The organism is Collinsella sp. AF33-16, assembly GCF_003475325.1.
Classification (GTDB): domain Bacteria; phylum Actinomycetota; class Coriobacteriia; order Coriobacteriales; family Coriobacteriaceae; genus Collinsella.
Window position 1 is genome coordinate 1 of sequence record NZ_QRQC01000002.1, and the last position, 57,671, is coordinate 57,671.

General features: G+C 59.7%; 49 protein-coding genes and 2 tRNA genes. 45 read left to right on the plus strand and 6 right to left on the minus strand.

Annotated features, from left to right (window positions below):
* Positions 1-643 precede the first annotated feature (643 nt).
* Positions 644-2,089 (minus strand): transglutaminase domain-containing protein, encoded by a 1,446-nt coding sequence (locus DWZ52_RS01045; RefSeq protein WP_118384689.1) that lies wholly within the window; start codon positions 2,087-2,089, stop codon positions 644-646.
* Positions 2,090-2,947: 858 nt separating this feature from the next.
* Here DWZ52_RS01045 and DWZ52_RS01050 point away from each other — a divergent pair.
* The 10 genes from DWZ52_RS01050 to DWZ52_RS01095 all read left to right on the plus strand — a co-directional run bounded on the left by DWZ52_RS01050 (position 2,948) and on the right by DWZ52_RS01095 (position 10,989).
* Positions 2,948-3,460, plus strand: a complete 513-nt coding sequence (locus DWZ52_RS01050) for a hypothetical protein (protein ID WP_117776309.1) — start codon at positions 2,948-2,950, stop codon at positions 3,458-3,460.
* The gene (locus tag DWZ52_RS01055) at positions 3,447-4,346 is read left to right on the plus strand and encodes a hypothetical protein (protein ID WP_199579052.1); all 900 of its coding nucleotides are present in this window, start codon (positions 3,447-3,449) and stop codon (positions 4,344-4,346) included. The genes DWZ52_RS01050 and DWZ52_RS01055 overlap by 14 nt, the downstream gene beginning before the upstream one ends.
* Positions 4,347-4,910: 564 nt before the next feature.
* The gene (locus tag DWZ52_RS10295; RefSeq protein ID WP_117776308.1) at positions 4,911-5,138 is read left to right on the plus strand and encodes a DUF2188 domain-containing protein; all 228 of its coding nucleotides are present in this window, start codon (positions 4,911-4,913) and stop codon (positions 5,136-5,138) included.
* A 271-nt stretch (positions 5,139-5,409) separates the two neighbouring features.
* Positions 5,410-6,342 carry an Abi family protein gene (locus DWZ52_RS01065; RefSeq protein WP_117776307.1) on the plus strand — a complete coding sequence of 311 codons (933 nt, stop codon included), beginning with the start codon at positions 5,410-5,412 and terminating at the stop codon, positions 6,340-6,342.
* Positions 6,343-6,672: 330 nt separating this feature from the next.
* Positions 6,673-7,233, plus strand: a complete 561-nt coding sequence (locus tag DWZ52_RS01070; protein ID WP_055251175.1) for a hypothetical protein — start codon at positions 6,673-6,675, stop codon at positions 7,231-7,233.
* Between the two features lie 147 nt (positions 7,234-7,380).
* Positions 7,381-7,788 (plus strand): hypothetical protein, encoded by a 408-nt coding sequence (locus DWZ52_RS01075; RefSeq protein WP_117776306.1) that lies wholly within the window; start codon positions 7,381-7,383, stop codon positions 7,786-7,788.
* Between the two features lie 39 nt (positions 7,789-7,827).
* Positions 7,828-8,220, plus strand: a complete 393-nt coding sequence (locus tag DWZ52_RS01080) for a helix-turn-helix transcriptional regulator (protein WP_055251172.1) — start codon at positions 7,828-7,830, stop codon at positions 8,218-8,220.
* A complete protein-coding gene (locus DWZ52_RS01085; protein ID WP_055251170.1) occupies positions 8,217-8,666 on the plus strand; it encodes a hypothetical protein in 450 nt (149 codons plus the stop codon). Before DWZ52_RS01080 ends, DWZ52_RS01085 begins: the two co-directional genes overlap by 4 nt.
* 230 nt (positions 8,667-8,896) lie before the next feature.
* The gene (locus DWZ52_RS01090; RefSeq protein WP_233503806.1) at positions 8,897-9,868 is read left to right on the plus strand and encodes a LacI family DNA-binding transcriptional regulator; all 972 of its coding nucleotides are present in this window, start codon (positions 8,897-8,899) and stop codon (positions 9,866-9,868) included.
* 128 nt (positions 9,869-9,996) lie between these two features.
* Positions 9,997-10,989, plus strand: a complete 993-nt coding sequence (locus DWZ52_RS01095; protein ID WP_158572386.1) for a PLP-dependent transferase — start codon at positions 9,997-9,999, stop codon at positions 10,987-10,989.
* Positions 10,990-11,089: 100 nt separating this feature from the next.
* On the opposite strand, the gene DWZ52_RS01100 is transcribed toward DWZ52_RS01095, so the two are convergent.
* Positions 11,090-11,434 carry a winged helix-turn-helix domain-containing protein gene (locus tag DWZ52_RS01100; RefSeq protein WP_118384692.1) on the minus strand — a complete coding sequence of 115 codons (345 nt, stop codon included), beginning with the start codon at positions 11,432-11,434 and terminating at the stop codon, positions 11,090-11,092.
* Positions 11,435-11,627: 193 nt separating this feature from the next.
* Between DWZ52_RS01100 and DWZ52_RS01105 the strand changes: the two genes are divergently transcribed.
* The 27 genes from DWZ52_RS01105 (at position 11,628) to ffh (ending at position 43,386) form a co-directional block, all read left to right on the plus strand.
* A complete protein-coding gene (locus tag DWZ52_RS01105) occupies positions 11,628-13,139 on the plus strand; it encodes an IMP dehydrogenase (RefSeq protein ID WP_118384693.1) in 1,512 nt (503 codons plus the stop codon).
* 259 nt (positions 13,140-13,398) lie between these two features.
* Entirely contained in the window at positions 13,399-15,975 is a 2,577-nt protein-coding gene (leuS, locus tag DWZ52_RS01110) for a leucine--tRNA ligase (RefSeq protein ID WP_118384694.1), read from the plus strand.
* A 249-nt stretch (positions 15,976-16,224) separates the two neighbouring features.
* Positions 16,225-16,719: a ribosome maturation factor RimP gene (gene rimP / locus DWZ52_RS01115; protein ID WP_117765723.1), complete on the plus strand. Its 495-nt coding sequence runs from the start codon at positions 16,225-16,227 to the stop codon at positions 16,717-16,719.
* A 1-nt stretch (position 16,720) separates the two neighbouring features.
* Entirely contained in the window at positions 16,721-17,968 is a 1,248-nt protein-coding gene (nusA, locus tag DWZ52_RS01120) for a transcription termination factor NusA (RefSeq protein WP_006234042.1), read from the plus strand.
* Positions 17,969-18,059: 91 nt separating this feature from the next.
* The gene (infB, locus tag DWZ52_RS01125) at positions 18,060-20,774 is read left to right on the plus strand and encodes a translation initiation factor IF-2 (RefSeq protein ID WP_118384695.1); all 2,715 of its coding nucleotides are present in this window, start codon (positions 18,060-18,062) and stop codon (positions 20,772-20,774) included.
* A gap of 11 nt (positions 20,775-20,785) precedes the next feature.
* Positions 20,786-21,196, plus strand: a complete 411-nt coding sequence (rbfA, locus tag DWZ52_RS01130; protein ID WP_006234038.1) for a 30S ribosome-binding factor RbfA — start codon at positions 20,786-20,788, stop codon at positions 21,194-21,196.
* The gene (locus tag DWZ52_RS01135; protein WP_118384696.1) at positions 21,189-22,232 is read left to right on the plus strand and encodes a bifunctional oligoribonuclease/PAP phosphatase NrnA; all 1,044 of its coding nucleotides are present in this window, start codon (positions 21,189-21,191) and stop codon (positions 22,230-22,232) included. Before rbfA ends, DWZ52_RS01135 begins: the two co-directional genes overlap by 8 nt.
* A 15-nt stretch (positions 22,233-22,247) precedes the next feature.
* Positions 22,248-23,180 (plus strand): tRNA pseudouridine(55) synthase TruB, encoded by a 933-nt coding sequence (truB, locus tag DWZ52_RS01140; RefSeq protein ID WP_117635119.1) that lies wholly within the window; start codon positions 22,248-22,250, stop codon positions 23,178-23,180.
* Complete coding sequence (gene ribF, locus DWZ52_RS01145; protein WP_233540502.1) at positions 23,177-24,184, plus strand: riboflavin biosynthesis protein RibF; 1,008 nt, start codon at positions 23,177-23,179, stop codon at positions 24,182-24,184. The genes truB and ribF overlap by 4 nt, the downstream gene beginning before the upstream one ends.
* Positions 24,177-26,285 carry a DNA primase gene (dnaG, locus tag DWZ52_RS01150; RefSeq protein ID WP_117776299.1) on the plus strand — a complete coding sequence of 703 codons (2,109 nt, stop codon included), beginning with the start codon at positions 24,177-24,179 and terminating at the stop codon, positions 26,283-26,285. Before ribF ends, dnaG begins: the two co-directional genes overlap by 8 nt.
* Positions 26,286-26,395: 110 nt before the next feature.
* Positions 26,396-27,745 carry an RNA polymerase sigma factor RpoD gene (gene rpoD, locus DWZ52_RS01155; protein WP_118384697.1) on the plus strand — a complete coding sequence of 450 codons (1,350 nt, stop codon included), beginning with the start codon at positions 26,396-26,398 and terminating at the stop codon, positions 27,743-27,745.
* Between the two features lie 370 nt (positions 27,746-28,115).
* Positions 28,116-28,190 (plus strand) — tRNA-Asn (locus tag DWZ52_RS01160).
* A 34-nt stretch (positions 28,191-28,224) separates the two neighbouring features.
* Positions 28,225-28,299 (plus strand) — tRNA-Asn (locus DWZ52_RS01165).
* A 194-nt stretch (positions 28,300-28,493) separates the two neighbouring features.
* Positions 28,494-28,850 (plus strand): Asp23/Gls24 family envelope stress response protein, encoded by a 357-nt coding sequence (locus DWZ52_RS01170; protein ID WP_022093773.1) that lies wholly within the window; start codon positions 28,494-28,496, stop codon positions 28,848-28,850.
* A gap of 27 nt (positions 28,851-28,877) precedes the next feature.
* Positions 28,878-30,539 carry a DAK2 domain-containing protein gene (locus DWZ52_RS01175; protein WP_117655401.1) on the plus strand — a complete coding sequence of 554 codons (1,662 nt, stop codon included), beginning with the start codon at positions 28,878-28,880 and terminating at the stop codon, positions 30,537-30,539.
* Positions 30,540-30,548: 9 nt separating this feature from the next.
* A complete protein-coding gene (gene recG / locus DWZ52_RS01180) occupies positions 30,549-32,726 on the plus strand; it encodes an ATP-dependent DNA helicase RecG (RefSeq protein ID WP_118384698.1) in 2,178 nt (725 codons plus the stop codon).
* Positions 32,723-33,379 carry a 16S rRNA (guanine(966)-N(2))-methyltransferase RsmD gene (gene rsmD / locus DWZ52_RS01185; RefSeq protein ID WP_117716043.1) on the plus strand — a complete coding sequence of 219 codons (657 nt, stop codon included), beginning with the start codon at positions 32,723-32,725 and terminating at the stop codon, positions 33,377-33,379. Before recG ends, rsmD begins: the two co-directional genes overlap by 4 nt.
* Positions 33,372-33,869, plus strand: a complete 498-nt coding sequence (coaD, locus tag DWZ52_RS01190) for a pantetheine-phosphate adenylyltransferase (protein ID WP_117716044.1) — start codon at positions 33,372-33,374, stop codon at positions 33,867-33,869. The genes rsmD and coaD overlap by 8 nt, the downstream gene beginning before the upstream one ends.
* Before the next feature lie 68 nt (positions 33,870-33,937).
* The gene (locus tag DWZ52_RS01195; protein WP_040358176.1) at positions 33,938-34,435 is read left to right on the plus strand and encodes an ATPase; all 498 of its coding nucleotides are present in this window, start codon (positions 33,938-33,940) and stop codon (positions 34,433-34,435) included.
* A complete protein-coding gene (locus tag DWZ52_RS01200) occupies positions 34,435-34,989 on the plus strand; it encodes a DUF177 domain-containing protein (RefSeq protein WP_055309521.1) in 555 nt (184 codons plus the stop codon). Before DWZ52_RS01195 ends, DWZ52_RS01200 begins: the two co-directional genes overlap by 1 nt.
* Before the next feature lie 64 nt (positions 34,990-35,053).
* On the plus strand, positions 35,054-35,233 hold the full coding sequence (rpmF, locus tag DWZ52_RS01205; protein WP_022094017.1) for a 50S ribosomal protein L32: 180 nt from the start codon (positions 35,054-35,056) through the stop codon (positions 35,231-35,233).
* An 87-nt stretch (positions 35,234-35,320) separates the two neighbouring features.
* Positions 35,321-36,340: a phosphate acyltransferase PlsX gene (gene plsX, locus DWZ52_RS01210; protein ID WP_118384699.1), complete on the plus strand. Its 1,020-nt coding sequence runs from the start codon at positions 35,321-35,323 to the stop codon at positions 36,338-36,340.
* Between the two features lie 124 nt (positions 36,341-36,464).
* Entirely contained in the window at positions 36,465-36,707 is a 243-nt protein-coding gene (locus DWZ52_RS01215) for an acyl carrier protein (RefSeq protein WP_055309519.1), read from the plus strand.
* A 3-nt stretch (positions 36,708-36,710) separates the two neighbouring features.
* Complete coding sequence (rnc, locus tag DWZ52_RS01220) at positions 36,711-37,436, plus strand: ribonuclease III (RefSeq protein WP_117639314.1); 726 nt, start codon at positions 36,711-36,713, stop codon at positions 37,434-37,436.
* Between the two features lie 10 nt (positions 37,437-37,446).
* Positions 37,447-40,983, plus strand: coding sequence for a chromosome segregation protein SMC (gene smc / locus DWZ52_RS01225; protein ID WP_118384700.1), 3,537 nt, complete (start codon positions 37,447-37,449; stop codon positions 40,981-40,983).
* Entirely contained in the window at positions 40,983-41,900 is a 918-nt protein-coding gene (gene ftsY, locus DWZ52_RS01230) for a signal recognition particle-docking protein FtsY (RefSeq protein ID WP_117564147.1), read from the plus strand. Before smc ends, ftsY begins: the two co-directional genes overlap by 1 nt.
* 10 nt (positions 41,901-41,910) lie before the next feature.
* Positions 41,911-43,386 (plus strand): signal recognition particle protein, encoded by a 1,476-nt coding sequence (gene ffh / locus DWZ52_RS01235; RefSeq protein WP_117816780.1) that lies wholly within the window; start codon positions 41,911-41,913, stop codon positions 43,384-43,386.
* A 120-nt stretch (positions 43,387-43,506) separates the two neighbouring features.
* Here ffh and DWZ52_RS01240 read toward each other — a convergent pair whose 3' ends face one another.
* A complete protein-coding gene (locus tag DWZ52_RS01240) occupies positions 43,507-44,271 on the minus strand; it encodes a NifB/NifX family molybdenum-iron cluster-binding protein (protein WP_117647331.1) in 765 nt (254 codons plus the stop codon).
* 166 nt (positions 44,272-44,437) lie between these two features.
* On the opposite strand from DWZ52_RS01240, the gene thyA reads away from it, so the two are divergent.
* The 4 genes from thyA to DWZ52_RS01260 all read left to right on the plus strand — a co-directional run bounded on the left by thyA (position 44,438) and on the right by DWZ52_RS01260 (position 48,313).
* Entirely contained in the window at positions 44,438-45,286 is an 849-nt protein-coding gene (thyA, locus tag DWZ52_RS01245; RefSeq protein WP_118256090.1) for a thymidylate synthase, read from the plus strand.
* 9 nt (positions 45,287-45,295) lie between these two features.
* Positions 45,296-45,814, plus strand: coding sequence for a dihydrofolate reductase (locus DWZ52_RS01250; protein WP_117639324.1), 519 nt, complete (start codon positions 45,296-45,298; stop codon positions 45,812-45,814).
* A gap of 109 nt (positions 45,815-45,923) precedes the next feature.
* Positions 45,924-46,838, plus strand: coding sequence for an RNA methyltransferase (locus DWZ52_RS01255; RefSeq protein ID WP_117798127.1), 915 nt, complete (start codon positions 45,924-45,926; stop codon positions 46,836-46,838).
* A gap of 125 nt (positions 46,839-46,963) precedes the next feature.
* On the plus strand, positions 46,964-48,313 hold the full coding sequence (locus tag DWZ52_RS01260; RefSeq protein WP_118384701.1) for an MATE family efflux transporter: 1,350 nt from the start codon (positions 46,964-46,966) through the stop codon (positions 48,311-48,313).
* Between the two features lie 86 nt (positions 48,314-48,399).
* On the opposite strand, the gene DWZ52_RS01265 is transcribed toward DWZ52_RS01260, so the two are convergent.
* Complete coding sequence (locus tag DWZ52_RS01265; protein ID WP_118237468.1) at positions 48,400-48,885, minus strand: cob(I)yrinic acid a,c-diamide adenosyltransferase; 486 nt, start codon at positions 48,883-48,885, stop codon at positions 48,400-48,402.
* Between the two features lie 92 nt (positions 48,886-48,977).
* On the opposite strand from DWZ52_RS01265, the gene ftsH reads away from it, so the two are divergent.
* The 3 genes from ftsH to DWZ52_RS01285 all read left to right on the plus strand — a co-directional run bounded on the left by ftsH (position 48,978) and on the right by DWZ52_RS01285 (position 51,848).
* On the plus strand, positions 48,978-50,870 hold the full coding sequence (gene ftsH / locus DWZ52_RS01270; protein ID WP_192934481.1) for an ATP-dependent zinc metalloprotease FtsH: 1,893 nt from the start codon (positions 48,978-48,980) through the stop codon (positions 50,868-50,870).
* Positions 50,871-50,951: 81 nt separating this feature from the next.
* Complete coding sequence (locus DWZ52_RS01275) at positions 50,952-51,413, plus strand: DUF523 domain-containing protein (protein ID WP_118384702.1); 462 nt, start codon at positions 50,952-50,954, stop codon at positions 51,411-51,413.
* A 207-nt stretch (positions 51,414-51,620) separates the two neighbouring features.
* Positions 51,621-51,848, plus strand: coding sequence for an IS3 family transposase (locus DWZ52_RS01285; RefSeq protein ID WP_370448259.1), 228 nt, complete (start codon positions 51,621-51,623; stop codon positions 51,846-51,848).
* 115 nt (positions 51,849-51,963) lie between these two features.
* On the opposite strand, the gene DWZ52_RS01290 is transcribed toward DWZ52_RS01285, so the two are convergent.
* Together DWZ52_RS01290 and DWZ52_RS01300 are read right to left on the minus strand one after the other, a co-directional pair.
* Complete coding sequence (locus tag DWZ52_RS01290) at positions 51,964-52,566, minus strand: Type 1 glutamine amidotransferase-like domain-containing protein (protein ID WP_118384705.1); 603 nt, start codon at positions 52,564-52,566, stop codon at positions 51,964-51,966.
* Between the two features lie 515 nt (positions 52,567-53,081).
* Complete coding sequence (locus DWZ52_RS01300; protein ID WP_118384707.1) at positions 53,082-54,164, minus strand: iron-containing alcohol dehydrogenase family protein; 1,083 nt, start codon at positions 54,162-54,164, stop codon at positions 53,082-53,084.
* A gap of 509 nt (positions 54,165-54,673) precedes the next feature.
* Here DWZ52_RS01300 and ileS point away from each other — a divergent pair.
* Positions 54,674-57,451: an isoleucine--tRNA ligase gene (gene ileS, locus DWZ52_RS01305; RefSeq protein ID WP_370448261.1), complete on the plus strand. Its 2,778-nt coding sequence runs from the start codon at positions 54,674-54,676 to the stop codon at positions 57,449-57,451.
* Positions 57,452-57,671 lie beyond the last annotated feature (220 nt).

Sequence of the window (57,671 nt, forward strand, 5' to 3'; positions counted from 1 at the left end):
CGGGCTCAATATCGCCGGTGTCAAAGAGGGCGATTACTCACCCAGCGCGCTGCTCGATGAGGAAGCTAATGGGGGATGGTGCTGTCGGTTGCGCTGGTCGCGCTGACGGGGGCGGCGTTGTTGTCTCTTTTGACATCTACTGCGGAATCACTTGAGTCGGTGGTGTTTGAGCTTGTGGTCCCTTCGGCCTTGTCAGTATCGCTTATTGCTGTCTTAGTTTGTGCCTGTTGCGCGGCTGTTGCTTGAGGCCGCATGGCTTCTGCGATGACCGCCATGGGTATTGGTGCGCTTGCCATGGACATGCGCGCGATTGCACATGGTGGGCGATAGGGGGCGTAGCGGAGCCTCTCTGGGAGCAGGCGATAGGGTCCAAAAGAAGCACCGGGCTAGCATGCCGCGCATATTTTGTTGGGGTTTTCGGAAACACCAGTAAACATCAGCGAGCTTTCTGTGTTAGCGATGGAATAATTTAGCCAAATATAGTCGGCCGAGATTGACCAATCCCGGCCGACCCATTTTAGCCAGCACGCCCGCATCTATGACTTTCCTATCGCATTCCTACATCCCCTCGGGCTGGATCCCCCTCACCTTCACCGCCTGGGGGACGGCATCCACCGAGCAGGTGTCGAGCCCCTGCCGCGGTTCAGCTGCTGCTCGACGTCATCTCGACCTTCGACTCGGCAGATAGATAGTCTTTGTTTCCAGCGGTCTTCCGGTCTATTTGATTCATCGCATACGCAACAATCCCATTCTGAATTCCCGAGATGCTCGGCGGGAAAGACTGATTATCGGCATCAATGGAAAATCTTTCTTCCCTGGTATCCAGTTGCTGCTGAATACGGTCGGCATACTTCTCTGCCCATTCATCGGCTTTGCCATTTCGCACAAAGTAATCGTTGGACAGGTCGGTCGAGCGGTAGGCGTAGCCATCCTTCTGATAGTTTGCCGTGTGGTCGGAGTGGGCGATTGTCATGAGCTCGTCGGTCAGGCCAAAGTACAGATGGCGCTGGTCCAGGTCTCCGTACCAGTTGTCGTTGGTGTCGTCCCAGGTTAGGTCCATCTGGCACCATTTGCCGTCGATCTTTGCGGCGTTCCAGGTGTGGCCGTTGCCGGTGATGCGGCCGTTGGCGATGCCCGCGGCGTCAAGGAGCTTGGAGTAGATGCGCTGGTAGCTCTCGCAGGTGCCCTGGTGGCGCGTGAGGCCGCTTTCGGCCGAGCACCAGTTGAGGCTGTGGTCGTACTCCAGCTGGTCGAGCGTCCAGTCGTGGAGCCACAGCGCCATGTCGTATTCCGAGCCGTTCGTCTCTTGCCTGCACTGGGTTACGGCGTCGTTGACGATCTGCGTGACGCTTGGGCGGGCGGGGTCGTTTACGGTCACCTCCGCCGTGGTGCGCAGGTAGTAGATCCCCTTGTCGTTTTGGGGGTCGTTTCTGTCGTTGTCCATAAAGTAGAAGTAGATGCGGTACGTGCCCGATGCCGTGAAGTCGAAGGTGAAGTCGTGGCCCGCGGTGCCCAGGCTGTAGTAGCTGGCCCATGCCGGGCGCGACGGGTCGCAGACGCTTTCCTGGCTGCCGCCGTCCCAGTAGGTGGGCACGTCCATGCGCGCCTTGGCCTGGGACGAGCCGTTGGTCTGGGTTACGTGGAAGGTCGTCGCGGTGCCCGCGGGGGCGTCGTTCCACGAGACGGTGAAGGTGACGCCGTTTTGGGTTGCCGTGGCGGAGTGGGCGTAGGTGGTTTGTGCCGCAGCGGAGATCGCCTTGGGCGTGGGGGTGGCTTGGGCGCGGAGGGATGGGGTGGGGGTGTCGGTTGCCGGGCCGGTTGCGGCGGCGGTGTCGTTAGCGCTTTCCGTGCTGACTTCGCTGGTGCCGGTGGATGTTGCGGTGCTGTCCTCTGCGGTATCTGCTGTCGCGCTTGTGTTGGTGACGTATTCGGCCTTGCCTGTGTCGCTGCTCGTGGCGTCGGCTTGCGCCTGCTGCTCGGCGGTCTCCTGAGGCTGAATCGCCTCTGCAATGGCTGACATAGGCAAGGTCGCGCTGACCATGGACATGCACGCGATCACGCAGAACAGGTAGTAAAGGGGTCGTTTCATAGCGGAGCCTCTCGGTGAGCAGCCAATAGGGTCCGAAGGCAGCTCCAGGCCAGCACTCCGCACATATTTTGTTGGGTTTATTTTACGGGAACCCCAGTCAACATCAGCGAACTTTCTGGTGAATGTTGGGGAGGGGACGGATGGTGGGCCCGCTTTGGTCCCCGGCGGCGCTCTGACCCGTGCCGGGTTGACTATACGCGATGCGGCAGATTCAACATGAGGCCGTCTTCCGCTTCTTCGAGACTCGCCACTGAGGCCTTTCAGGAAAAGTCAGCGAGGCTGCTGCCTAGTTTATTGCGGCTTACGACCGGGCAATAAGCGGGCGTCTCAACATGTTGGTCAAGCAAAATCTTTTGTTAATTTCGAACAGGTATTCGATGTGGATGACTTTGTACCGGGCGAAAGCGATTGAGTCTAATTATGTTTTCATGCAGGTCAAGGGCGCTGTCTACAAGGGGATGAGCTGACTCGTAATTTCGCGTGAATAAGTTCCGCATTATTTTAGCTGCGTTTACCTGTTAAAACACAACATCTTGTGCTCATCATCAAAAAAGAAAACAGGATATGGAACTGGCGAAGGGCTACAATTGAAACAACGAGAAGCGTCGTTTCCCCATTACAACCTAATTGTTCGGAAGGAGTCGGATGGAATAGTTGTCAAAATCGAGGCCATATTGATGGTCCATTAAATTTCTTTAGGGGCGTGTGCGCTTATTGGTCAACAGCAGTATGCGCCCCCGTTTGTTCAAATCATTTCCAAATAGCTCTTCTTCAAGAACCTGACACTTGCGTGGCGGGGTTGGTTAGTTTGTAAAAAATGCGAAGGATGGCTTTTGGATTCTTGGAGGTGCGTAATTATTGGCCAATAACTATCTAGATGATTTGCTTGGAAAAATCTCTGCTTACGATCTGTTCAATGTGCTCTTACCGGGTGCACTCGTAACATATTCCGTCAGTCAGATGCCGTTGGGCAGTTGTATCGACTGCTCTAACTGGCTGGCACTATTTGTGATGAGTTATGTTCTCGGTCTTATTGCGTCGCGGATTGGCTCTCTTTGCATTGAACCTTTGGTCCGCAAACTACAACCGACCGGAAAGCGGGACTATTCTGCCTTTGCATATGCTCAGAAACGCGATCCAAAGGTCGAGCAGCTCTTAATGATTTCAAATATGTATCGCAGCCTGGCGGGGGCCGGTGTCCTGCTCGTAATTATTCTGCTTGCATCATTGTTGCCGGAATCTCATCGGCTTCCAGCGGCGCTGTGCTCTTTTATCGCCTTATTTGTTGCCTCCTGGATCAAGCAGGAACGGTATGTAGAAAAACGAATCAACTTCAATCTTGAGGAGTGTGATAACCATGAGCGAGATTAAGTCTCTATCCGTTGATAACGGCGACATGTTTTATATCAATCACAATACTGATAACTTCAGCATGATTGACTGTAATATTACCGATGAGCGTAAGTCGGAAATCCTTGATGAGGTCAAAAACCTTGCAGGGAAAAAGGGCGTCGTTCGTTTTATCAGTACGCATCCGGACCAAGATCATATTCAGGGTATTGAGTATCTTGATGAGCTCGGGCTTATTAAGAATTTCTATTACGTTGACAATAATGTCTCCAAGTCCACGGAGACTGAGAGTTTCAAAAAGTATAAAGATCTGAAGGAGTCGTCGTGCGCTTACAAAATATACAAGGGGTGTAAGCGCAAATGGATGAACGTTTCTGATGGTGAGCGCGGTTCTGCTGGGATTAGCGTCCTCTGGCCCGATGTGAATAATGAGACCTTTCGGGATGCTTTGCGGGATGCCGAAAGCTCTGATAAACCCAATAATATTAGTCCTGCGATTGTCTACTCTCTTGATGAAGGGATCCGTGCGCTTTGGCTTGGTGACATGGAGAATGACTACATGGAGGCGATCGAAGATGACATTGCGCTTTCGCCTGTGGACATTCTTTTTGCGCCGCATCATGGACGGAAGTCCGGTCGCGTCCCTAAGACATGGCTGGATAAGTTGGAGCCTCGGTTGATTGTTGTAGGAGAAGCCCCGTCAGACGAGCTTGATTATTACTCGAATTGCAACACTTTGACACAGAACAGCGCTGGCGATATTTCATTCTGTTGCGAGACCGGTAAGACTCATGTCTATGTTGGAGCTCCTTCTTATAGCGTCAATTTCTTGGGTGAAGACCCTAATGCTCCGCGAGTGAAGGGTGCGCTGCATTATTTGGGCTCTTTTGATTGCGGTGACCGTTAGTCCTGCTGTCGTCTCGTTCATTCGTGGCCTGCCCACGCTTTTACCCGACAGGCCTAGATGTGTCCTTTCATCTCATTGAGATGGTGTAGGATATTGTCCTGTGATACAAAAGCTCTACGGGAGCTTTAAGGGTGACGCTTTCGACAAGAGAGTGTTGCCCTTTTTTCATGAGTGTAATGATGTGTATTTAGGCGTTTTGTTAATAGGGTTACGCGGGATGCCCTGGAATGCCTCGGCGGTTGAGCTTAGATTTGAGGCACCGTAAAAGACGTTACCGTGCGGGGAATGTTATGTGCTGTCAACGATGTCGCTCTCTCGCACCGTGAACATGCGGAAAACGGCAAGAGCCAGCTGGCGTAGATACCCGTCCCGTACGCTAAAGACGCTTCCAATGAATCACCCTGCTCGCCGGGTAGATCATGGTGGGTCAACGGTCCTGCTGTGTGCGCTTCGTTTTTTGTCCGCGCCAGTGCTTACACTTTTGAAAAAACGGCACGAGGGCTTCTGTCACATATCTCATGCTGTAGACACATCGGCAAGTTCAGAGTTGAAGGCGAGGTGATTATGAAAGGTAGAAATCAGCACATTACGAAGCGTTCGGATGGCAATTGGCAGGTTAAGGGCGAAGGGGCATGTCGCGCTTCTTTCGTTACGACAACGCAGAGCGAGGCAATAAAGCTCGGTCGACGCATCTGCTCCAATCAAGAGTCGGAGTTGATCATCCATCGTCGTGACGGCAGAATCCGCGCAAGGGATTCCCATGGCCACGACCCCTTCCCACCGAGGGGATAAGGGGTCGGCTCCATGCCGACAACGGCCCGTTATATCGCGTCCGTTGTCGCTAAATGACTTCTTCATTGTGGCGAAATACGAGCTTGGGGCTATTTTACCTGAATTGGTTGTTTGGTCTCTTCAAAGGGTTGATTTGGGGGATTCGTGGTATTGGATTGACGGACCCCGAGTTCTCCCTTAAAGTAATCGTTGTGATGAGGCCTTGCGACGGTACGTCCGGCTTGGTCCGTGGGAACCGCCGAAAGGCGGTTTTCGCGTTTAAGGGGTCCTAATGGATAAACCATTTAAATCTATTGATGAGCAGATTGCTATTCTTGAAAGCCGTGGACTCGAATGCGATAACAATACTCGTTTAGTGTTGGAACGCGAGGGATACTATCCGGTTGTTAACGGCTACAAGGATTTGTTTCTTGACCAGCGCGGAGATTCTTGCCACGAGCTATTCGTAAAAGGTACGAAGTTTTCTGATATATATCGTTTATTCGAATTTGACCGTTCATTGCGTCTGCTCATGTTTGAATACTTTAACAAGGCGGAAGCAGTGCTTAAAACCGTCTGTTCTTATCGTTTCGCAATGGCCCATAAAGATAGCCCGGAGGCATACCTGGATAGAAGATCCTACCGTGCCGATGCTGGTTATCGAAAAAAGATCGACATGCTTATTGGTGATTTCGAGAAGGTGCTGTGTAGGTCTCAAAAATGGAAAAGCGATTATAAAAGGGACTACATTCGGCATTATGAGAATAATCACGACAATACGCCGGTATGGATTCTTATGAATTATTTGATGCTTGGTCAGGCATTCAAGTTCTATGAGTTTCAGCCAGAAAGCATGAGAAATTCCATTGCCAAGTCGTTTTCTGATCTTTATTCCGAGACGCATGAAGTCGATAAGCGCATCAGCCCGCGTAGGCTAAGACTTGCATACGATCACATTAAAGATTTTCGAAATATCTGTGCGCATGACGAACGTCTATTCTGCGCCAGGGTGTCTCCGTCTCACGATGTCAATCTAGTAGGGGTTTTAAGCGATCTTGAGCTAGTGCTGACTGAGGATGACTATAAGATGTTACGACGAAATATACTGCTTGATGCACTTAAGTTGAGCGACGAGCTCAGCAACGATGCCAGCGCAAAGGTGCTTTTCGCTATGGGTGTTAACGATTTATCGAGTGTGTTTCCTAGGGAAATATTGGGGTCGTAATCGACGCGAGCGATGAATTTACTCTACAAGTTGGATGCGCATGAGATTGCGCAGAGCGGGCGGGACGTTGCCCATTGGTGGCGTCCCGCCCGCGCTTCGTTGGCTATACGTGATGCGGCAGCTCCAGCATGAGGCCGTCTCGCGCTTCTTCGAGACTCGCCTGGCCTGCCTATGCGTTTTGCTAGGCGGGCCTTCTTATGCCGCGGGTGTGGATAGCCTTACCATTGTGGGGCAGACCTTCGACGAGCCGGGTGTCTCGGGCCCCGGCTGGGTGGCGCGCACGTTGTTGCTGCTGGCGACGGATCGGTCGATGATTGTCGCTTCTTTGGTGTGTACGCCTCCGATGGCCAGTTTGCCATGGACGCCTCCTGGGTGTACGCGACCGGCGCCATAGCCGATGTTGTCTGCGAGAGTGGCTCACTTACGTCCGCGCAGTTTGTGACGCCGGCGGGCGGGGCCTTTGGTACCGCCTGCGTGATGGACGCCAGCGGGGCCGTAGCGCTGCGTGTGGTAATTGAACCCGCGGGCGCCCTGCCGCCGGCGGGGAAGACCCAGCCCGGTACCGATGAACCTGCCGGTGGCAATCCCGCGGGGGATACAAAGCCCGGAAGCGAAGGAAAGCATAGCGACGAGAACAAGCCCAGCGAAGATTCCGCCCCCACGCCTGATTCGTCGCCCAAGTCGGACGCCAGGCCCGCGTCCGCGTCCATCAAGACGCCTGCGACCAAGACCACCAAAAAGACCAAGCCCACAACAACGCAAGCCGCCGCGCTCCCTAAGACCGGCCACGGCGACTGGGCGGTTGCGTGCCTTGCCTTCGTCTTCCTAGGTATGTTATTGGTCACCATAAAAGTTCGGGCTCTTCGCTGGGGGCCTTATGTGCCAATGTAGTTTCTACTGCCTCTTTCCCGCATTTCTCTGAGTCAATAATGCAGATTGCTTGAACTCGGCTTGGGGCTTGCCATGTATTTGAATTTGGCTAAACTTAACCTATAAGTTAACCACATTTGGTTTTATCTGAGGCGGAGGGGGTGGCCTTTGGTTAGTGACTATGGACTTGTCGAATATGCTGATCCCGAGGGACGACCTTTTTGGGAACTAACCACCTCCCCTGAGAACTCTCAATTTCGGAAGATGATGTCTGATCCTAAAACGAAGTTTACCGCCCGTAAAATGATCAATCAGATTTCAAAAGTCTATGACTACGGGCTAAAGGATGTCAGTGGAACGTCAAAGCTTCGATGTATCGAGCCTAAGATTGGACTATACGAACTCAAGGGTTTTGATGGGGTTAATCGAGAAATGGTCTACGCGATTTGCCAAGGCGTGGACAAGATTGTTTTGCTTTTTTGGTTTAAGGGCCATCAAGGCTCGGGAAATATTTCCAAAGAAATTAAACGCGCAAAACAGTTGGCCCCGATAGCAAAGCAGCTTTTGGAGTCATAGCGTCGGCTTTTTTGCCCGCTTACGAAACGGAGACTTGTAATGGTTAAGGTCGATTTATCAGACTTTTACGCGGAAACGGAAACGAGCGAAACCCGTGCCTATGAGCACGCACTAGATATTGAGTTTATTGTTCATCGCGAGATGCAGCGCTCGGGCTTGAGTAAAAGTGAGCTGGCAAAGCGTATGGGCGTGAGTCTTCAGTCGCTTTCGAAATTGTTGAATTCTCAGCCCAACATGACGCTGAAAACAATCGCAAAGTTTGAGCTTGCGTTGGGTATCAAAATCATTCCTCAGGTCATTTCCAGTTATTCGAATGAGGCGCCGTTTTCTTCGTCTAATAACTCTGTCCGAGAACAATGGTCTTCATTTAACAGCGACTGCTCGGCGAAACGATTGAACTTTGAGATGATTCCGGGAGGTTTGGCTGCATGAGCAAGGATTTCATTGCGCCTATTCAGGTTGTTCATTTGTTTGTTGTCGACTCAACTTTTCATATCGAGAATGAGCCCTCCCAGAATATGGATTTAAAAGTTGACGTTAGCTATCAGGACGTCCATCTATTGAGGAACAAGGCGGGCGAGCGTGCAGACTTAAAGCTGTATGTGTGTGGCAGTCTGATTGATAGGGACGATGCAAAGGAAAAAATGCGCGCTGATGTGACGGTTGCTATTTCGGTGTCAACAAAAATGCCGTTCGACATTTCAGACGATGAAGCGCGCCGTTATCTTCTCTCTAATGCGATTTCCATGGCGTATGGTCACGCTAAGAGCTATCTGATGGTCGTTACTGGACTTTCGCCCATGGGGGCTTTGACGCTGCCGGCAATTCTTCCTTCGGAATTGGCAGCGGACAGCGATGCATCTTTCCAAAGTGAGTAAGTTGTTCTCGAGTTGGATTTTGCCTGCCGCTGTGTGCAAATGTAACGGGGTGCCGAATCGGTAGTCTGACTGATTCGGCATTTATATTTCGAAGTTTCTAGTTGAAGCCCTGCGATGCCCGTGCTGCGACAGCTAAATTGACCGTGACGTCCCGTCTTGCGACACGCATGTAGCTCCGCACGGGTATCATAGTGAAAGCGATTTCAACGACAGGGGTGCTCGTGGTAAAGATGAAAGATGTGGCCGAGCTGGCGGGCGTTTCGAGCGCCGCCGTCTCGCGCTACCTCAATGGTGGGTATATCTCGGCGGACAAGGCCGAGCGCATTAAGCAGGCGATTGAGCTGACCGGATACGTGCGATCCAGCCAGGCTCGCGCGCTGCGAACCGGTTCCACCAAGCTCATCGGCGTCATCGTGCCTAAGATTAATTCCGAGTCGGTGAGCCGCATTACGGCGGGCATCGGGCAGGTGCTTGGCCGCCGCGGCTACCAGATGCTTCTTGCCAATACCGATAACGTCCCCGATCGCGAGCTCGAATACCTCGGTTTATTCCAAAACCATCCGGTCGATGGCATTGTGCTGGTGGCAACTATGATTACCGGCGAGCATCGCCGGGCGATTGAGTCGTGCCGTGTGCCCATTGTGTTGATCGGCCAACATGTCGAGGGCGCGGCGTGCGTCTATCACGACGATTACGAGGCCGCTTTCGAGCTGGGTCAGGCACTCGCGAAGCGTGCTGAGGGCAAGATCGCCTACATCGGAGTTACCGAGGAAGACCGTGCCGCCGGTTATGACCGTTGTCGTGGTTTTGAGGCCGGCTTGCGCGCCGCGGGCGTGGCACTTGATCCGAGCCTGATTTGCCAGGGGTCCTTTACGCTCGACTCGGGCTATCGCGCTGCACGCGAACTGCTCTCCGTCGATCCCGATGTTTCGTTTATCGCTTGCGCGACCGATACTATGGCGGCCGGCGCCCTGCGCGCTCTTGACGAGGTTCGCGGCATGGGCGAGGGTGTGCGTCGCGTGAGCGGTTTTGGCGACAACGCATTTTTGCGCGCGCTGACGGGCGGCATTCCCACCGTGCATTACGGCTACCTGACCAGCGGCGTCGAGGCGACTAATATGTTGCTCAATACGCTCGATGGCGTGGAGGGGGAGAGCGGTTTAAAGACGCTCAAGCTCGGCCATCAGCTGATGAATGTCTAGGCTTACGTGATCTACCGCGCGCTCAACATTTAGGCGTTCAGTCGCTTATCGGCGCTATACTGCAGCCGTTGCCCACGATGCGGGGAACACCCGCATCGTGGGTTTTTGTTTTGAAGGGACGGTACCGCATGGGCGTACAGCAGCTAGAAGAGGCCTGGGCTTTGAGGACCGGCGCGCGTGAAGCGCGGTTGCTCGCGGCCTCGCATGTGCCAGCAGCGTTGTCGCAATTGGGGATTGTGCGCCCCGGTGACCGCCTGGTTGCGTTTGCCGATGACTTTGCCGATGCGTTTGCGCGCGGCTTTGATGCCTGCGACGTGGCTATGGTGGGCGAGCCGTCGGTTGCGGCGTTTGCTGCTGCGTCCGAGGGCTTTGATGCTTCGTTTGATGCCGAGGGGCCGCACCTGTGGTGGTTCGTCAACTCCATCGGCGGGTTTGGTCTGCGCGTCTCCGATCTTCGTACGTTAGGTCGCGCGGCTCGTGAGGCTCATGCGCTGCTGGTTGTGGACAACACCGTGGCGTCGGCTTTTGGCTGCGATTTGCTGCGCTTGGGTGCCGTCCTGTCGCTTGAGGCGCTCGACCGTGTTTGCGCAGGTAAGGCTCCGCGCAAGCTCGTTGCTGCTTCGGTGGCGCGCTCGCAGCTCAAGCGCCATCGTGTGGATGCCGCTGCCGAGTGCGCGCATACGTCGTTTGCGGGCTGCGGTGCTTTGGCACTCGACCTTTCTACCGAAGAGGCCCACGTGCTGGAGCGCGGGCTTTCCTCGCTCGATGCCCGCATGCAGGCGCACTTCGATCGCGCCCGTGCGTTGGCCGAGTATTTGGCCGCCAACGAGATGGTGCGCAACGTTCGCTATCCCGGACTGAACTCGCATCCCGACTATGCGGTTGCAACGGGAATCCTCGAGCACGGCTTTGGCCCGGCAGTTGAATTTGACCTTATCGAGCGTAGTGCGGATGACCTGTTCGATGCTTTGCCGAGGGAGTTTCGTACATCGCCCGCCGGCGGCGCAACGACGCGCCTTTCGGCCCCACGCGGTAAGCAGGGGAGCACCATTCGCCTCTTCGCCGGCACCGACGACCCCTTGATCGTGGCCGCCACCCTAGACAATGCCCTCCGCAAGTAGCCAATTTGGGACGGGGCTTTTTTAGCTACCCAATGTCAATTTTGGCTATGAGTCAAGAATGCTCTGGATGGGTAGCTAAAAAAGCCCCGTCCCAAATTGGCTACTCTTTGATGCTGGCGATGAGGGCGTCGGCTTTAGTGGCGATGACCTGGTTGATGTCGGCCTGCAGCTCCTCGTAGACCGCTATGGCTCGCTCGCCGGCCGGCGTGAGCGTGGATCCGCGGGCGCCGTCGCGCTCGATGAGCTTGCAGTCCAGCTGTCCTTCGGCCTCGTTTACAATACGCCACGCTTTGGAATAGGCCATGCCCATGCTCTTGGCGGCGCGGTTGAGCGAGTGCTCGCGGGCGATACCTTGCAGCAGCAAGACACAGCCGTGGCCGAAGACGCCCGGCAGATCCTTGTCGCGCGCTTGAATGACCAACTTTGCCGTCGTCTTGTACTTCATACGCTCCACGTCTCCCCGCTAAAGTGTTTGCTGGGCAAACGCAAAGCCTGCGTCAAGCCCTCGTGTGCTCTTCTTAAATCATGCATTGTAGCAGTCAAAGTGCGTTAAGATACTTCCCCAGTATTGGGCGCCCAAGGTTGGGCTGGGTCCTACGAGGCCTGCAGCCGACCGGTCGCATGGAAAAAGGAGAAACATGGCTACGTTCTTTCCCGGTGAGTCCCACACGTTTTCGGAGTATCTGCTGGTCCCTGGTTACTCGTCCTCGCAGTGCATCCCCAACAACGTCTCTCTTAAGACGCCGCTGACCCGCTTTAAGCGCGGTGAGAAGCCGGCAATCACCCTGAACATCCCCATGGTTTCCGCTATCATGCAGTCCGTCTCGGGCGTCGACATGGGTGTCGCGCTCGCTACCGAGGGTGGCCTGTCCTTCATTTACGGTTCCCAGAGCGCCGAGTCCGAGGCCGCTATGGTCAAGGCCGTCAAGGATCACAAGGCCGGCTTCGTTCAGTCCGATTCCACGCTGACCCCCGACATGACCATGGAGCAGGTCATTGAGCTCAAGGAGAAGACCAGTCACTCCACTATGCCGGTCACCGACGACGGCACCCCCAAGGGCAAGCTCCTGGGCATCGTCACCAGCCGCGATTATCGCCCCAGCCGCGATGACCATCAGAAGAAGGTCTCCGAGTTCATGACCCCGCGTGAGCAGCTCATCGTGGGCGACAAGAACATCAGCCTCAAGGTTGCCAACGACGTCATTTGGGACAACAAGCTCAACGCCCTGCCGATCGTCGACGACAACGATCACCTTATGGGCATCGTCTTCCGCAAGGACTACGACAGCCACAAGACCAACCCCAACGAGCTGCTCGATAACGACAAGCGCTACATGGTCGGCGCCGGTATCAACACCCGCGACTATGCCGAGCGCGTGCCGCTGCTCATCGAGGCCGGCGCGGATGTCCTGTGCATCGACTCTTCCGAGGGCTTCAGCGAGTGGCAGAAGCGCACCATCGAGTGGATCCGCGCCAACTACGGCGAGGACGTCAAGGTCGGTGCCGGCAACGTCGTCGACGCCGAGGGCTTCCGCTTCCTGGCCGACTGCGGTGCCGACTTCATCAAGGTCGGTATCGGCGGCGGTTCTATCTGCATCACCCGCGAGACCAAGGGCATCGGCCGTGGCCAGGCCACCGCGCTGATCGATGTCTGCCGCGCCCGTGACGAGTACTACGAGGAGACCGGTGTCTACGTGCCCGTGTGCTCCGACGGCGGCATCGTCTACGACTACCACATGACGCTCGCCCTTGCCATGGGTGCCGACTTTATGATGCTGGGCCGCTACTTCGCCCGCTTCGACGAGAGCCCGACCGAGCGCGTCAACGTCAACGGTCAGTACATGAAGGAGTACTGGGGCGAGGGTTCTGCGCGTGCCCGCAACTGGCAGCGCTACGACCTGGGCGGCGCCGCGAAGCTCAGCTTCGTCGAGGGCGTCGACTCCTACGTTCCCTACGCCGGCTCCCTCAAGGACGGCGTGGGCGGCACGCTCTACAAGGTCAAGTCCACGATGTGCAACTGCGGTGCCCTCTCGATCCCCGAGCTCCAGGAAAAGGCACGCCTGACCCTGGTCTCCTCGACCTCGATCGTCGAAGGCGGAGCTCACGACGTCGTAGTCAAGGACTCCCAACAGAGCGTAACGTATCGATAAGATAAGACCTGCACATAAAGGTTGAGCCTCAACCACGTTATTTAGATAAAGCGAGATGCCTGCAAGTCGCAGGCATCTCGCTTGTTGTATTTGCTATCATCAGTCAAGTTAACCTTAGGGTCGGGCGGCTTAGCTTTGTTCGCTACAAGTTCCGCACGCAAAGAAGAGCACTTAATGTGCTCTTCGTCTTGCGCAGGACTGTCCGCAGTAGCGAACAAAGCCAAGCCGCCCGACCCCAGCTAAGATTAAAGGAGCTGATATGTGCGATTGCACAGATCATAAGGACGAGATCCCTGCTTACGACGCACAGGCCATTGAGTCCAAGTGGATGAAGGCCTGGGAGGACTCCAACCTCTTTGCCGTCGACACCGACGACAGCAAGCCCAAGAAGTACGTGCTCGAGATGTTCCCGTATCCGTCGGGCGACCTGCACATGGGTCACGCGCGCAACTACACCATCGGCGATGCCATGGCCCGTCAGGCCCGCATGCGCGGCTACGACGTGCTGCATCCCATCGGCTTTGACGCCTTTGGCCTGCCCGCCGAGAACGCCGCCATCAAGCACAATACGCAGGCTGCCGCCTGGACGTATAAGAACATGGACCAGGCACTCGCCACGATGAAGCGCATGGGCTTCTCCTACGATCTGGATCGCATGGTCAAGACCTGCAGCCCCGACTACTACCGCTGGGGCCAGTGGATCTTTGAGAAGCTGTGGGAAAAGGGCCTGGTCTACCGCAAGAAGAACCCGGTCAACTGGTGCCCCACCTGCAAGACTGTTCTGGCCAACGAGCAGGTCACCGAGGGCAAGTGCTGGCGCTGCGGCACCGAGTCCGAGAAGCGCGACCTTGAGCAGTGGTACTTCAAGATTACCGAGTACTCTCAGGAGCTGCTCGATGACCTGGAGAAGCTCCCCGGCTGGCCCGAGCGCGTCAAGCAGATGCAGGCCAACTGGATCGGTCGTTCCGAGGGCGCCGAGGTCGACTTTACCCTGTGCGACCAGGATGGCGATCCCATCGAGGGCGACGAGGGTAAGATCACCGTCTTCACCACGCGTGCCGACACCCTTTTTGGCGTCTCCTTCTTTGTCCTGGCTCCCGAGTACGCCGGCCTGCATGAGCTCGTTGAGGGCACGGAGTACGAGGAGGCCGTCACCAAGATCGCCGAGGACTCCAAGCATATCTCTGCCGTCGAGCGTGCCCAGGGCACCCTCGAAAAGCACGGTGCCTTCACGGGCCGCTATGTGGTAAACCCGGTCAACGGCGAGAAGGTCCCTGTGTGGGTTGCCGACTACGTCGTTGCCGACTACGGCACCGGTGCCGTCATGGCCGTTCCCTGCGGCGACCAGCGCGACTTTGAGTTCGCCCGCAAGTACGACCTGCCGATCGTGCCGATCATCCTGGACGATGACGACCGCGCAGCCGTCGAGGCTAACGGCGAGACTATCGATACCTTCCATGCCGAGACCGTCGACTGGGATTGCGCCCATGCTGCCGAGGGCACGCTCGTCCAGTCCGGCAAGTACACCGGTATGCGCGGCGGCAAGCACTCCGAGGGCGAGGCTGCGATCGTGGCCGACCTCGAGGCCATGGGCTGCGGTCGTCGTAAGGTCGAGTTCCGTCTGCGCGACTGGCTCATTTCCCGCCAGCGCTATTGGGGCAACCCCATCCCGGCCATCCACTGCGAGCACTGCGGCATCGTGCCCGTGCCCGAGGATCAGCTGCCGGTGACGCTGCCCGAGAACCTTGACCTGGGTGCCGGCGAGACCCTTGCCGAGTGCAAGGAGTTCTATGAGACCACCTGCCCGGTCTGCGGTCGCCCGGCCAAGCGCGAGACCGATACCATGGACACCTTTACCTGCTCCAGCTGGTACTACCTGCGCTATACCGACCCGCACAACACCGAGCTGCCCTTCTCCAAGGAAGCCGCCGACCGTTGGATGCCCGTCGATAACTACATCGGCGGCATCGAGCACGCCATTCTGCACCTGCTCTACAGCCGTTTCTTCACCAAGGCGCTGCGCGACTTGGGCCTGCTGAGTGTGGACGAGCCCTTCACCAACCTGCTGTGCCAGGGCATGGTCAAGGACGAGAACGGCGACACCATGTCCAAGTCCAAGGGCAATGTCGTGCCTCCGAGCTCGGTCATCGAGCCCTACGGCGCCGACACCATGCGTTTGGCGATCCTGTTTATCGCCCCGCCCGAGAAGGACTTCGACTGGGATCCCAAGGCCGTTGAGGGCGCCAACCGCTTTATCAAGCGCGCCTGGCGTATCGTGTGGCAGCTCGTTCAGTCCGGCGACGCCAACGTGGCCTTCGACAAGTCCGCGCTCGACGAGGTTGCGATGAAGCTCTATCGCGAGCGTCACCGTACCATCGCCAAGTGCACCGAGGACTTCGACCGCGGCCAGTTCAATACCGCCATCTCGGCCGTCATGGAGCTCGTCAACGCGGCGAGCGCCTACCTCAACGCCACTGAGGACGCTGATCGCGACAAGGCGCTGTGCTACGGCGTGGCCAAGGATATCGTGAGCGTCCTTGCGCCCATCTGCCCGTTCTGGGCCGACGAGCTGTGGCACGAGGCCCTCGGCTGCGAGGGCAACGCCTACACCGCCGCCTGGCCCGAGTTCGACCTGGCCGAGTCCATTGAGGACACCGTGCAGATCGTCGTCCAGGTGCTCGGCAAGGTCCGCGGCCGCATCGACGTTGCCCGCGATGCCTCCAATGAGGATATGCAGGCTGCCGCCGAGGCCGCCGTTGCCAAGTGGCTCGAGGGCAAGACGGTCGTCAAGGCCATCTGCGTGCCCGGCAAGCTGGTCAACCTGGTGGTCAAGTAAGCACTGCGCGCTTAGCTGACGCATTAAAGACGAGGGGCGATCCGGTTGGGTCGTCCCTCGTTTTGTTTAGCCTGGCCGCGGTCAATTGTCCTATTCTTGTGGAGAAGCTGTGCGCACGCTGACCTGCAGATTCGTACTGTGCTTGCACGTTTTCGCAGCTATTGCTATAGTTTGCTTGCAAATGAAGTTGTAATTGAAAGAAGTGGGGTTTCGGCCCCGCTTCTTTTTTGTATGGATGGAGGTGCCGCAATGGTCAAGACTAAGACCGAGCAGGCGATCATCGATGCGCTCGAGGCCGTCGCTCCCCAGCACGATGTCGACATCGTCGACGTCGAGCTCGTGGGTGCCACCAAGGCCCCCTGCGTGCGCGTGCGTATCGAGGGTGCCGAGGGTCAGAGCCTGTCGCTCAACGACGTCACGGCCAATACCAAGTGGATCGGCGACGTGATTGAGGAGCTCGACCCCATCTCTTCGAGCTATACGCTCGAGGTATCGAGCCCGGGTATGGCGCGCCCGCTGCGCCGTCCGCGCGACTTTGCCCGCTTTGTGGGCGAGGACTGCGAGCTCACCTCCACCGCCACCGAGGGCCGTCGCAAGTACGCCGGCAAGATTGCCGCCGCCACCGAGACGAACGTGACCCTCGAGCTCGAGGACGGCGAGTCCGTTACCCTCGATTTTTCTGATGTTAAAAAGTGCAAGTTGAAGCCCACCTACGACTTCAAGCCCGCGAAGGAAGGAAAGTAAGATGGCAGCATCCGACATGATGTCCGCCCTGATGGAGCTTTGCCAGGAGAAGCACATCGACCAGCTCTACCTGATCGACCGCCTGGAGCAGTCGCTCGCCAAGAGCTATGCCGAGATCCTGCATCTTGAGTGGGGCGCTAAGGTGACCATCGACCGCACCACCGGCAAGATCTACGTCTACCGCCTGGAGCCGATCGACGATTCCATGGACGAGGAGGGCAACTTCACCGAGTTCGAGGAGATCGACGTCACCCCCAAGAACACGAGCCGCATCGCTGCCCAGCACGCCAAGGCCGAGATCAACGCCATCGTGCGTAACTCCGCCCGCGAGCAGATCTACGAGGAGTTCTCCGGCCGCATCGGTGACCTCATCAGCGGTACCGTGCTGCAGTCCACGCCCGACTTCACGATCGTCAAGATTCGCGAAGGCGTCGAGGCCGAGCTGCCGCACTTCGATCAGCGTCGTTACGAGAACGAGCGCAACGAGCGTCCGATGGGCGAGCGCTACCTGCACAATCAGCACATCAAGGCCGTGATCATCGACGTTCGCGACCCCAACTCCAACCTGCAGCCGGTTCGTGGCGAGCACAGCCGTCCGCCGATTGTCATCTCCCGTACCCACCCCGAGCTCATGCGTCGTCTGTTTGAGCAGGAGGTGCCCGAGATCTATGAGGGCACCGTCCAGATCAAGTCAATCGCCCGCGAGCCCGGCCAGCGTTCCAAGGTTGCCGTCCACTCGCTCGACGACCGTCTGGATCCCGTGGGTGCCTGCGTCGGCCCCAAGGGCAGCCGTGTTCGCGCTGTCGTGGGCGAGCTCCGTGGCGAGCGCGTCGACGTCATCCTGTGGGATGCCGATCCTGCCGTCTACGTCGCCAACGCCCTGTCGCCCGCTAAGGTCACCCGCGTCCTCATCGACGAGGAGAAGGCCTACGCCGGCGTCATCGTCCCCGACGACCAGCTGTCCCTCGCCATCGGCAAGGAAGGCCAGAACGCCCGCCTCGCTGCGCGCCTGACCGGCTGGCACATCGACATCAAGTCCGAGACGCTTGCCGCCGACATCCTCAAGAACGTTCCCGTTCACGAGGAGCCCGCCGCCGACCTGATCGGTGACGAGGAGGACGAGGATGTCCGCCGCTGCGAGTATGTGTCCGAGGACGGCATCCAGTGCCGCAACCAGGCTCGTCCCGGCTCCCGTTTCTGCGGTGTCCACGACACCGACGCCTTCGATGATGCGGAGGACCTGATCTAGCGCGCGGTCGCGCCGGGCGGGCCCCGGCGCGTCTCCCACGCTCGTTCAGTCTCTAGGCACCCAAGGTGCCAGAAAGGGTAGGTGAAGTCATATGGCAAAAGTCCGTGTGTCCACCTTGGCCAAAGAGTTCGGCATGACCTCCAAGGAACTGATGGGTCATCTCGCCGATATGAAGATTCCCGCTAAGTCCGCTTCCTCCACCTTGGAGGACGCCTATGTCGCCATGGTCCGCAAGCAGCTCGCCTCGGTGATCGAGGCCCGCGCTCAGGAAGTCGAGGCCGCCAAGCAGGCCGAGGAGCAGGCGGCTGCCGCCGAGGAAGCCGCACGCGCTGCCGAGGCCGAGCGCGAGCGCATCGCCGCCGAGAAGGCCCGCGAGGAGGAGCGCCGCCAGTTTGCCGCAGCCCAGGCTGCCGAGGAGGCTGCCCGCGCCGAGGCCGAGGCCAAGAAGAAGGCCGAGCAGGAGCGCCTTGCCCGCGAGAAGGAGGAGGCTGCCCGCGAGGCCCAGCGCCGCGCCGTTCCCGCTTCCGACTCCGGTTCGCGCTTCCGTTCGCTGCTCGACCAGATCGCCGCACAGGAGACCGTGCTCAAGGAGAAGAAGGACGCCGAGGACAAGGCCAAGGCCGAGCGCGCCGCCGAGCGCGGTAACCGTCGTGGCGGCAACAACGACCGCCGCGGTGGCCGTCGCAACGATCGTAACGCCTCCGACAGCAACTCCGAGCGCAACGCCTCCGAGAGCCGTCCGCACAGCCATCGCACCAACGCCAGCAACAACGTCGCTGCTGGCATGGACTTCCCCAACCCTGATAAGCAGGGCAAGGGCAAGAAGCGCAAGGGCGGTCACAACAACGAAGAGGACCACTACAGCCGTATGGCTCGCGAGGCCGAGGAGTACAGCCGCGAGAAGGTGCTCGAGGAGGCCCGTGCCGCCGTCGAGGAGGCCTCTCGCGAGTCCACCGGTCGCCGCAAGAAGCGCAAGGAGAAGCGCGAGCGCGAGGCTGCCAAGGCTCAGGAGGAGCGCAAGATAGAGGAGGCGCTGGCCCAGGGCGTGAACCCCGAGGAGCTCGACGCCATCAAGGTCTCCCAGGGCGTTACCGTCCAGGAACTCGCCGAGGCACTTGACGTTCCGGCCAACGACATCATCAAGCGCCTGTTCCTGTTGGGCACGCCGCTCACCATGACACAGTCCATGTCTGACGACCTCGTCGAGCTCGTTGCCGACGACCTGGGCCGCCAGATCAAGATCATCACCCCCGAAGAGGAGAACACCTTCTCGTTCTACGACGATCCCGCCGACCTTAAGCCGCGTGCCCCGGTCGTCACCGTCATGGGCCACGTCGACCACGGCAAGACTTCGCTGCTCGACGCCATCCGTCACACCGGCGTCGCTGCCGGCGAGGCAGGCGGCATTACCCAGGCAATCGGTGCTTCGCAGGTTATGATCAACGACCGCAAGATCACCTTCATCGATACCCCGGGCCATGCCACCTTTACGGCCATGCGTGCCCGCGGCGCCAAGGTGACCGACATCGTCATTCTGATCGTGGCTGCCGACGACGGCGTCATGCCCCAGACCATCGAGTCGATCAACCACGCCAAGGCCGCCGGTGTTCCCATTGTCGTCGCCGTCAACAAGATCGATAAGCCGGGTGCCAACCCCGACCGCGTGCGCCAGGAGCTCACCGAGTACGGCATCATCCCCGAGGAGTGGGGCGGACAGAACATGTTCGTCAATATCTCGGCCAAGCAGAAGATCGGTATCGACGACCTGCTCGAGACCGTCCTACTCCAGGCCGACGTGCTCGAGCTCAAGGCCAACCCCGATACGTTCGCTTCGGGCAACGTCCTCGAGGCTAAGCTCGACAAGGGCCGCGGCTCGGTTGCCACGGTGCTCGTGACCCGCGGTACTCTGCACGTGGGCGATACGCTGGTCGCCGGCCTTACCTACGGCCGCGTCCGCGCCATGCTCGACCCCAAGGGCAACGCCGTCACCGAGGCCGGTCCCTCCGACGCCGTCGAGATCCTGGGCCTGCAGTCCGTCCCCAACGCCGGCGATGAGTTCCGCGTGTTCGAGGACGAGCGCGAGGCTCGTGCCCTTGCCGACGAGCGTTCGCTCAAGGCCCGTATCGAGGAGCAGAGCCGCGTCAAGCACGTCACGCTCGAGAACCTCTTCGAGACCATTGCCGACGCCGAGGTCAAGGAGCTCAACCTGATCATCAAGGCCGACGTCCAGGGTTCCATCGAGGCCCTTCAGGACTCGCTCGACAAGATGGATCAGTCCGAGGTTCGCATCAACACGATCCACTCCGCCGTTGGTGCCATCAACGAGACCGACGTCGTTCTGGCCGACGCCTCCAACGCCATCATCATCGGCTTTGGTGTCCGTCCCGACGGTAAGGCCCGCTCCGCTGCCGAGCGCGAGGGCGTCGAGATCCGTTGCTACGACGTCATCTACAAGTGCCTCGAGGAACTCGACGCTGCCCGTATCGGCATGCTTAAGCCCACCGAGGTCGAGGTCTCCACGGGTACCGCGACCGTCCTGGACACCTTCAAGGTGCCCAAAGTCGGTATCGCCGCCGGTGTCCGTGTCGAAGAGGGCGAGATCGCCGCGACCGATTCCGTGCGTCTGGTGCGCGACGGCATCGTGGTCTTCAACGGCAAGATCGCCTCGATGCGCCACTACAAGGACGAGGCCAAGAGCCTCAAGAGCGGTTCCGAGGGCGGCATTGGCCTGGAGAACTTCCAGGACATCAAGCCCGGCGACCAGATCGAGGGTTACCGCATCGACCAGGTTGCCCGTACCGAGTAGGGGGTAGCGCTATGAAGCAAACGCAGGCAACCCGCCGTCTGGGCGAGCAGCTTCGCGAGAAGCTCGGTTATATCCTGCTCTTTGAGGTTTCCGATCCGCGTCTCGACCTGGTTACTTTGACCGCGGTCGAGGTCGCGGTGGACCGTTCGTTCGCGCGTGTGTACGTGTCGTGCGATGCGAGCCGCTACGACGAGGTCATGGAGGCGCTCGCAAGCGCCAAGGGCCGTATTCGCAGCCTGTTGGCTCGCTCGCTCGATTGGCGTGTTACGCCCGAGCTCGATTTTCGCATCGATCGCTCGACCGATGAGGCCGAGCGCATCACGCGTGCGCTGGAAAACGTTCCCGCCACGCTTGCGATCGAAAAGGACGAGGACGGCTATCCGATAGCGGATGCCGCCCAGGAGGCAGCTTTAGATGACTAATTCCGCCGACCTCGCCTCGTGCGAGTCTGCAGATATTCAACGACGCATCCTCGAGCTTATCGAGGGTGCGTCCTCCATTGCGATTTCGGGACATACTTCTCCCGATGGCGATGCCTTGGGCTCCGTCTTGGGTCTGGGCCTTTCGCTCATGAAGTTTTTCCCCAACAAGGACATTGCGCTGCTGCTGGCAGACGATGACCCGGTTCCGCGCATCTACCGCTTTATGGAGGGTGCCGATCGCCTGGTGCCGGCATCTGCGTACACCGGCAATCCGGAGCTGTTCATCTCGGTGGACGTACCGGTCGCCGAGCGCCTGAACAACTCCGCCGAGGTGCTTCGTCGCTCCAAGCATGTGGTGTGCTTCGATCACCATCCGGCGCGCGAGGAGTTTGCCGAGCTCAGCCTGAGGCGCGTCGAAGCTGCAGCCTGCGCCATGATCATCGACCGCTTCTTGGACAATTGCGGCATTGTCGCACGTGATGGCGTTGCGACCTGCCTGCTGTGTGGCTTGGTTACCGATACCGGCCGTTTTCAGTACCAAAACGCCGATGCCGCCGCGTTCCATGCAGCCTCGCGTCTGGTTGCCCACGGTGCCGATCCGGCGCGTGTGGCACTCGAGGTTTACCAGAGCATGCGCGTTGAGTTTTTGCACCTCAAGTCCATCGTTATGGGCCGCATTAAGACGGTGGCCCACGGGCGCGTCGCGTATAGCTACGCGTACCAGAGTGATCTTGAGGCCTGCGGTGTCACCTCGGATGAGTGCGACGGTCTGGTTGACGTGGTGCGCTCGGTGATGGGCGTGGAGGTCTGCTTGTTCCTGAAGGGCATTGAGGGCGATACCAAGGTGCGCGGCAACCTGCGCTCCAAGGGTGACCTCAACGTGTCCGAGATCGCTGCTGCCTTTGGCGGAGGCGGACATCCCGCTGCCGCCGGTTTTTCCAACAACGGAACGATTCTCGAGACGCTCACCGTGGCACTTCCCATGCTGGCCGAACTGGTAGGGGAGGATCCCACTTCGGTGACCATCGAGCTTTAACTTTTTGGATGGTACATGGCTCGTCGTACACCTTCTCAACTGAATATGCTGCTCGCCGTCGATAAGCCGGTGGGCTGCACGTCCCACGATGTGGTTTCGCAATGCCGGCGCGCCCTCCATGAGCGGCGCGTCGGCCATGCCGGCACGCTCGACCCCATGGCATCGGGTGTCATGGTGGTGGGTGTGGGCCAGGCCACCCGTCTGCTGGGCATGCTGACCCTCGATACCAAAAGCTATGTCGCCGACATTTCGTTTGGCGCCGAGACCAATACCGATGATGCGGAGGGCGAGGCGGTCCGCACGGTGGCTGTTGCCAACGAGCTCCGCGATCCTGCCTATGCCCGTGAGCGCTTGGCCGCTATGCTGGGTCCGCAGATGCAGGTGCCGCCGGCGTTTTCGGCTATCTCGGTCAATGGCGTTCGCGCCTACAAGTCTGCTCGCGAGGGCAATGCGGTGGACCTACCTCCGCGCCCCGTCGAGGTCTATGCCGCCGGCCTGATCGCCGTGGGAGGCGAAGGTGATACGTGTGTGTGGACCGTGGCGTTCTCGGTGAGCAAGGGCACCTATATCCGTGCGCTCGCTCGCGACTTGGGCCGCGCCTGCGAGAGCGCCGCGCACATTTCCGCGCTGCGCCGCACGGCCTCCGGTGTTGTTTCCATTGGCGCCTGTCATGCGGTCGAGGAGCTTTCTCCCGAGTCCGCGCCTGGCTTTGCCCTGGATCCCATTGCGGCCCTGGGCGCCACGCGTGTTGACTTGCCGGGCAATCTTGCCGAAGACCTGCTCTGCGGCCGACGCATTCCCGTTGAGCGTGCGCTTGCCGATTTCGATGCTTCGAAAGCGCCGTTTGCGCTGGTGCTCGATGGGGGACTCAAGGCGCTCGCCCGCATCGAAAGTGGCCGCTTTGTCATGGAGCACGTGTTTCCGCAGGCAATCGGCGGTGTTCGATGATGTTGTCCGCTCGCGAGCTCGCGCGTATCTTTTTTGAAGGCGAGTCGGACGAGGCTCGCATCGTCACTGCCGATGCGTTTGATGAGTGCGAGCACTTGGGTGCTGCCTCGATCGCCATTGGCGTGTTCGATGGCGTTCACCGTGGACACCGGGAACTCATCGAAGCGCTTGTCCGTGATGCCCGTGCCCATGGCTGCAAGGCGGTCGTGGTCACTTTCGATCCCGATCCGGACGTTGTGGTGAGTCCTTCGCCCGCTCAAAAATTGATGACGACGGCCGACCGTCTACATGCCTTGGCTCAGACCGGGGTCGATGCGGTGGTGGCCGTTCCCTTTACGCCTGAGGTTGCGGCACTCGACCATGTTGCTTTTCTCTCGCTGGTGTCGCGTCTGGTCGACATTCGCTCGATTCGCGTTGGCAGCGACTTTAGGCTGGGTCGTGGCGGTGCTTCTGGTGTTGACGAGATGCGCACCTGGGGTGCCGAGCGCGGCGTTGACGTATACGGGCACGACCTGCTTTGCGAGGGCGGTGAGGCCATTTGCGCCACCCGCATTCGTCATGAGCTGGGACAGGGCCATGTGGAGCTTGCTGCTGAGTTGCTCGGCCGCCCGTATATGCTGCGTGGCGGTGTTATTCGTGGCCGTCACGAGGGTTCTGACATGGGCTTTCCCACGGCTAACCTGCAGGTTCCCGACGGCATTCAGGTGCCTGCCGATGGCGTGTATGAGGGCCTGGTGCTCGTTGATGACACCGTATGGCCTGCTGCCGTTAACGTCGGCCTGCCGCCGACGTATGCCGACGATGCCGCTTCATCGCATCTCGAGGCTAACTTAATTGGTTATACGGGCGACCTGTACGGCGCTTCCGTTTCGCTGGCGTTTACGCGCTGGCTGCGTCCCTCGCGTGTGTTCGATTCGCTGGATGAGTTGATTGCGACCGTCGAGGGTAATATCGAGGACATTCGTCACAACTTGGGTGAGCAGGGGGTGGGCATCCGTGATTAGCGATGAGGAAAAAGACCAGGTACGCGCTGCGTCCGACCTAGTTGCCATCGTGCAGGAAACGGTTGAGCTCAAGCCCCGCGGCCATGAGTTTTGGGGCTGCTGCCCCTTTCATGGCGAAAAGACTCCGTCCTTCCACATTATTCCCGCCACGCAGGTGTGGCATTGCTTTGGCTGCGGCGAGGGTGGCGACGTCTTCACCTATATCATGAAGCGCGAGAACCTGAGCTTTCCCGAGTCAATCCGTTATTTGGCCGATCGTGCAGGTATTGAGCTGCACGACACCGGAGATCGCCGCGAGCGCGGTACCAAGCGTGCCCGCATCTACGATCTGTGTGCCGAGACCGCCCAGTTCTACCACACCATGCTTATGCGCGGTAAGGATGGCCGTCCACGTGAGTACTTTGCCAGCCGCGGCATGGGTGGCGACGTCTGCCGCCGCTACTGCCTGGGCTTTGCGCCGGGTCGTAATATGCTGGTGGCTCATCTGTCGCAGGCGGGCTTTACTCCGCAGGAGATGATCGACGCCAACGTTGCCGTGAGTCGAGGGCGCGGGCAGCTTGCCGACCGCTTCTACGACCGCGTGATGTTCCCCATCTTTGACGAGCAGGGTCACAACATCGCCTTTGGCGGTCGCATCATGGGTGACGGCCAACCCAAGTACCTCAACACCGCCGAGACGAGCGTGTTTCATAAAAAGCGAAACCTCTACGGCTTTAATTGGGCCAAGGAGTTTATCGTCGCGCAGGATACCGCCATCGTGGTAGAGGGCTATACCGACTGCATCGCCTGTTGGGAGGCGGGGATTAAAAACGTTGTCGCTACGCTGGGCACCGCGCTCACGGAGCATCACGTCAAGACGCTCACCCGCTTTGCCAAGCGCATCGTGTATATGTTTGACGGCGATGCCGCGGGCCAGAAGGCCGCCCGTCGCGCGATTCAGTTTATCGAGCAGGATTCGATGGACCTGCGCTGCGTGGTGCTGCCTGACGGCAACGATCCCATGGAGTTCATCACGGCCCACGGCGGAGAGGAGCTGCAGAAACGCATTGACGCCGCCGAGCCGCTCATGGACTTCGTGTACCGTTCGCTGCAGGAGTCGAGCGACATCACCACGCCGGGCGGTCGCGCCAAGGCGCTGGAGGATGCGCTCACGCTCATCTATCCGCTTCGTGACAGCTATATGATCGATACGTACTTTATCCAGATTGCCGATCTGCTGGGTTTGGATTTGGAGACCGTGCGTGCGAGCTCGGGCCGTGTGTTTCGCGATGTCGCCAAGCGCGAGGATGCGGAACGACGTCGTGAGCAGAGCTTTGAGCGCCAGCGGGCACAGGCTGAGCGGTCCGGCGGGACGGGCAGTCGGGCGTCGAGTTCTCGCGATGCCGGTCGCGGCGCTTGGGCATCGGGCGCGACGCCGTCGGTGTCCGCGCCGGTCGAGGAAGAGCCGTACGACTACGTCCCACTCGATGCCTACGGTGCCGCGCCCGTGGAGGTCGTCGACGATCTGCCGCCAATCGATGTGCCTGATGGTATGGGTGCTGTGCCTGTGACTGATGGTTCGGGCGCTCCGGCTGCGGCGGCGCCGATGGTTCTTACTGATCTTGAGCGCAAGTCCTTGGCAGGGGAGCGCGAGCTGTTGACGATGCTCACGAGCTACCCCGACCTGTTCCGCACGTATGCCGACCGCATCTGCTCTATCGAGTGGGTTGACCCACGTCACGAGTCCATCGCATGGGCCGTTCTGGCAACGCCGCCGGGAACCGATCCTGCAGCCTGCATGGATGCGGCGCGCTCGGTCTGTCCCGAGGCGGCAACGCTTGTGAGTGCCGGGCGCATCTCCGCGACGAGCAAGCACCCCACCGAGACGAACATCGTGTTCATGCTCGATACGCTCGAGCTCTACACCATCAAGCGCCGCATGCGTGCCGCACAGGCCAAGCTGCGCCAGGACCGTTCGCTCGATGATGAGGCCCGTCGCGCGCTGACCGTGCAGGCCGCGCAGGATTCGCAGCGTCAACGCGAGCTGCAAAAGTCTATCGGCGGCGTGGCGGACCCGTTCCGTTTGATCGGTCTGGAGGCCGCAGGCACCGAACAGGCCTAGATGTTGTGGTCAACCAGCGTATTCTCGCCTATATCCAGTCCTCTTTTTGGGTATAGACGCCTATGTGTGTGCTAAAGTATTGAGTCCTGTGGACTATGAAGGGAGAATCTGTGCCAAAAAAGACTGAGAGCACGGGTACTGGGCTGGAATCCTACGTTGCAAAGCTCATGGGCAACGGCTCAAACAGGACTTCGGTAACCGAGGACGAGATTCAGGTCGCCCTGAAGGATATCGATGTTTCTGACGAGCAGCTCACCGCGGTGTATTCCGCGCTGCGCAACAGCGGCATCCAGATTATCTCCGCGAGCGGAAACGACGACGCCCCCATGGACGTCGACGATGACGATAACGATACCGATACTGACGATTTCGATGACGACGACGAGCACGATTCCGGCTCGCTCGACGATCACGAGCTCAAGATGGCCCGTCAGGCCGACGCCGAGATGGGTTCTTCCAAGAGCAAGAAGAAGCGCACCGTGCGCACGTCCCGTTCACGCTCCCGCGTGCGTGGCATCGATGCCTCCACGGTGATGCTGACCGGCGATCCGGTTCGTATGTACCTCAAGGAGATCGGCAAGGTCGACCTGCTGACCGCCTCCGAAGAGGTCGATTTGGCCATGAAGATCGAGGCCGGTCTCGAGGCCACCGAGAAACTCGAGGTCGCCGATGCCGGCGAGCTCGAGCTCACGCGTGCCGAGATGCGTCGTCTTACGCGCATTGAGAACGTCGGCCTCGAAGCTAAGCAGGCACTCATCAGCGCAAACCTGCGTCTGGTCGTCTCCATCGCCAAGCGTTATGTCGGCCGCGGCATGCTGTTCCTTGACCTGATCCAGGAGGGTAACCTCGGTCTGATTCGCGCCGTCGAGAAGTTCGACTACCAGAAGGGCTTCAAGTTCTCCACGTACGCCACGTGGTGGATCCGTCAGGCCATTACGCGCGCTATCGCCGACCAGGCCCGTACCATCCGTATTCCCGTGCATATGGTCGAGACTATCAACAAGCTCGTCCGCGTGCAGCGCCAGCTCCTTCAGGACCTGGGTCGCGACCCGACCCCCGAGGAGATCGGTGCCGAGATGGACATGAGCGCCGACCGCGTCCGCGAGATCCAGAAGATCTCGCAGGAGCCCGTGTCGCTTGAGACCCCCATCGGCGAGGAAGAGGATTCCCAGCTGGGCGACTTTATCGAGGACTCCCAGGCTATCGTTCCGCCCGATGCCGCCAGCTTCTCCATGCTGCAGGAGCAGCTCACTCAGGTGCTCGACTCGCTTGCCGATCGTGAGCGCAAGGTTATCGAGCTGCGCTTTGGCCTTGTCGACGGGCATCCCCGCACGCTCGAGGAGGTCGGTCGCGAGTTTGGCGTCACGCGCGAGCGTATCCGCCAGATCGAGTCCAAGACTTTGGCCAAGCTCCGCCACCCCAGCCGCAGCAGCAAGCTCAAAGACTACATCGAGTCTTAGGGTTACGGCGTTCTACCGAACGCCGTAACTGGCCGACGCTGCAAACCCGCCAGAGCGGCAATCTGCCTTTCAACTTCGGCGGCATGACCAAAAGGTCAATGCCGCCTTGTTTCAAGGCACCTTGCTCGCTCTGGCGGGTTTTCGCTGTCCGTCCTCTATCTGCGGCGTTGCTATGGCTGTCAGTTGTGCGACAGTTTGGGGGTGGTTATTGGGGACAGACTTAAATGAGTAGTCGTTGGGGACGTTCTTGAATGACTAGTCGTTTAAGAACGTCACCAATGACTAGGCGGAGAAAAATTCTTAAAAAAGTTCTTGCCCTGAGCTGATTCGTCCGTATAATAAACTTCGTTGCTTGAGAGCACGCACCTATTCCTCGGTAGCTCAATGGTAGAGCACGCGGCTGTTAACCGCGCTGTTGTAGGTTCGAGTCCTACCCGGGGAGCCAGAATTTCTCAGCCCATTCCGCTGGGCTTTTTAATTCCTCGGTAGCTCAATGGTAGAGCACGCGGCTGTTAACCGCGCTGTTGTAGGTTCGAGTCCTACCCGGGGAGCCAGGTTGTAGAACCCGTCGCTTATGCGGCGGGTTTTTTCATGCCGCGACCACTTGACTCAAACGTTGCCATATCAACATTTCGTGTCGAGGATGTAATCCCGCGACCCATCACCTCAACATGGCGCGGTCGTTGTAGAATATTGCAATGATTGCTCCCACGACATGGTGCCGTGAGCACCAGATAAGGAGATTCTTGTGTCTGAGACCATTAACGGCAGCCTGAGCGTCTCGAACGACGTTATTGCCGATATTGCCGGTTATGCCGCGATGACATGCTATGGCGTCGTCGGTATGGCTGAGCAGCTCCAAGGCGCCGAGAGCGTGCGCCTGCTTGCCGGTCAGCGCCTCCGCAAGGGCGTGCTTGTCTCCGCCGACGAGAACGGCCTTACGGTCGATCTTCACGTCGTGCTCGAGAACGGCGTCAACATGAAGTCCGTCTGCCACAATCTTTCGAGCTCCGTTGCCTTCACCCTGCAGGAGATCGCTCAGATCGACCCCGCCAGCCTTAAGATCGGCATCCATATCGACGCGCTCAAGAGCCGTCTGAACTAGCATCCGAAAACGGAGATTCAAATACCCATGATTGCAAAGACCATTCGCACCTGTTTTCCGATCGCTGCGGCTGCCGTTTCCGACAAGGCCGAGGAGATCAACAAGCTCAACGTCTTCCCCGTACCCGATGGCGATACCGGCACCAACATGTCGCTCACGCTCGCCTCGGTGACCAAGGAGCTCTCCGCCCTTCCTGCCGACGCCGACATGGAGGCCATCGCCGGTGCCATCACCCATGGCTCCCTGATGGGTGCCCGTGGCAACTCCGGCGTCATCACCTCGCAGATTCTGCGTGGTGTGGCCGAGGGCCTTGTCTCTGCCGATGAGCCCATCACTTCCGCCAACATCGCCTATGCGTTCCGCCGAGCCGTCAAGGTTGCCTTCCAGGCAGTGCGTAAGCCCATCGAGGGTACGATCCTCACGGTGCTGCGCGACGTCTCGACCAAGGCAGACGAGTGCGAGAAGAAGAAGTTCTCGGCCGAGGACGCGCTCGACGCCATCGTCGTCGAGGCCTATCAGTCCGTCGCCCGTACGCCCGACCTGCTGCCCGTTCTGAAGGAGAACGGCGTGGTCGACTCCGGCGCCTTTGGATTTGCCATCTTCCTTGAGAACTTTGTTGCCGCCGCGCTTGGTCGCAGCACCGTTGTCGAGGATTTCTCCGCCACGTTTGACTCCGCTGGCTCTGCCCGCGACGCGGCCCTCGACCGCGTTGAGATCGAGGCCAACGACGACTGGGAGGGCTCGGAGTTCCGTTACTGCAATGAGTTCCTGTTTAAGGCAGACGCCCCGTTTGACGAGGACGAGTGCCTTAAGTTCCTGGGCTCCATGGGCGACTGCGAGCTACTCGTGGGCGCTTACCCCGATTACAAGATTCACGTGCACTCCAACACCCCCAACCTGGTGCTCGAGCATATGCTGCAGCTTGGTCAGATTTACGAGGTCTTTATCCACAACATGGAGATGGAGGCCCACGACCGTACCGCCAAGATCCACGAGGACCAGGAAAAGGCCGCCGAGCCCGCCAAGGCGCTGGGCTTTGTCGCCGTTGCCGCCGGTTCCGGCGAGGCAGACATCCTCAAGTCCCTCGGCGTCGACGTGATCGTGTCGGGTGGTCAGACCATGAACCCCTCGACTGCAGACTTGCTGGGCGCCGTTGACCAGGTCAACGCGACCTCGGTCATCATCCTGCCCAACAACGGCAACATCCGCATGGCTGCCGAGGCCGCTGCCTCAGCCTGCACCGACAAGAAGGTAGCCGTCGTTCCCACCAAGACCGTCCCGCAGGCCTTCTCCGCGCTGTTCGCGGTCCTGCCCGATTCCGAGCTCGAGGATGCCGTCGCCGCTATGGTCGACGCCATCAGCGAGGTTCGCGATGGCGAGGTCACCCGTGCCGTGCGCGATTCCAGCGCCTCCGACGGCTCGCCGATTCACTCCGGTGACGTCATGGGTATCATCGCCGGCTCCATCGACGTGGTCGGCTCCGACGTGAAGCAGGTCACGCTCGATTGCATCAACCGTATGCAGGAGGAAGAGGAGGGCGACGCGCTGACGATTCTGGCCGGCGAGGAACTGTCCGATGAGGCCTTCCAGGAGATCGTAGACGCCATTGAGGAGGCTCAGCCCGATTTGGAGATCGACGCCCATCGTGGCGAGCAGCCGCTCTATCCCGTGATCTTCTCGATCGAGTAGGCTCTGCCCATGTCCGAGCTGTGCTCCGTGCCGCGCGTCTCGGAGCGCTTTGCCCAGAGCAATGCGCTCGACGAAGATATCGCGCGACTCAAATATGTTTCAGGTAAACGTGAGGAGGCCCTTCGCCGTCTGGGAATTCGGACGGTGGGGGACCTCCTTCTCCATATCCCTCATCGTTACCTCGACTTTACTCGTTCGTGGTCCATCGAGATGGCGCCCATCGGTACCGTGTGCACTATCATCGCCACGGTCGACCGCATCGTCCAAAAGCAGCCGCGTCCGCGCATGCAGGTGACCGAGGTCTCACTCGTTGACGAGACGGGCGTGCTACAGGTCGCCTTTTTCCGCCAGCCCTGGATTGCCCAGCAGCTTAAGCAGGGCGACCGCCTGGCCGTGATGGGCAAGGTTGAGTTTGCCTACGGTTTTAAGCAGATGGCCTCGCCGCACTTTGAAAAGCTCGAGGAAGGGCGTGCCGCAGGCACTATCCTGCCGGTCCATTACGTCAGTGATGGCGTGAGCCAGGCGTGGATGCGCCGCATCGTAAGCGGCGCGCTCGAGGTCGTCGGCAATCCCTTTGATCCCATTCCGGCACGCTTACGCGTTAAGCGTCGCCTGATGAGCAATGCTCGTGCGCTTCGATCGATCCACTTTCCCTCGAGCATGGCTGAGCGCGACATCGCACGCCGGCGTCTTGCCTACGAGGAGTGTCTCTACCTGCAGCTGGCGCTGCGTCTGCGCAACGACGGCGGCCTGGTCGATGTGGTGCCCTATGCCCACACCGCGGGCGAGCACCTGGTCGCGCTCAAGCAGGCCCTGCCGTTTTCGCTGAGCGACGAGCAGGAGGCCGCGTTCCAGGATATCCTGCGCGATATGTGCGATGGCGGGCGCGTGATGAACCGCCTGCTGCTGGGCGATGTCGGTACCGGTAAGACCGCCGTTGCCGCCTGCGCGCTGGCTGTGGCTGCCGATGGCGGTACGCAGGCCTGCGTTATGGCGCCCACGGGCGTGCTGGCGCGCCAATATGCCGATAAGACCGGCCCCTTGCTCTCGCAGGCTGGCATGACCTGGGCGCTCCTGACGGGCGCCACGCCGGCGGCCGAGCGCGAGCGGATCCATGCCCAGCTGGAATCGGGCGAGCTCGATGTCCTCTTTGGCACCCACGCGGTGCTTTCGGATAACGTGGCGTTTAAGCATCTGTCGCTCGTGGTCATCGATGAGCAGCACCGGTTTGGCGTCGGCCAACGCAACGCCCTGCGTGCGAAGGGCCCTGGTGCCGATCTACTCGTTATGACGGCAACGCCCATCCCACGTACGCTGGCGCTTTCGGTCTACGGCGATCTGGACACGAGCATCATCCGCCATCGGCCCGTCCCTGGCGCTGGCGTGATGACACGCGTGCTTACCGAGTCGAGCCGCGACCTTGCCTATGGCGCCATCCGCGAGGCGCATGAAAAGGGTCAGCAGGCCTACGTGATTTGCCCGCTCGTGGAGCCGAGTGACTCGGTCGATGAGCTGGAAGACGTGCCCGGTATTGCCCGCGACGATGAGGGCCGCGTGACGGTTCCCGTGCCGCTGCACGATACGGCGACCGAGCTCGATCGCCTGCGTCTGGCGTTGCCGGGCCTTGCCATCGAGCGCCTTCACGGCCGTATGCCAGCGGGGGAGAAGGACCAGGTTATCGATGCCTTCAAGCGCGGCGAGATCGACGTGCTCGTCTCGACTACGGTGGTCGAGGTGGGCGTCGACGTGCCCAACGCCACCGTCATGGTCATCGAGAACGGTGAGCGCTTTGGCTTGGCGGCCCTGCACCAGCTGCGCGGCCGCGTGGGCCGCGGCAGCGTGTCGGGCACCTGCCTGGTCATGACGCACTCCAAGGGCAACGGCGGCGCTTCGGCGGCGCAAGAGCGTCTCCAGTCGCTCGAAAAGACCTCGGACGGCTTTACGCTCGCCCAGATGGACCTTCGTCTGCGCCACGAGGGCGAAATCCTGGGGTACCGCCAGCATGGCGGTGTGACTCTGCGCTTTGTCGACCTGGATGCCGACGAGGAGCTGATCGAGTGGGCCCATTTGGACGCGGTCGAGCTCTTGCGGTATGCTTGCAACCTTGACTCCGTGGCGACGCGCCCCCTGCGCGATGCGGTCGCCATGCGATATCGACACATTTTTAAGGAGGTCAGCGGAGGATGAGAATCATCGGCGGCGAATGGCGCGGTCGTAAGATCGAGGAGCCCCGTGGTCGCGATGTCACCCGCCCCACGACCGATCGCGTGCGCGAGGCATGCGCATCTATGGTCATGTCGGCATTCGACTTCGATCTGGACGAGGTCCGCGTGCTGGACGCTTTTGGCGGCTCCGGTGCCTTAGGGTTAGAGATGCTCTCACGTGGTGCCCGCTCACTCACGACGTTCGAGATCGATCGGAATGCCGCGCGGCTCATTACCAAGAATATCGAGTCGCTCTGCCGTGACCGTGCGCGTTGGCGCGTGGTAACGGGCGACATGCTGGCGAGCGCCTCGCGCGGTCGTGTGCCGGGCGGCCCCTTTGATCTGGTCCTGCTCGACCCGCCCTATGCTTTTGGTGCCGAGCCGGTCGAGATACTGCTGCAGAACCTGGCTCAGCAGGGCCTGCTTGCACCTGGCGCTTATGCCCTGTTTGAGCATGCCGCCGCCGATGCGGGCGCGCATCCGGCAGGCTTTGAGATCGTGCGCGAGAAGCGCTACGGCATTACCTCGGTCGACCTGCTTCGTTGGGTCGGCGATGACGATAGTGAGGAAGATTGCGCCGGCACCGATGCTTACAACAACGATGCCATGACGGTTCAGGAGAACGCCCATGAGTGACACCATCAACCGCGTGATCGTCCCGGGCACCTTCGATCCCATCACGTTTGGCCATATCGACGTCATCCGCCGCGCCCGCCGCATCTTTCCCAGCGTGATCGTCGCTGTCGCCGAGTCGCAGGGTAAAAACGGTGTGGGCACCACGTTTATGCTCGATGAGCGCGTGGCGCTGGCTCGCGAGGCGCTCGGTGATATCGACGGCGTCGAGGTCCTGCCCTTTACCGGCCTCTTGGTCGACTTCGCTCGCGAGCAGGGGGCGGGGGCCGTGGTCAAGGGCCTGCGCGCCATGACCGACTTTGAGTACGAGCTGCAGCAGGCAGACCTCAACTATCGCTTGGATAACGAGTTGGAGTCCATCTTTGTCATGAGTGCGCCGCAGTACGGCTATATCTCGAGTTCGGTCGTTCGCCAGATCGCCTCGCTCGGCAGCGATGTATCGACGTTTGTCCCGCCCAACGTGGTCGAAGCGCTCAGACACCGCTTTTCGTGACGTTTTTTATTGCCTGGTGGCATGTGGTAAACTAGCACGATGATATGTTACCTATGAAAGGAGACTGGATGCCGGGCGAGAATTTTCCTGGCGATAGGATCGTCAGCTTGGTCGATGAGCTCGAAGGGCTGATCGAGGAAGCCAAGCCGCCTTTCGGCAAGAACGCTCAGTTCAAGGTCATCGACGCCGACGTGTTCTTCAACATCCTCGACGAGATCCGCATGAGCTATCCCGAGGAGTGGCAGAAGTCCCGCCGTATCCTTAAGGAGCGCGAGGAGCTTATGGCTTCCGCCGCCGCTCAGGCCGATTCCATCATCGCCGACGCTCAGCAGCAGGCCCTCACCATTGCCGGTGAGCAGGAGATCGTCCGCTTGGCACAGCAGCAGGCCGACGACATCCGCGATCGTGCCCAGCAGTACGAGCGCGAGACGCGTTATGCTGCCGAGGACTACGCAGAGCAGGTCTTTACGCACCTGGAGGAGAACCTCAAGAGCCTGACCGGCACCGTTACCCGTTGCCGTCAGCAGCTCAACGAGGGTGCCGCCCAACAGAATGGTCAGTGGTAATGGCTGAGTTCCCGAGCGTTACCGTCGATCTTTCTGAGCAGCTCGAGTTTCCTGGTGATTCGTATCCGCTGACCGGCAAGGTCGATGTTGCCACCTACACGGTGGGCGAGAAGGAGTACCAGCTACAGGACGGCATCGACTACGACGTTGTCTTTACCAATGCCGGTACCGGTGTCTTGCTCACGGGCATGGTCCGCGCGCACGCCACCGGCGAGTGCGACCGTTGCCTGGAGCCCGCCTCGTTTGATATCGCTGGCGAGATCGAGGAGTTCTACCTCTTCGAGGAGCCCGAGGATCCCGAGGCCTACGAGGACGGCTACGAGCTCCTGGGTGAGGACCGCATCGTCGATCTGGGTGAGCCCATCAACGACGCGGTCGTCATGGACACGCCGTTTGTCGTTCTGTGCAAGCCCGATTGCCGCGGCCTGTGCCCCACTTGCGGTTGCAATCTCAACGTCGAGCAATGCGATTGCGCCGCCCAGGCAGAGGCAGAATGGGCCGCTGCCACGGAAAATCCATTTGCAGCATTGAAGAATCTCAAGCTCGACGAGTAAAACTGTGGTAGTATCGCTACTTGCGCGTAATCGCCACACTGGATAGTTCATAAGGAAGGTCACTATGCCCGTACCTAAACAAAAGCAGGGTCGTATCCGCACTCACACCCGTCGTTCCGCCAACATGAAGATCTCGGCTGCGGCTCAGTCCACGTGCCCCCGTTGCGGCGCTGTCAAGCTTCCGCACCACGTGTGCCCCAGCTGCGGTTTCTACAAGGACCGCGAGGTTATCGTTACCGAGTAACGGTATACTCTGGATGCGATGCCGTTCCAAATGGAACCACAATGGCCGGCTCAATGAGTCGGCCATTTTTGTATAAGGAGTATGTATATGAGTAACGTTCGCGTTTGTGTAGACGTTGTGGGCGGAGACGAGAAACCTCAGGTTGTTCTCGATGGTATCGAGGCTGCGCTTGCCGCCGATCCCGATATCGAGGTCCTGGCAGTCGGTCCCGCCGAAATCGTCAATCCCTTTGCCGCGGCCCATGCGCGTGTGGAGGCTCTGGAAGCCCCTGACATTATCGCCATGGATGACGATCCCATTCGCGCCGTGATGACCAAGCGCAAGTCCTCGATCGTGCTTGCCTGCCGCGCCATCAAAAAGGGCAACGCGGACGCGTTTTTCTCCGCCGGCTCCACCGGCGCCATGACCGCTGCCGCGACCGCCTACGTCACACCGTTTAGATATATGGCCGAAGGCAAGAAGCAGCCGGTGCGCCCCTGTTTGACCAATGCGCTGCCCAATCGTGCCGGCGGCCTGACGGTGCTGTGCGACATGGGCGCCAACCCCGATGTCGAGGTGGACGACATGGTGCGTTTTGCCCAGATGGGTAGCGCTTATGCCCGCGTTGTCCTGGGCATCGAGCATCCTCGCGTGGGCTTGCTTGCCAATGGCACCGAGGACGAGAAGGGCTCCAACTTTACCAAGGCGTGCTTCCCGGCCATGAAAGCCGCCGTTCCCGGCTTTGTGGGTAACTGCGAGGGAACGGACATCACCTCCGGTAACTTCGATGTCGTCGTTGCCGATGGCATGTCGGGCAATATTGCGCTCAAGGCCACCGAGGGTGCTGCCAAGTTCTTGCTGCAGGAACTCAAGGGCGTCTTTATGTCTTCGCTTGGCACCAAGATCGCCGCGCTGCTCATTAAAAAGCAGATGCGCGAGATAAAGGCCAAGCTTTCGGGCGACGCCAAGGGCGGCGCGATTCTTTTGGGCTTGCGCGGCGTGGTCCTGATCGGCCATGGCGCCACCTCGGTCGAGGCTGTTAAAAACGGTACGCTCGCGGCGGCCGAAGCCGTGCGCGCAGGGCTGGTCGAGAACGTTGCCAACTCCATGGACGGCATCGTTTTGTAAGAGCGAGTTAGAGCGCTGTTATGTGCCTCGCGGCCTGCTTCGTGGGGTAGAATCAGAACCGTGTCTTGGTACCGCCCGGGCGGTACCATTCTTTTGGTATTCATGCACTATGAGAGGAAGCGCTATGGACCGCTCCGAAATCTTCGACAAGATCGCCGAGGTCGCTGCTGACGTTCTGGGCGTCGATGTTGCCGAAATTAGCGATGAGACCACCTTTGACGACCTCGATGCCAACTCGCTCGAGCGCCTGCAACTGGTTACGGCTATCGAGGACGAGTTCAATCTCGAGATCGATGACGAGACCCTGCTCTCGCTCAACTCTGTCGCCGACGCCGTCGACGCGATCGAAAACGCCAGGGAGGCTTAGGTCTTGGCTTTATCCGAACGACTTACGCGCGCCCAGGAGATTCTGGGCCACGAGTTCAATGACAAGGTGCTGCTGCGCGCGGCCCTTACGCATCCTTCGGCCGTCGAAGGCCAGCCAGTCTCGGCAAGCTACGAGCGCCTTGAGTTCTTGGGTGATTCCATTTTGGGCGCCGTTGTCGCACGCTCCCTGTTTGTGTCCTATCCGGAGTTTGACGAGGGCAAGCTCACGCGCCTGAAGGTGTCCCTTGTCTCGGGCGCCACGCTGTCCGAGGTGTCGCACGAGCTGGGTATCGATGACATCATCATCTTTGGTGCCTCCGAGACCGGTACCGGCGCGCGCGGCCTGCACTCGGCGCTCGAGAACGTCTACGAGTCGCTCGTGGGCGCGCTGTATCTGGACGCCGGCTGGGATGCCGCGGCGGAGTTTATCCACCGTACGCTCAAGCCGCATTTGGCTTCCGAGCGTGCCGAGCATCCTGCAAACCCCAAGTCGTTTTTGCAGGAGTGCGTGCAGGCCGACGGCCACGAGCCTCCCGCGTACAAGCTGGTCGGCTCCGAGGGCCCTGCGCATGCGCCCACCTTTACCGCCGTGGTGTTGATCGATGGTATTCGCCAGGGTCGCGGCTCCGGCTCCTCAAAGAAGGAAGCCGAGGGAGCCGCTGCACTCGAGGCACTTGACCGCATGGGCTACACCACCAACGGCGTGATTCTCAACAAGAAGCCTGTTTAAGCGAGGAACCGTGTATCTCAAGTCCCTCACGCTCAAAGGGTTCAAGTCGTTTGCCGACCGCGCCCATATGACGTTTGAGCCGGGCCTGACCGTCATCGTCGGTCCCAACGGCTCGGGAAAATCGAACATCTCTGACTCGATTCTGTGGGTCCTGGGCGAGCAGAGCGCCAAGCAGCTGCGCGGCCAGGCCATGGAGGATGTCATCTTCTCGGGCTCGTCAGCGCGCAAGCCGGTGGGTGTCGCCGAGGTCACGCTGGTGCTCGATAACTCGGACCATATGCTGCCCGTCGACTTTGACGAGGTCGCCATCACCCGTCGTATGTATCGCTCGGGCGAAAGCGAGTACCTCATCAACTCGAGTCCGTGCCGCCTGATGGACATTCAGGACATCCTGCACGATTCGGGTCTGGGTAAGGATACGCATTCCATCATCAGCCAGGGCAAGCTCGACGCCATTTTGCAGAGCCGCCCCGAGGAGCGCCGCGCCCTGATCGAGGAGGCTGCCGGCATCTCCAAGCACAAGCGCCGCAAGGAGCGTGCGCTCAAAAAGATTAAGTCGATGGACGAGCACTTGACGCGTGCCCGCGACATCAATAAGGAAATCGCCCGTCAGCTGCGACCCCTGGAGCGTCAGGTCGATCGCGCGCGCAAGTACAAAGAGCTTTCCTCGCGCGCGAACGAGCTTACGCAGATGCTAGCCGTCGACGAGCTGCGTTCGCTGCAGTCGCAGTGGAACGACCTGGAGAGCCGCTCCAAGGAAGGTGCCGCCGAGCTGGAGCTTGCGCAGTACCGCTTGGGCGAAAAGGAACGCGAGCTCGAGAAGCTCCAGGTCATGCTCGAGGAAAAGGGCCTGTTTGTGGGCGATCTGGGCGAGCGGCGCCGCCATATGCAAGACGTGGTCGGCCGCATTAACTCCGATATGCGCCTGCTCGAGGAAAAGGGCCACAACATGGTGTCGCGCCTGTCCGACATGCGCGGCCAGATCTCGAGCTCCGAGCATCAGCGTCGTCGCGTGGTCGAGGAGCTCGAGGACGCGCGTGCGCAGCTTGAGGAAGTGACCGGCGCGCACATGCAGGCCCAGGAGGACGTTGACGCCGCTGGTCCTGCCGCCGCTCAGCTCCACGAGCGGCGCGTGGCGCTCGACAATCAGATTTCGCAGCTTACGCGTGAGCAACGCGATGTGCAGCGTGTGGCCGATAACGCGGCGCTCGAACTCGCCAAGGTGAAGGACTCGCTGAGCAACGCCGAGGTCGAGGACAACATGTACGCCTCACGCCTGGAGCAGATCGACGAGCAGCTCGAGGAAGTCACGGCCTCACTCGAGAGCCGTCGCGACCGCGCTGAGGAGCTCGACAGTGCACTTGATCAGGCCCGTCAAGCCCAGATTGATGCTCGCGAGGCTACCGAGGTCGCCCGTGCAGCCCTTAAGGACCTGCGTGCCCGCGAGAGCGAGGCGCGCAACAAACTGTCCGAGGTGCGCTCGGAGCTTGCCAGCCAAAAGAAGCTCGATGCCCGCATGGCTGACAGCTCGCCGCTGGTGAGCCGTCTGATGGGTGCGCTGGGCGACGATGTCTCGGGTCGTCTGGGCGACGTGCTCGAGGCCCCGCGTGAGCTTGAGGGCCTGGTTGAGCAATTGCTCGCCGGCGATATCGATGCGCTGCTGTTCGACGATGCGTCCGCGCTTGAGCGTGCCGGTCGTGCCGCTCTGGACCAGAAGAAGGCCTCGGGCGAGGCGCTGCTGGTCGCGCGCGGTGTGAGCGCCTCTGCTGCCGCTAAGGGCGCTGCCGGTTCCCGCCTGGTCGATTGCCTGTCCGTGCGTGCGGGCTACGGTCCGGTCGTCGAGGCACTGCTCGGCGGCTATTACGTTGTCGATGACTTGGCTGCCGCACTGGCCGCGCCCGTCGTTGACGGTGTGACCTACGTGACGCCCGATGGCGCCCGCGTGAGCTGTGGTGGCCTGGTGCGTGTGGGGCTCGATGCCGGCGAGGCTTCGGGTGCCTTGGAGCGCAAGCGCCGCATCCGTGAGCTCGAGGGCTTGGAGCCCGATCTGGCTGCTATCTTTGAGCATGTTTCGGACCAAGTCGTTGAGGCCAACGTCGCCGTCGAGGAGGCCCGTGCCGCCGAGGGCGATGCCGCTGGCGAGATCGCCCGTCTTGAGGGCGAGCGTCGCTCCCTGTTGTCCGAGATCGGCCGTCTGGAGCAAAGCGCCAACAATGGCGAAGTCGAGCGCGTGCGTATTTCCAAGCGCCGCGAGCAGGCTGCCGAGGCCGTTCGTGCCGCACGCCCGCGCGTGGATGAACTTACCCGTTCGCGTGACGAGGCCCGTGCGCAGGCGAGCGACTTAGGCTTGCAGATTGCCGAGGCCAATGACGAGCTCGACCGCGTGCGCCGTGACGATTCCGAGGCCGCCGGTAAGCTCGCCGACGCTAAGGTACGCCTGGCTCAGACGAGCGAGCGCCTGCGTTCGCTGAAGGGCCGCGTGCCCGATCTTGAGCATCGTATGGAGGGTATCGACCGTCGTATCCGCGGGACGCGTCAGGCCTCGCGCTCGCTCGAGCTGCTGCGCCTTCGCGTCGATCCCATGCACGAGCGCTATTCGGCCCTGCTGGAGTGCGCGTCGGATTGGGCTGCGCGCCTGCGCGACCAGGCGTCGCTCGAGGAGGCGGACTCGGCCTCGCTCAAGAAGACCATCGAGGACGCCAAGACCGAGGTCGCCCGCGCTAAGGAGAAGGTCGATACCGCCACCGCCACGCAAAACGAGTTTAAGGTCGCGCGTGGCAAGCTCGAGGTGCAGGTAGAGGCCGCCATTAAGGCCATTACCGCCGATGGCAACACGGTGCTCGAGGAAGCGCTCATGCTTCCCGCGCCCACGGACCGCGATGCCGCCGAGCGCGAGCTCAACCAGCTTGTGCGCCAGATCAACAACCTTGGTCCCGTGAACCAAGTTGCCATGGAGGAGTACGATCAGCTCAAGCGCCGTGCCGATTACATCGAGGAGCAACTTGCCGATCTGGAGAGCGCGCGCAAGGCGCTCACCAAGATCACGGTGGCCATCGACCGCAAGATGCGCAAGGCGTTCCTGGTGACGTTTGAGAAGGTTGATGCGAACTTCCGCGAGATCTTCGCCATGCTCTTCCCGGGCGGCCAGGCTCATCTGGAGATGACCGACCCCGAGCACCCGGCCGAGACGGGTATCGAGGTCGTGGCCCAACCGCGCGGCAAGCGCATCACCAAGATGATGCTCATGTCGGGCGGCGAGAAGAGCCTGACGGCGCTCGCCCTGCTCTTTGCCGTATACCGTACGCGCACGGTGCCGTTCTATGTGCTGGACGAGGTCGAGGCTGCGCTCGACGACGCCAACCTGTCCAAGCTCATCGGCGCCCTCGATGTGCTGCGTTCCGATACGCAGCTCTTGGTAATCTCGCATCAGCGCCGTACTATGGAGGATGCTGACGTCCTCTACGGCGTCTCGATGCAAGCCGACGGCGTCAGTCGCGTCGTCTCGCAAAAACTCGATCGCGAAACTGGAAAGGTCGTGAATGCATAATGGGATTCTTTGACGCACTCTCGCGCGGACTTGAGCGCAGCCGCGAGGCCCTCAACGAGGTCTTCTACTTTGGCGGCGAGGTCGACGAGGATTTTTGGGAGGATCTTGAGGACACCCTCGTCATGGGTGACATGGGCGCCGAGGTCGCCATTCAGGTCTCCGATGACCTGCGTGACGCCGCCGCCAAGAAGAACCTCAAGACCGCCCCGCAGCTTCGTCGCGCCCTGGCCGAGCAGCTCGAGGGCCATTTTGTGCCTGTTGAGCGCGACCCGTTTTCCGATACGCCGAGCTGCGTGCTGTTTGTCGGCATCAACGGTGCCGGCAAGACCACCACGGTCGGCAAGATTGCGAGCGCCATGGCCGCCCGCGGCAAGAACGTGGTGATCGGTTCGGCCGACACTTTCCGCGCTGCCGCCATCGAGCAGCTTGATGTGTGGGGTCAGCGTGCCGGTGTTCCCGTCATCAAGCGTGACCGCGGCTCTGATCCGGCGAGCGTGTGCTATGACGTGCTCGACGAGGCCGATAAGCGCGGCAGCGACCTGGTGCTTATCGACACCGCCGGTCGTCTGCATACGAGCCCCGAGCTCATGCGCGAGCTCGCCAAGGTGGTCAACGTGACGCGTAAGCGCGCCGCCAATATGGCCGCCGGTCCCATGCCGGTCTCGGTCGTGCTTGTGATCGATGCCGCCACCGGCCAGAACGGTCTGAACCAGGCGCTCGAGTTTAACGAGGCGCTGGGCCTGGACGGTATTATCATGACTAAGCTGGACGGCACGGCTAAGGGCGGTATCGCCATGGCCGTGGCCGAGAAGCTCAAGCTCCCGATCCTGCGCATCGGCGTGGGCGAGCAGGTCGATGACCTGCAGGAGTTTAACGCCAAAGATTTCTGCCGCGCCCTGGTGGGCGAGTCCAACTAAGGAGTGACTAGTGTTTGATTCTCTGAGCGATCGCCTCAATGACACATTTGACCGCCTGCGCGGCAAGGGTAAGCTGACCGAGGCCGATATTACTTCGGCCATGCGCGACATTCGCATGGCGCTGCTCGAGGCCGACGTCAATTTTAAGGTCGTCAAGGAGTTCGTCGCCAAGACCAAGGAGCGCTGCATGACCGCCGAGGTCATGGAGTCGTTGTCGCCGGCGCAAAACGTCGTCAAGATCGTGCTCGACGAGCTCACCGAGATGCTCGGCTCAACCGAGAGCAAGCTCGTCTTTAGCAACCGCATTCCCAATGTCATTATGCTCGTGGGCCTGCAGGGCTCCGGTAAGACCACGGCAGCCGTAAAGCTTGCCTACCTGCTCAAGAAGCAGGGCCGCTCGCCGTTGCTCGCAGCGTGCGACGTCTACCGTCCCGCCGCTGCCGACCAGCTGGCCACGCTCGGTGGCGAGATTGGCGTACCGGTCTTCCGCGGCGACGGTGCGCACCCGGTCGACATTGCCAAGGGTGCCATCCAGGAGGCCGTCGACCACCTGCGTGACGTGGTCATCGTCGATACCGCCGGTCGTCTTCAGATCGACGAGCAGATGATGCAGGAGGCCGTTGACATCAAGAAGGCCGTCAAGCCCGACCAGGTGCTGATGGTCGTCGACGCCATGACCGGCCAGGACATCGTCAACGTCGTCTCGACCTTTGCCGATCGCACCGACTTTGACGGCGTGATCATCTCCAAGCTCGACGGTGACGCCCGTGGCGGTGGCGCACTTTCGGTACGTCAGGTGACCGGCAAGCCCATCAAGTTCGTGAGCATGGGCGAGAAACCCGATTCGCTTGAGCCCTTCTATCCCGATCGCATGGCCAAGCGCATCTTGGGCATGGGCGATGTCGTCGGCATCATCGAGAAGGCCCAGGAGGCCGCCGATGCAGAGCAGCTCGAGGCTGCCGAGCGCATGCTGCGCGAGGGATTTACCATGAACGACATGCTCGACCAGATGAAAGCCGTCAAAAAGATGGGCGGTATGAAGGGTATCCTGGGCATGCTCCCCGGTGGTCAGCGTGCACTCAACCAGATGGGCGGCAACCTGGACGAGGGCATCTTCGATAAGAACGAGGCCATCATCATGTCGATGACCAAGGAGGAGCGCCTGCGTCCCTCCATCATCAACGGCCAGCGCCGCGCCCGCATTGCCAAGGGTGCCGGCGTAACCCCCACCGAGGTCAACAGCCTTATGAAGCAGTGGGGCGAGATGAATAAGATGATGGGCCGCATGCGCACGATGGCCAATCAGGCGCAGGCCGGCGGCAAAAAGGGCAAAAAGGGAAAGAAGGGCAAGAAGATGCGCATGCCCAATATCCCTGGCCTGGACGCTATGGGTCTGGGCGGCATGGGCGGCCTAGGTACGGGCGGTCCCAAGTCCGATATGGAGCTGCTGCGCCAGATGGAAGCGCAGATGCGTAATAAGAAATAGAGCTGTAATTCCAGCTTGATATGGCAAAGGCCACTCGGAAGCTAGCGGGTGGCCTTTGTTGTTGGCTTTGATTGTTGGGTTGCGTTCGGCTTCGCGTCCCGAGCTCGCGGTGCCGTGCCGTTAGTGGCAGCCGCAGCCCTCATGGCCTTCGTGGTCGTGGTGGCCGTGGCAGCCGCAGGACCCGCCATGCTCATGGGTGTGCTCGTGGTCGTGGCTGTGGCAGCCGCACGTGGCCTCGCCGTTCTGTGCGAGCGTGCCGGCGATAAGGGCCTCGACGCAAGCGTCGCAGCTGCCCTGGGCACCTGCGTATACCGTGATGCCGGCTTGGGCAAGCGCGTTGATAGCGCCTCCGCCGATGCCGCCGCAGATGAGCGTGTCCACGCCGCCGTTGGCGAGCAGGCCCGCAAGTGCGCCGTGGCCGGTGCCGCCGGTGCCCACGACCTGCTCGTTGAGCACCTTGCCGTCCTGAACGTCGTAGATCTTGAACTGCTCGCTGCGGCCAAAGTGCATAAAGATGTTGCCATTGTCGTACGTGGTTGCCACCCTCATGGTGCCGACCCCCTTTGCTGGCCATGCGGCCGTTGTCGTGGTGATGGGGGAGTACGCGATATTGCCGCCTTCGATGATGAGCGCCCGACCATTGACCAACGCGTTTGCCACCTTGCGATGCGCTCGGCTGCAAATAGCCGCCACCGTGGCGCGCGCGATGCCCATCTGCTGTGCGACTGCCTCTTGGTTAAGGCCTTCCAGGTCGCACAGGCGCAGCACCTCGAGTTCGTCGACCGTCATGTCGATGGCGTCTCCACTGGCAAGGCCGTCGGGGGTAAAGCCGCGATATTCGGGGATGATCCCAACACGGCGCAATTTCTCGCGTCTTCCTGCCATACGTGCTCCTTATCTGACATATGTCAACAATAGAATAACGAACGTGCAGATTTACGCAAGAGATTTCTGGCATATGTCAGAAAACAAGGGCTTATGTTTGGGCTGTGGGGCCGCGTGCGCCTGGGCTACAATGAATCTCGCTTGTAGGCGACTGACAGGAGGGTCAATGAGCAAGGCTGATCAACAGTTTGTAACCATGTGCCGCGATATTCTGGACCATGGCACCACCACCGAGGGCCAAAAGGTCCGTCCGGTGTGGGAGGACGGCACCCCTGCCTATACCATTAAAAACTTTGGCGTTACGGCACGCTATGACCTGCGTGAGGAGTTTCCGGCGCTTACCCTGCGTCGTACGGCCCTCAAATCTGCCATGGATGAGATCCTATGGATCTATCAAAAGAAGTCCAATAACGTGCATGACCTCAACAGCCATATTTGGGATGAGTGGGCTGACGAGACCGGCTCCATCGGTAAGGCCTACGGGTATCAGATTGGGCAAAAGAGCCATTATGCCGAGGGCGATTTCGACCAGATGGACCGCGTTCTGTACGACCTTAAGAACACGCCGTACAGCCGCCGCATTATGACGAATACCTATGTGTTTAGCGATTTGTCCGAGATGCACCTGTATCCGTGCGCCTACAGCGTGACGTATAACGTGACGCAGCGCCCGCAGGATGACAAACTGACGCTCAACATGATTCTCAACCAGCGCAGCCAGGACATTTTGGCCGCGAACAACTGGAATGTGTGCCAGTACGCCATCTTGCTGATGATGGTCGCGCAATCGGTCGATATGATTCCCGGCGAGCTGCTACATGTGATTGCCGATGCCCACATTTACGACCGTCATGTCGATATCGTCCGCGAGCTTATCGAGCGTCCGCAGTTTGCCGCGCCCAAGGTAACGCTTAACCCCGATGTGCATGACTTCTATGCGTTTACGACCGACGACCTGATCGTCGAGGGTTATGAGCACGGCCCGCAGGTCAAGAACATCCCCATTGCGGTGTAGGTGACGCGCATGACGTGTAAGCTTTCTGCCATTGTCGCCGTGTGCGATGACTGGGGCATTGGGTGCGAGGGCGACATGGTGGTGTCCAATCGCGCCGACATGCGCCATTTTGTGGCGTGCACCAAAGGGTGCCCGGTTATTATGGGACGCAAGACCCTGCTGAGTTTTCCCGGTGGGCGTCCGCTCAAGAACCGCCGCAATATCGTGCTCACGCGTGACGAGAGCTTTGCCGCCGAGGGCGTCGACGTGGTGCATAGCGTCGACGAAGCGCTCGCCGTGGTTGCCGATGAGCCCGTTGCGTGGGTGATCGGCGGTGGCGAGGTGTATCGTCAGTTTTTGCCGTGCTGCGTGGAGGCCGAGGTCACGCATAACCACTGCGTCCATCCCGTGGACACGTACTTTCCCGACTTGGACGCCGATCCCGCGTGGGAGATTGCGCGGCGTGGCGGGGTTGCCACGATTGCCTCGGGCGAGGGTGACGAGGGTCTCGATTATGAGTTCGTGACGTATCGTCGCGTTGAGGCATAAATCGCCTGGCGTGAACGGTATCATCGGGTTGATTGAATGCATGGGGCGGCGCTTAGCGTCGCCTCGTTTGGTATAGATGTGCTGTAAAGAAGGGTGCGGGCTGGCTGCTATGACTGATGCCGTTGAGGTGCTGCGAATCGATTCGCTCGAGGACGAGCGGCTCGATGCCTACGTGCGACTGACCGAGCGTGAGCTTCGCTGCGTGCTGGAGCCGCAGAAGGGCATTTTTATCGCCGAGAGCGCCAAGGTCATCGAGCGTGCGGTTCGCGCCGGATACGAGCCGGTGAGCTTTCTTTTGGGCGAACGCTGGCTCGATCAGATGATGCCGCTGTTTGAGCGCCTGGTTGTGCGCGAGGGCGCGGGTCCGGTTCCTGTGTTCGTTGCCTCCATGGAGCTCATGGAGCAGCTGACGGGTTTTAACGTGACGCGCGGTGCGCTCGCGGCATTCCGTCGTCCACGCCAGATTCCGGTAGCCGAGTTCTTGAGTGGCGTCGTCGAGGCGGCGGGTGAGCGCCCGGTGCGCGTGTGCGTGCTCGAGGGCATTGTCGACCACACCAATGTCGGCGCGATTTTCCGCTCGGCTGCCGCATTGAATGTTGACGGTATTTTGGTCAGCCCTACGTGCTGTGACCCGCTGTACCGTCGCTCGGCCCGCGTGAGCATGGGCACGGTGTTCCAGGTGCCCTGGACGCGCATTGGCAGCGAGGCGCGCGTATGGCCGCATGATGGGCTGGCGGCGCTGCACGATGCCGGCTTTTCGTGTGCCGCCATGGCGTTGACGGATGATTCGGTGTCGCTGGACGATCCCGTGCTGCAGGAGATTGACCGCCTAGCGATCTTTATGGGTACCGAGGGTGCCGGCTTGGGCACCAAGACCATTGCCGGCTGCGACCGAGCCGCGCGCATTCCGATGGCGCACGGGGTCGATTCACTCAACGTTGCCGCTGCGAGTGCCGTCGCCTTTTGGCAACTGTGCCCGCATGTGAGCAACGAGTACCACTACCAGCCGGGGCTGTATCACTAGGCAAATATTTCGCACCGGGCTCTGGTTCGGGACGTTTCGGCCGACGTCGGTCGGTGCTAAGCTGGTTTTGGCTTTCGTTTTAAAGTGCCGTTTTGTTGTTTGACGTACGCTGGTGGGGAGGGCGTGTGGCTAAGAAATCTACGGCTATCGATGTAACGCAGGGCGTTATTTGGCAGCAGCTGCTGTCGCTGTGCGTCCCCATCTTCTTTAGTTCGTTCTTTCAGCAGGCATACACGCTTATCGGTACCTATATCGTCGGTCAGTTTGGCGGCAAGCTCGCGCTGGGTGGCATTCAGGCCACGATGGTGCTTACGGAGCTCTGCATTGGTTTTTGCGTCGGTGTTGGTGCTGGATGTGCCGTTATTACCGGCCAGTTTTTTGGTCAGCACGATGACGAGCGCTTGAGCCGATCGGTCCATACGGCCATGACGCTCGCGCTGGTGGGCGGCATTGTCATTTCCATTCTGGGCATGGTGTTTGTCGAGCCGATGCTTGTGCTGATGAATACACCGCATGAGCTGCTGGCCGAGGGTGTGGCGTATGCCCGTTGCTACTTTGCCGCCATGTTTGCGGCGCTGCTGCTCAATATGGGGACGGCGTTGTTGCGCGCCGTGGGCGACACGCGCGGTCCGGCGGTCATTATTGCCTCCGGCTGCTTCGTCAACGTGGCGCTCGACATTCTCTTTGTCGCCGTGCTGCACATGGAAGCGCTGGGCTGCGGCATCGCGGTGGCGCTGACTATCTGCACCAATGCCACGATGATTGTGATCCGCATGATGCGCGCTCCGGGGGCGTGGCGGTTGTCGCTATCCAAACTCGGTATCGATCGCGGCATTTGCAAGAGCATGCTTTCGTGCGGTTTGCCGCTGGGCGTTCAGTCTGCGGCGTATTCGATCTCCAACGTTTTGATTCAGGTGTCGGTCAACTCGTTTGGAGCTGATGTTACGACCGCTTGGGGTCTTTCCGGTCGCCTGGACGGCATTATCTGGATGGTGACCGAGGCGCTTGGTGTGTCGATTACTACGTTCTCGGCGCAGAACTTTGGTGCGCGCAATTACGATCGCATGCGAAAGGGATACCACACGTCGCTCGTGCTGTCGTTTGTGCTTATCGGTGGCCTGTCTGCCGTGCTGCTGGTATTCTCGGGCCCGCTTTCGCGTCTGTTTATCGACGATGTCGCAATTTCGGCCTACACCACGACGATTCTTCATTTCATCGCGCCGTTCTACGCGATCTTCTCGATTATCGAAAACGCGTCCGGCTCCATCCGTGGCGCTGGCGTGAGCTTCCAGCCTATGATGCTCACGATATTCGGCACGGTCGTGCTCCGCGTGGCGTGGGTGTTCGCGATTATGCCGCTCGACCCCTCGCTCGAGCATCTGCTGCTGGTCTACCCCGTAACCTGGGTAACTACCGCCACGATGTTCACCATCTACCACCACAGCGGCAACTGGCTAGGCCGCGCCACTGCCTAATGATCCCTGGGGGGACGGAGGAAAACGGCTCATTGCTCTCCGTCGTGATGTCGATGATCCGTTTCCCTTCGTCCCCTTCGGATCAATTAGTATTCGATGCCTTGGCGGGCCAGGAGGCCTTCGTCGAAGTAGTGTTTGACGAGGCGCATTTCGGTGACCAGGTCGGCGAGGTCCGCGATGGGCAGCAGGCCGCGGCCGGTCAGTATGAGCTCTGTGGTGTCGGGTTTCATCGCGATCAGTTCCTCGACATCCTCGCGCGTCACGAAGCCGCGGCGCATGGCCTCGCCGAGTTCGTCCAAAATCAGAACGTCGACCTGTGAGATCTGCTTGCGTGCGAGCTCCATGATCTGTGCGGCGCAAGCCTCGGGCGTGTCGCGGTCGGCCTGTACAATTCGTAGCCCTAGGCGTGGTGCCGCATCATGCTCGGCGCAGTGCAGCTTCTTGGCAAACTGAAGCATGAGCACGTTAAGTCCATAGCCCGTGGCGCGCAGCGCGAGCCCCAGCGCAGCCGTCGTCTTGCCCTTGCCGTCGCCCGTATAGATCTGAACCTTGCCGACTTCGAGTGATGCCATCTCTATTCTTTCGTGCCCGGCGTCGGTTTATCGCCGGCCGGGTTGGGTATTCTAGTTAGCATTATCAACCCCAGTAGATGGAGTTCAAGCAGATGGAGATGGATGACAACAAACGTAGACGGAATATGATCCTCTACGTGCTCATCGCCTTCGTCGTCTACCTCGTGCTCTCGACCGTTCTGTTCCCCAACATCGGTCACACGCAGCAGATTACGAAGACCGATTATTCGACGTTTGTCAAAGCGCTCGATAAGAAGAGTGTCGACAAGGTCGAGTACAACACGGACGATTACTCGATTTATTACACCAAGAAGGGCGAGGACGAGAACATCGCCTACAAGACGACCGGCGTGCCGAGTGACACGGGCTTTACCGATCGCGTGCTCGAGGCCGGCGCCTCGCTGGAGTCGGTGGTTCCCGATAAGAACTCGGGCCTGATGACTTACTACTTGCTCACGCTCGTCCTTCCCATGGCGATTTTCTTCCTCATCGGCTGGTGGCTCAACCGCCGTATGAAGAAGGCCATGGGCGATGACGGCCCGTCCATGAATTTTGGTGGCGGCGGCTTTGGCGGCGGCGGTCTGGGTAAGTCCGGTGCGCGCGTTATCGCCTCCAAGGATGTTGGCGTGACCTTTAAGGATGTTGCTGGTCAGGAAGAGGCCAAGGAATCCCTGAAGGAGGTCGTCGACTTTCTGGAGAAGCCGCAGCGCTATGAGGAAATCGGCGCCAAGCTGCCGCGCGGTGCTCTTCTCGTGGGCCCTCCTGGCACTGGTAAGACCCTGCTTGCCAAGGCTGTTGCCGGCGAGGCGGGCGTACCGTTCTTTAGCATTTCGGGCTCTGAGTTCGTCGAGATGTTCGTCGGCCGTGGCGCCGCCAAGGTGCGCGACCTGTTTAAGCAGGCTAAGGAAAAGGCCCCCTGTATCGTATTTATCGATGAGATTGATACCATCGGCAAAAAGCGTGACGGTGGCGGCTTTAGCGGCAACGACGAGCGTGAGCAAACGCTCAACCAGCTGCTGACCGAGATGGATGGCTTCGACAACCACAAGGGTATCGTCGTCCTCGCTGCCACCAACCGTCCTGACAGCCTCGATCCCGCTCTGCTGCGCCCCGGTCGTTTTGACCGCCGCATCCCCGTTGAGCTGCCCGACCTGACCGGCCGCAAGAACATCCTCGAGCTTCACGCCAAGAGTGTGAAGACCGAGCCGCCGATCGATCTGACCGCGATTGCCCGCGCCACGCCCGGAGCCTCGGGCGCCGACCTGGCCAATATCATCAACGAGGGCGCCCTGCGCGCCGTTCGCGAGGGTCGCAAGCGTGCAACCCAGGACGACTTCGAGGAGTCGGTGGAGGTCGTCATCGCCGGCCAGCAGCGTAAGTCCACGGTGCTGTCCGATCACGAGAAACAGGTCGTGTCCTATCACGAGATCGGCCATGCCATCGTTGCCGCCCGCCAGAAGGGTTCTGCGCCGGTTACGAAGATCACCATCGTGCCGCGTACGAGCGGTGCTCTGGGCTACACCATGCAGGTCGAGGAGGACGAGCGCTTCTTGACCACGCGCCAGGAGGTGCTCGACAAGCTCGCTGTCTACTGCGGCGGACGTGCTGCCGAGGAGCTCATCTTTGGTGAGATGACGACTGGCGCGGCCAATGATATCGAGCAGGCCACCAAGCTCGCCCGCAACATGGTGACGCGCTTTGGTATGTCGGAAGAGTTTGGCATGATGGCGCTCGGTACCGTTCAGAATGCCTACCTCAACCAGGACACGTCGCTCACCTGTGCCCCCGGTACGGCCGAGCGCGTCGACGCGATCGTCGCCAAGCTGATCGAGGACGCACATGACCGCGCCCTGCAGATCCTCAAGGAGAACAAGTTTAAGCTCCATGAGCTGGCTCGTTATCTGTACAAGAAGGAGACGATCACGGGCGAGGAGTTCATGAATCTCCTCACGCGCGAGAATCCGCTGATGCCAAAGCAGCAGTAAAGCCGCGGCCGAGCCAGTAGACGCCGACGCCCCATTTGAGTAGCTTTCTCAAATGGGGCGTTTTGCTTGAGGGGGATGGAAATGAAGATCGTGGTGAGCGCCTGCTTGATGGGCGAGAGCTGCAAGTATAACGGGCTCGACAATTACCATCGCGAGCTGGTTGAGGCTTGCGAGCGCACGGGGACCGAGGTCCTGTTGGTATGCCCCGAGGTCTTTGGCGGCCTTCCCACACCGCGCAAGCCGTCCGAGATTGTGAGCGGCGAGGTCCGTACCTGCGAGGGCGTCTCAGTCGATCGCGAGTTTCGCCTGGGTGCCCAACGTGCGCTCGATATGTGTGAGCAGGCAGGCGGCCCGTCCGAGATCGCTGCGTGCGTCTTGCAGGATCGTAGCCCCTCGTGCGGTGCGGGTCGCGTCTACGATGGCACCTTTAGCGGTACGCTCACCGTGGGCAACGGTATTTTTGTCGACCTGCTGCTGCGCCACGGGTACCGTGTGATTCCGGCTAGCGAGTTCGATCCCAGCATGCTGGAACATTGTCCATAGCACTCGAACCCAACATTTCCTTACGGGTGACCGTTTTGGCATCATCCGTGAACTTGATATTGAGTACGACCCGGTCATCAAAGACGTAGACCGAGTTGACAGGCGCCGTACCCAGGCAGCCCCTCCCCGCGGCCCTCGCGCAGGAACGCGCATACGGCCTTCCCGTCTCTTGCGCCCTTCCCGGAACTGTCCACATCAGTGTAGCCAATCCAGTCCGCCAAGGGCTGCAGCCCGGACAACGCGGCGATGGAGGGCTTCTTCGGCCTGCTCAAGAAGGAGTTCTGGCACGGCAGGGACTGGTCGGACTGGACCCCCGCCCGCTTCATCGAGGAGCTCGGGGGCTGGATCGGTCGATACAATACGGAGAGGCGCAGCGATACGCTCGGTGGCCGCACGCCGGCCGAGTTCCGCTCCGCGCTGGGAAGGGCCGCGTAACGGTCCAAGAAATCGTCCGCAGTCCCCATTCTTGCCCCTTTGGGACAGCTTCTTATTGGGGCGTGCCTGCCCCAAACCCTGCTAGGAACGAGTACAGCAAACTGGAATTATCAAATTAGTCTTTGCAAATTACCTTTGAACCTTCACCATCAATTACAATTCCCTGACGGTTGTTAATTGGGCATAGATTCAAATCCGAAAACTCAGTCATTATTTTCTCGGTAACTTTCTTAAATGGTGCCGTAAGATAATGCGGAAGAACATAGAAATCAATCAAATTAAGCCCTGAATCATCTTCTTGTGAGTAGTCCTCCGGCTTTTCATCCATTTGCTCGATATATTGGATGCTTGGAGCGCATACAATCGCACCTGCCGATTCACCAATCATCAATTTTCCCTTTGCCAGTTCTTTCTTCAACAGCTCATCCGTTCCCGTTTTACGGAGCTGGTCTATAAGGAAAAAAGAATTTCCGCCGGTAAAATAGATCACATCCGCATCTTCAAAAAGAGACTGTATCGTTGAATAAGCCTCCGTTGAAATATCAATTTCAGTTACGATTGCTCCCAACTTTTTGAATATTTTTCGAGCCGAGCCGACATAACCGGTGTAGCCTTCACGCAGCGAAGCTGTTGGAATAAATGCGACTTTTTTATTTTCAATTTCTTCCTTTATCAGACTTCCTACACTTGAAAAGTGAGAACATAAAAACAGTTTCATCAATATTCTCCTTTATATATAAATTCTTATTTGTTGAACTAAGCCGTGTATACCATACTCTCCAATGAAAGAACGCCCTGATATAGCGAAATTTTGCCGTTTTCCTGCGTACGTGCGTACACACTCCACAGGAATTCTAAGGGGCCTGCCCCCTTAGCACACGGACTTTGGAACAAAGTCTAGTGTGTTACGCCTTGCCTGAGGTGTACAGGCTCCCGGTATGCACGTACGAAGCAATTGCCATCAATGCGCCATATAAGTGGCGATCAAGTTCGCATAAAGCGACCTTGATCCCGCAAAACAAAAGGCAGGATACCATCACCACGATGATACCCTGCCTCTGTTCGTTCCTGTTTACCGTTCCGAGTAGTCCTTCCGCAGAATTTCCGATAAACAAAAAAACGTACCCGAACCCTTTCTCGTAAAGAATCGGGTTCGAGTACGAACTGAATGCTGGAGCAATAAAAAACCACCAGAAAGGTGCCTGTCTCCTTTGTGGTTGTTTTGGGCCAGTCCTAGAGCGTGTGGCCGTAGACGTTGGCGGCCTTGATAGCGGCGGCGAACTTTTCGTCGGTGAAGGGCTCAGGGTTGCCCTGCTTCCACTCGTTGGTGGCGTGCGCATACTCACACAGCGCCGGGATGTCGGCCTCGGAAAGTCCGATCTGCTCAAGCGTTACGGGTAGACCCATCTGCTTGTTAAAGGCGGCATAGCGCTCAAGGTTCTCGGTATCGCCCGTATAGGCAAACAGCACGAGCACGCCCAGGCTCACGACCTCGCCGTGCAGGTAGGAGCCTTCGCGCGGAATGCTGCACGTGGCGTTGTAGAACGCATGCGCCACGCTCGAGTTGTAGTAGTAATCGTTTTGGTTGGTCAGGTTGGAGACGTAGCCCGTGTTGACCACGATGTCGAGCGCGATCTGCTTGACGGCCTCGCTCGACAGATTCTGGTGCACATCCTCAAGACCCTGGACGCCATAGGTAAACAGCGGCTCGGAGCAGGTGTGGGCAAGCGCCAGGCCAAGGCCGGCCGTGTGCTCCAGGTTGCCGGCGCTCGTGGCGTACTCGACCTCGGGCTGCTTGGACAGGGCATCACCCACGCCGGCCCAGAAGTATTCCGCCGGTGCCTCGGCGATGATCTTGGGGTTGATGAAGATGTGCGCCGGGCGGTTGGGATACGAATAGCCCTCGAGCGAGCCGTCGTCGTTGTACACGACGGCAATGGCGGTCGCGGCGGAGCAGTTAGAACAAATCGTCGGCACCGTAAAGACGATCTTCTTGAGCTCGATGGCCGCCGTCTTGACGGTATCGAGCGCCTTGCCGCCGCCACAGGCAATGAGCACGTCGGCTTCCTGGCAGGCGGGGGAGTTTACGACCTTGGCGATATTGGCACGCGTACTGTTGGTGCCATAGACGCGCGTCTCCAGGATCTCGACATCGGTACCTTCAAGTGCCGCCTCGATTCCCGGCAGCGCCGCAGCCAGGGCTCGCTTGCCGCCAATGATGGCGACTTTCTTTGCTCCGTACTCGGCCAGGGTGCCGGGCAGCTCGTCAAAGCAAACCTCGCCGACGGTATAGTCGCTCATTCCAATCGTGCGCATAGCAACCTTCTTTCGTTCGATAAAGTGCTTTCAGGTATTTTGCTCCTAGAGAAGGGCTGTAATAGCGAGAAATTTCGAACGTATAAAACCAGTGTTGAGGGTTTTTTGCCGGCGTTGACCGTGCTACCATACAGCGCATAAGCGTTGATGGGGACGAGTAGTCGGCCGTCCGCATGCTACAGAGAGCGGGGAGCGCTGAGATCCCGTGCATGCGACCGATGAAAATCACCCCGGAGCTGCGGTCCCAACGGATGTGTCGTGCAGGCTCGTCTTAGTAGACATCGCCGAGATGGTCGTCGATACAGGCCAGCCGAGTAACGGATGCGAGCGCGCGAATACGCGGGCGAGGGCATCTAAGCTGGGTGGTTAAGCGAAGAGCTTTTGCGGGCGTGCAGCCCGTTTGCGGCGCTTCGTCCCAGCTTGTAGGGACGGGCGCTTTTTTGGTGCCCAGAGGGCGTGCGCGCCCATGACATGAAAGGGGTACCGTGGCAAACGAGTACAAGCAGACGATGAATCTGCCCAAGACCGGTTTTCCCATGCGTGCCGGTCTTTCCAAGTCCGAGCCCAAGCGACTCAAGGACTGGCAGGACAACAAGGTCTACGAGCAGGTTCTGAAGAAGAACGAGGGTCACAAGAAGTTCGTGCTGCACGACGGCCCTCCGTACGCCAACGGTCCGATCCACATCGGCCATGCCATGAACAAGATCTCCAAGGACATGATCAACCGCTACTGGATGATGCAGGGCTATGAGGTTCCCTATGTCCCGGGTTGGGACTGCCATGGCCAGCCGATTGAGCATAAGGTCGAGGAGAAGCTCGGCACCGAGAAGTTCAACCAGACCTCTACGGCTAAGATCCGCGAGCTCTGCAACGAGTTCGCTGTCGAGAACATTGAGCTGCAGGAGGCGGGCTTCCGTCGCCTGGGCGTGCTCGGCGATTGGGACAACCCCTACCTGACGCTCTACCACCAGCACGATGCAGCCGACATCGAGGTCTTTAAGGCCATGTTCGATAAGGGCATGATCTATCGCGGCCACAAGCCGGTTCACTGGTGCAAGCACTGCCACACCGCACTCGCTGAGGCAGAGATCGAGTACTCTGACGAGACGAGCCCCTCCATTTTCGTGCGCTTTGAGATGACCTCCAAGCCCGCCGGCCTCGAGAACTTCGACGGCCCGGTTGACTTCATCATCTGGACGACCACGCCGTGGACCATTCCCTCCGACCAGGCAGTTTCCCTCAAGCCCGGCGCCGCCTACGTCGCCGTTGAGCATGATGGTCGTGCCGAGGTCATGCTCGAGGACCTGGCTCCCAAGTGCTGCGAGGAGTTTGGCTGGGAGTACACCCCGGTTATGGTCGACGGTAAGCCCTACGTGGTTCCCGCCGAGACCTTCCATCACATCCACTACAAGCAGCCGATCTTTGACGGTGTCGAGGGCGTGGCGCTGCTGGCTGATTACGTCGGTGTCGACGACGGTACCGGTATCGTCCACAACTCGCCCGGCCACGGCGTCGACGACTACTTTGCCTGCCTCAAGGAGGGCATCACCGACATCTGCATGCCGGTCGATGACGACGGCAAGTTCTACACCGGTGAGGAGTTTGGCACCGGTGGCCCCTTCAGCGGTATGGATACCGATGAGGCCAACCCGCACATCATCGAGTTCCTGCGCGAGCGCGGCACCCTGGTTCTCGAGAAGAAGATCACGCACAGCTATCCGCACTGCTGGCGCTGCAAGCACCCGGTGCTCTTCCGTGCTACCGACCAGTGGTTTGTCTCGATGGACAAGACTGGTTTGCGCGAGCAGGCTGGCAAAGAGGTCCGCGAGAACGTCAAGTGGTATCCGGCCCACGCGGCAAACCGCATCGGCGCCATGGTCGAGCAGCGTCCCGACTGGTGCATCAGCCGTCAGCGCAACTGGGGCGTGCCTATCCCGAGCTACACTTGCGCCGACTGCGGCGAGAAGGTTATGAACGACGCCACGCTCGACGCCGTCATCAAGCTCTTCCACGAGAAGGGCTCCGACGCCTGGTTCACCGACGCTCCCGAGAGCTACCTGGGCGAGGCCTGCGTCTGCCCCAAGTGCGGCGGCCATCACCTCAAGGCCGATAAGGACATCCTCGACGTGTGGTGGGATTCCGGCGTCTCCTGGAAGGCCGTCTGCGAGTACCGTCCCGAGCTGGAGTATCCGGCGGACGTGTATCTCGAGGGCTCCGACCAGCACCGCGGTTGGTTCCAGAGCTCGTTGCTCACCTCGGTGGGTGCCAACGGCCACGCTCCGTACAAGGCGGTCGTCTCGCAGGGCTTCACCCTCGACGGCCAGGGTCGAAAGATGTCCAAGTCGCTCGGCAACGTCATCGACCCCAATAAGGTCTGCGACGAGATGGGCGCCGACATCATCCGTCTGTGGGTTGCATCTGTCGATACCAGCTCCGACGTGTCCATCGACCACGAGATTCTTGCTCGTACGTCCGATGCCTACCGTCGTTTCCGCAACACGCTGCGCTTCCTGCTCTCCGAGCTCGAGGGTCAGTTTGAGCCCGAGACCGACGGCGTCGCCTTTGCCGACCTGCTGCCGCTCGACAAGCTCATGGTTGCCCGTCTGACCCAGGTTCAGGCCGAGGTCGACGATGCCTACGCCAGCTACGAGTTCCCGCGCGCCTACCGTGCGCTCTACGACTTCGTGGTTACCGAGCTCTCCAACGTGTATCTCGACGCCCTGAAGGACCGTCTGTACTGTGAGAAGCCCGGCTCGCTCGAGCGCCGCAGCGCCCAGACCGTGCTGGCCGAGCTCTTCTCGATGCTCATGCGCGACCTGCAGCCGATCCTGTCCTACACCGTCGACGAGGCCATGGCCTATGCGCCCGCCGGCTGCGTCGATCACCAGAAGTACGCCGCGCTGCTCGATTGGTACAAGTCGCCCATCACGTTCGACGAGGCCAATGAGTTTGAGGGCGTGCTCGAGGCTTCACTCGAGCTCCGTAGCGCCGTGACCAAGGCCCTTGAGGATGCCCGCTCCGCCGGCACTTTCACCAAGAGCCAGCAGGTCCGCGTCATGGCGGTCGTTCCCGCCGAGATGTACGCGCTGCTGACCGGTGATAAGGCCGTCGACCTGGCCGAGTTCTACATCGTTTCCGATGTTGAGCTGACCCAGGGCGAGGAACTTTCCGTTGCTATTGAGGCTGCCGAGGGCGAGTGCTGTGACCGTTGCTGGAACTATCGCACCACCGTCGGCGAGTACAACGGCCACGCGCATATCTGCAAGCGCTGCGCGAATGCCCTTTAAGGCACGGTAACTCGGCATTTTAGTTATTGGGAGAATTTGGACGCCTTCGGCCCATTTGCTCCGCTGAATAAAAGCGGCATTCTGTTTTTCGGAATGCCGCTTTCTTTTTATGCTGGTTATTTATCTGGCGTTAGCGAATATGTCGTGCGCTCTGCGTGTGGCAATATAAGATGGTTAATTGCGTTAAACGGAATTCGATGTTCTTGAGGCTAGGGGATTG

Bases quoted from the DNA above. Each gene is read 5' to 3' on its own strand.
- DWZ52_RS01045 (WP_118384689.1), bottom strand. From the start codon at position 2,089: ATGAAACGACCCCTTTACTACCTGTTCTGCGTGATCGCGTGCATGTCC.
- DWZ52_RS01055 (WP_199579052.1), top strand. From the start codon at position 3,447: ATGAGCGAGATTAAGTCTCTATCCGTTGATAACGGCGACATGTTTTAT.
- DWZ52_RS10295 (WP_117776308.1), top strand. From the start codon at position 4,911: ATGAAAGGTAGAAATCAGCACATTACGAAGCGTTCGGATGGCAATTGG.
- DWZ52_RS01065 (WP_117776307.1), top strand. From the start codon at position 5,410: ATGGATAAACCATTTAAATCTATTGATGAGCAGATTGCTATTCTTGAA.
- DWZ52_RS01080 (WP_055251172.1), top strand. From the start codon at position 7,828: ATGGTTAAGGTCGATTTATCAGACTTTTACGCGGAAACGGAAACGAGC.
- DWZ52_RS01085 (WP_055251170.1), top strand. From the start codon at position 8,217: ATGAGCAAGGATTTCATTGCGCCTATTCAGGTTGTTCATTTGTTTGTT.
- DWZ52_RS01090 (WP_233503806.1), top strand. From the start codon at position 8,897: ATGAAAGATGTGGCCGAGCTGGCGGGCGTTTCGAGCGCCGCCGTCTCG.
- DWZ52_RS01095 (WP_158572386.1), top strand. From the start codon at position 9,997: ATGGGCGTACAGCAGCTAGAAGAGGCCTGGGCTTTGAGGACCGGCGCG.
- DWZ52_RS01100 (WP_118384692.1), bottom strand. From the start codon at position 11,434: ATGAAGTACAAGACGACGGCAAAGTTGGTCATTCAAGCGCGCGACAAG.
- DWZ52_RS01105 (WP_118384693.1), top strand. From the start codon at position 11,628: ATGGCTACGTTCTTTCCCGGTGAGTCCCACACGTTTTCGGAGTATCTG.
- leuS (WP_118384694.1), top strand. From the start codon at position 13,399: ATGTGCGATTGCACAGATCATAAGGACGAGATCCCTGCTTACGACGCA.
- rimP (WP_117765723.1), top strand. From the start codon at position 16,225: ATGGTCAAGACTAAGACCGAGCAGGCGATCATCGATGCGCTCGAGGCC.
- nusA (WP_006234042.1), top strand. From the start codon at position 16,721: ATGGCAGCATCCGACATGATGTCCGCCCTGATGGAGCTTTGCCAGGAG.
- infB (WP_118384695.1), top strand. From the start codon at position 18,060: ATGGCAAAAGTCCGTGTGTCCACCTTGGCCAAAGAGTTCGGCATGACC.
- rbfA (WP_006234038.1), top strand. From the start codon at position 20,786: ATGAAGCAAACGCAGGCAACCCGCCGTCTGGGCGAGCAGCTTCGCGAG.
- DWZ52_RS01135 (WP_118384696.1), top strand. From the start codon at position 21,189: ATGACTAATTCCGCCGACCTCGCCTCGTGCGAGTCTGCAGATATTCAA.
- truB (WP_117635119.1), top strand. From the start codon at position 22,248: ATGGCTCGTCGTACACCTTCTCAACTGAATATGCTGCTCGCCGTCGAT.
- ribF (WP_233540502.1), top strand. From the start codon at position 23,177: ATGATGTTGTCCGCTCGCGAGCTCGCGCGTATCTTTTTTGAAGGCGAG.
- DWZ52_RS01175 (WP_117655401.1), top strand. From the start codon at position 28,878: ATGATTGCAAAGACCATTCGCACCTGTTTTCCGATCGCTGCGGCTGCC.
- recG (WP_118384698.1), top strand. From the start codon at position 30,549: ATGTCCGAGCTGTGCTCCGTGCCGCGCGTCTCGGAGCGCTTTGCCCAG.
- rsmD (WP_117716043.1), top strand. From the start codon at position 32,723: ATGAGAATCATCGGCGGCGAATGGCGCGGTCGTAAGATCGAGGAGCCC.
- coaD (WP_117716044.1), top strand. From the start codon at position 33,372: ATGAGTGACACCATCAACCGCGTGATCGTCCCGGGCACCTTCGATCCC.
- DWZ52_RS01195 (WP_040358176.1), top strand. From the start codon at position 33,938: ATGCCGGGCGAGAATTTTCCTGGCGATAGGATCGTCAGCTTGGTCGAT.
- DWZ52_RS01200 (WP_055309521.1), top strand. From the start codon at position 34,435: ATGGCTGAGTTCCCGAGCGTTACCGTCGATCTTTCTGAGCAGCTCGAG.
- rpmF (WP_022094017.1), top strand. From the start codon at position 35,054: ATGCCCGTACCTAAACAAAAGCAGGGTCGTATCCGCACTCACACCCGT.
- plsX (WP_118384699.1), top strand. From the start codon at position 35,321: ATGAGTAACGTTCGCGTTTGTGTAGACGTTGTGGGCGGAGACGAGAAA.
- DWZ52_RS01215 (WP_055309519.1), top strand. From the start codon at position 36,465: ATGGACCGCTCCGAAATCTTCGACAAGATCGCCGAGGTCGCTGCTGAC.
- ftsY (WP_117564147.1), top strand. From the start codon at position 40,983: ATGGGATTCTTTGACGCACTCTCGCGCGGACTTGAGCGCAGCCGCGAG.
- DWZ52_RS01240 (WP_117647331.1), bottom strand. From the start codon at position 44,271: ATGGCAGGAAGACGCGAGAAATTGCGCCGTGTTGGGATCATCCCCGAA.
- thyA (WP_118256090.1), top strand. From the start codon at position 44,438: ATGAGCAAGGCTGATCAACAGTTTGTAACCATGTGCCGCGATATTCTG.
- DWZ52_RS01250 (WP_117639324.1), top strand. From the start codon at position 45,296: ATGACGTGTAAGCTTTCTGCCATTGTCGCCGTGTGCGATGACTGGGGC.
- DWZ52_RS01255 (WP_117798127.1), top strand. From the start codon at position 45,924: ATGACTGATGCCGTTGAGGTGCTGCGAATCGATTCGCTCGAGGACGAG.
- DWZ52_RS01265 (WP_118237468.1), bottom strand. From the start codon at position 48,885: ATGGCATCACTCGAAGTCGGCAAGGTTCAGATCTATACGGGCGACGGC.
- ftsH (WP_192934481.1), top strand. From the start codon at position 48,978: ATGGAGATGGATGACAACAAACGTAGACGGAATATGATCCTCTACGTG.
- DWZ52_RS01275 (WP_118384702.1), top strand. From the start codon at position 50,952: ATGAAGATCGTGGTGAGCGCCTGCTTGATGGGCGAGAGCTGCAAGTAT.
- DWZ52_RS01290 (WP_118384705.1), bottom strand. From the start codon at position 52,566: ATGAAACTGTTTTTATGTTCTCACTTTTCAAGTGTAGGAAGTCTGATA.
- DWZ52_RS01300 (WP_118384707.1), bottom strand. From the start codon at position 54,164: ATGCGCACGATTGGAATGAGCGACTATACCGTCGGCGAGGTTTGCTTT.
- ileS (WP_370448261.1), top strand. From the start codon at position 54,674: ATGAATCTGCCCAAGACCGGTTTTCCCATGCGTGCCGGTCTTTCCAAG.